Below are 57,671 nucleotides of genomic sequence, written 5' to 3' on the forward strand. Positions count from 1 at the left end.
CAGAAGACCCAGCTGGTCGGCGTGGTAGTACCACCGGGCGGGCTCGACCTTGATGTGCTTGCGGACGGAGTTGAAGCCCAGATCCTTCTGCGTCTTCAGGTCGAAGAGCAGGGCGGAGTCGCTGGGCGCCGTGTTCAGGCCGTCGGGGTAGAAGCCCTGGTCGAGCTGGGCGAGGGAGAAGAACGGCTTCCCGTTGAGGACCAGCTTCTGGTAACCACCCACCTTGGCGACGCCGAAGGACCGCATGCCGAAGTAGCTGTCGACGGTGTCCTTGGAACGGCCGTCCTTGAGCGTGACCTCCAGGTCGTAGAGGTAGGGGTCGTCGGGCGTCCACAGGTGCTGCTTCGCGACCGGCAGGCTCAGCTCGCGGTTGGCCGGGCCGGTGACCCTGCCGACGACCTTGCCCTTCTTGTCGCGGGCGACGGCGGTGATGCGGGCGGAGTCCGAGGCGTCCTCGGAGTTGACCGTCAGGGCGAGCCTGCCCTTGTCGATGTCCGGGGTGGTCGTCAGGGAGTCGACGGCGGCCGGGGCGACGGGCTCCATCCAGACGGTCTGCCAGATGCCGGAGGAGGCGGTGTAGAAGATTCCGCCGGGGTTGGCCGACTGCTTGCCCGTGGGCTGGTCGGGTCCGGTGGTGTCGGTGACCGCGACAACGATTTCCTGCGGGCCGCTGCCCTTGACTGCGTCGGTGATGTCCGCACTGAAGGCGGTGTAGCCGCCGGTGTGCTCGGCAACCTGCTTGCCGTTGACCCAGACGCGGGCCTGGTAGTCGACGGCACCGAAGTTGAGCTTCAGCCGGTTGGCCTTGCCGCTCTTGTCGCCTTTCACGGACCAGTTCTTCGGGACGGTGACGAGCTTGCGGTAGAACATGTGGTCTTCGTGGCGCTCGAGACCCGAGAGCTGCGACTCGACCGGGAACGGCACGGTGATGCGCTCACCGAGGGTCTTCCCGAAGACGGGCTGCTCGCCCGCCGCGGCTCCGGCGAACTCCCACGGGCCGTTGAGGTTCTTCCACGCGTCGCGCACCTGCTGCGGCCGGGGGTACTCGGGCAGCGGGTGGTTGCGGTCGAGCTTGTCGCCCCAGGTGGTGGTCAGCCGGTGCGTGGACAGGTTCCCGGCCGTGCGGCTGATCTGCGGAACGGCCTTGCCACCGACCTGGAGGCCGGCTTCGCCGTCGTACCCGACCCTGACCTGCTGGCCCTTCTGGACGGGCCCGGCCAGGGTGACGATCAGCGCCTTGGCGTTGCCGGGCGCCCGGGCGACGGACTTCACCGGGATCGGCGAGGTGTCCGCCTCGATCGTGAGGTGGTCCCCCAGCGCCGAGAAGTCGCTGACCTCGTCCTCGAACACCGCCTGGAGCTTCAGACCGTCGTCCGCGACGCTCAGCCCGACCGGGTAGACCTCGAAGTCGGCCGGCGGGGTGAAGGCCGACTCGGGCACGATCTGCCTGGCGAGCTTCGGGCTGGACCAGCGCAGGAACATGTTGGCGCCGCCGGTGTCCTGGAACATCTCCAGCTTGAACGCGTGCGGCTCGCCCGCCTTCAGCGCGATCGCCTTGCTGGTCTGCTCGTTGTCCCAGTCCGGCTCCCAGTGGTCGATGACCACCTGGCCGTCGATGAAGAGCCGGAAGCCGTTGTCGCCGCTCGCCGCGAACGTGTAGTCGCCGTCCTCGGGGGCCGTGATGCTGCCGGTCCAGCGGGCGGTGGTGTTCTCCGTACGGCCGGTGGTGGACTCGAACGTGCCGGTGAGGCCGGGGAAATTGATCTGCGGGTCGAGGGCGACTCCGCCGAGCTTGTCGAAGTCCCGCGCACCGGGCGCGGACATGCTGTAGTACTCGCCCTTCAGCCCGTGGACGGCGGTGGCCGGGTCGACGGCCGCGAACGCTGACGTGGTCGCCGAGGCGGTGGTGGCGGCCGTGGCCGGGGTGGCCGCGGCGGCCGGGACCAGCGTGGCACCGACGGGAATCAGGAGTGCGGTGGCGCAGGCCACCGTTCTCAACACAGCACGGGATCGGGGCATTTGTCGTCTCAAGGCGTCGTCCTGTCGAGAGAGCTGAAGTGCCTCGAACCTGCGAGGCACAGCACATAATCGAACATTGAGCCACAGCACCAAACGCAAAACAACAGTCGTGCACGGAGAATTTTCAACGATATAAATCAGGTGGGGCGAGTAGACCGATGCCTGCGCCGGATCCCCGCCGGCATGCCGCGGGGATCCGGCGCAGGGTCACCGTCCGACTACTGCGGCAGCCCTGAAGGGGCCGTGGCCCACGAGGTGTTGGCCGTCCCGGACAGCCGGTAGGCCAGCTCCCCTCCCCTGACCAGCAGGCTCGCATCCGTCCACGACCGGTCGTGGCCGCGCCCGTCGACCGTCACCGCGTCGATGTACGGATGGGCGGCGTCGGCAGCCGGGGCCGTGATCGTGATGTCCCTGCCGTGCGGCCGGCCGATCACCGCCTTCGGGAACAGCGGAGCGCCCAGGAGCAGTTCCCCGCCGCCCGGCGCCTGCGGGTACAGGCCCAGCGCGGAGAAGACGTACCAGGCGGACATGGTGCCCAGGTCGTCGTTGCCGGGCAGGCCACGCGGGCCCGTGCCGTAGACCGTGTTCAGGATCTCGCGGACGGTCTCCTGGGTCTTCCACGGCTTCCCGAGCGCGTTGTAGAGCCAAGGGGCGTGGATGCCGGGCTCGTTCGTCGGGTCGTAGCGCACCGCGTCGCCGCCCTTCACCGACCAGGAGCCGTCCGCCTTGTGGAAGAAGCCGTCCAGACGCCGCGCCGCGACGTCCCGGCCACCCATCGCCTCGGAGAGACCCTGTACGTCCTGCGGGACCATCCAGGTGTACGTGGCGCTGGTGCCCTGCGCGAAGCCGCGGTCACTGCCCGGGCTGAACGGCGTGACCCAGGAGCCGTCGAGGTTGCGGGCCTGGATGTAGCCGTCGGTGCCGGCCCCGTCCGTGGCCCCGGGGTTGTACACGTTGCGCCACCAGCCGCCGCGCTCCTCGAACGCCTCGGCCTCCTCGTCGCGGCCGAGCAGTGCGGCCCAGCGGCCCAGCGCCGCGTCGGCGACCGCGTCCTCCAGCGTCTCCGCCGCGCCGCCCCAGCAGTGGCAGACGTCCTGCGGAGCGTAGTGGGACTCCAGGTACTGGGCCAGATTGGGCCGCTGGCCGGTGCACTGACCCGGGCAGCCGGCGTCCGAGAGTCCGTCGTCGACGGGGACGGTCGCCTGACGCGCCAGCGACTCGTACGCCCCCTCGTAGTCGAAGTTCCGTACCCCCATGGCGTAGAACGTGGCGAGGGTGGCCGCGGTGGGATCGCCGGTCATGACATGGGTGGCGCCGTTGATGTGCACCCAGCGGTCCCACACGCCGCCGTTCTGCCGGGCGAAGTTGTACAGCGACTGGGCGAAGTCCCCCGCGATCTCCGGCTTGAGGAGGGCGAGCAGTTGTATCTGGGCCCGGTACTGGTCCCAGCCGGAGAAGTTGCTGTACTGCGCCCCCTGACCGCGCTCGATCCGGTGCGGCTGCCCGTCCATGCCGGGGTAGCGCCCGTCGGTGTCGCTGACCAGGTTGGGCTGCATCAGGGAGTGGTACAGCGCGGTGTAGAAGGTGGTCCGCTGGGCCTCGGTGCCGCCGCCCGTGCGTACGGAGTTCAGCTCCCGGTCCCAGGTGCGGCTCGCTGCGGCCGCGACGTCGTCCACCCCCGCACGCGGGGCGATCTCCGCCTTCAGGTTGGCCTCGGCGCCCGCCTGGCTGACGTAGGAGATGCCGATCCGCATGTGGACGTCGTTGTCGGACGTGGTGTCGAAGCCGACCCAGCCGCCCGATCCGCGGCCCGCCCGGTCCGCCCCGGTGGCGTAGCCCTCGCCGCCGCTGCCGGTGGTCGAGCCGGGGGCGAGTGTGCCGTCCTTCCAGGTGCCGGTGGAGGAGAAGGCGCGGTCGAAGGAGGCGCTGAAGTAGAGACGGTAGTAGCTCTTGCGGTTGTTGGTGCCGCCGTTGGCGCGCCGGCCGCAGAAGGCGCCGGTGAGCACCGAGCCGGTGACCTTGCGGTGCGCGGTGTCGATCCGGACCTGGGCGTCCTCGCTGCCGTTGAGCGAGTTGGAGACCCGGAAGAGGAGGCTGGCGGGCTTGTCGGCCGGGAAGGCGAAGTCGGCCACGCCGGCGCGGCGGCTGACCGCGAGGTCGGCGGTGGCACCTGATTCGAGGCCGAGGGTGTAGCGGCCCGGGACGGCGCGCTCGTCTTCGTGCGAGAAGTTCGAGGCGTAGACGGCGTCCTTGGTGTCGGCGGACGGCGACGAGGTGACGTCCCCGACGAACGGCATGATCGGGATGTCACCTGCCGCGCCGGGGTTGCAGCCGGCGCCGTTGACATGCGTGAGGCTCAGTCCGCGCAGCCGCGTGACGCCGTACTCGTATCCGTTCGCGGCGCCGGTGCTCGTCTGGTCGCCCGTGGTGCTCGTCGGCGACCAGGCGATCATCCCGTACGGGAGGGTGGCACCGGGAAAGGTGTTGCCGCCGTTGGCGCTGCCGATCAGCGGGTCCACGTAGGCGGTGGGGCGGGTGACGGGCGCCGCGGCCTCGGCGGCGGGGGGCAGGGCGGCGGCGGCCAGCGTGCCGGTGATGACCACGGCGGCTGTTCGCGCGGCGAGGCGCCGAGTCGCGGTCAGCGGTCTGGGGGGCATGTCGCGTACCTTCCAGGGGTCCGGACATCGTTGTCAACGACCGGGGCCCGGCCGACGACAACGATGATCGATTCGCGGCCGAGCGTAGATCCCCGTGGCGCAGGAGGGAATGCCTCAGCCGCCATCCCGGGTGAATGCACGGTGAACGGATGCCGCGATCCGGACGGCACGCACCCAACCGCCCTCCCCGCGCGCCCCGGACCCGCCGTCGGGGGACGGCCGGCCGGGACCTGCGAGAAGGGCGGAAGAGCGTTCCGGGCATTCGGTCAGATCGCGTAGCCGTACTGCTCGGGGGCGTGCACGGTGCCGCTCAGCTCGCGGGCGGCATACCGCGCCCATGACGGGTTGCGGAGCAGTTCGCGCCCGAGGAGCACGGCGTCCGCGCTGCCCTCGGCAAGGATCTTGTCGGCGTGCTGCGGGTCGGTGATCAGGCCGACGGCCGCGACGGGAAGCGAGGTCTCCCGCTTCACGCGCTCGGCGAAGGGGACCTGGTAGCCGGGACCGGTCGCGATGCGTGCGCGGGGCGCGTTTCCGCCGGTGGAGACGTCCAGCAGGTCGACTCCGTGCGCCCTCAGGTCCCCGGCCAGGCGTACGGTCTCGTCGGCGGTCCAGCCCTCGCGCTCGTCCTCGGCGTTCTCGGTGAGCCAGTCCGTGGCGGAGATGCGGAAGAAGACGGGCAGGTCCTCGGGCCACACCTCCCGTACGGCGTCGACGACCTGAAGGGCGAAGCGGACCCGGTTCTCGTAGCTGCCGCCGTACTCGTCGGTGCGGTGGTTGCTGTGCGGCGAGAGGAACTGTCCGACGAGATAGCCGTGCGCTCCGTGCACCTCGGCGACCTGGAAGCCCGCTTCGAGCGCACGGCGCGCGGCCTCGCGGAAGTCGGCGACGACCGCCTGGATCTCGTCGGCGGTCAGCTCGTGCGGCACCGGGTATCCGGTGTCGAAGGGCAGCGGGCTGGGGGCGACGGGCGTCCAGCCGTGCGCGTCGGGGCCGACGGGTCCGCGGCCGGTCCAGGGGGCCGCGGTGGACGCCTTGCGGCCGGCGTGCGCCAGCTGGATTCCGACGACGGCGCCCTGCGCCTTGACGAAGTCCGTGATCCGGCGGAACGCCGCGACCTGCGTGTCGTTCCAGATGCCGAGGTCGGCCGGGCTGATGCGCCCCTCGGGGCTGACGGCCGTCGCCTCGGTGAGGATCAGACCGGTGCCGCCGGTGGCGCGGGCGGCGAGATGCGCGAAGTGCCAGTCGGTGGGCACACCCGTGGCCGGCCCCTCCACCTCGGCGCTGTACTGGCACATGGGCGCCATCCATACCCGGTTGGGGACGACAAGCGACCTCAGGGGGAAGGGCTCGAAAAGGGCACTCACGACGGACTCCGTTTCGCCGGGTACGGAAGGATCGCTAGTACGATACATCCCGTACTACGACGTCCGTCAAATTACGATGCCTCTCGTACAAGAGGCGGAACGGAGTCGGGCGGAACGGAGGGCCCCGGAGCCACGCTCGTCAGGTCAGCGGGTACGACGTGCGGCCGGACGCCTCGTCGATCTCGTCGTGGGCCTTGGTCAGCAGCTTCATCGCCAGTTCGTTGAGTGCCCGGGCTCCCGCGATCTCCTCGCCCACCCTGGGCTGTTCGGAGTCCGAGGGATGGCGGCTGGCATAGCCGTGGGCGCGGACCTCGCTCCCGTCGGAGAGCCGCACGAGAGCGGCCGCGCGGGTGCGGTGGGTGTCTTCCTCGAATTCGAGCTCGATGTGCCATCCGACAGCCGTCTGTGTCATGGCGCTCACCTCCGGAGCCTCCCCTCCAGGGTGCGCCCCGTGCCCCTGAGGCGCACGACGGGGCGGGGCGGGATGCGGACGGTTACGCGGCCGCCGCGGGCTCAGGCCCCGGGCCGTCGGCCGCGGCGGCGCAGCGTGATGAGGGCGTCGGCGTCGTAGAGCTGGTTCCAGCTGCGTCCGGCGCCCGACTTCCAGGTGATGTGAGCGGTGGCACCGTCGGTCCGGACGGCGTCCACCGTCATGGCGCGGTCGCCGTCGCGTACGTCCCCGCGGCGCAGTTCGTCAGCCCTGACCGTGACCGGGTCCACCGACCGCGCGCTCTCGGCCTCGTCCGCCGCGAGGCCGAGAGCGGTGGCCAGGTCCCGGGCCCGGGCAGGGGTGCAGATCAGCGAGAGCTCGCCCGACGGTGTCGTGACCCTGATCCCGACCCCCGCGCCGGCGGGGGTGATCTCCAGGTCCCCGGCACGTGCGCCGGTGTCGTCGTTCTCGCTCGTCATCGCTCTGCTCTCCCCTGCGTCCCGCCCGGCGCTTCACGGCCGGACAGGACATGGACCGGACCCCCGGGCTCAGCGCAGCCGGAGGCTCTCCGGCGGGCCCAGGTAGCTGGGCTTGAGGCCGCCGGTGTCGACCACCAGGTTCTGCAGCACCACCGTGGGGTCGACCATCCAGAATTTCAGCACATGCACACCGGCGGCGCCGATGTGGTGCACCGTACTGGTGACGTTGACGTTGTCGGAGGTGTTGCGGGCCCACTGCGCGTTCATGGTGCCGTCGTCGGCCCCCGTCACCTTCGTGACGTTCACCGACTGCGGTGCGGCGTCGTCGAAGGAGACCGCGTACGTCAGTCCGTCGGTCGGCAGCGGATTGTTGCGGGGCGACAGATACGCGTGGACGGTGACCGGGCCGGTCGTGAACAGGCTGACCCGGTACTCCAGCCGCGGGCTGTTGCCGCCGGGGGTCTGCCGGGCGGCGGTGACCGGGAAGGGTTCCATCCCGGCGCCGGTCCGCCCGATGTCCGGGATGCGCTGCCAGCTGATGCCGCCGCCGTCGACGGCGCGGCTGTAGTGGTCGGCCTCGACGGAGACGTACCCGTTGGCCTCGACGAAACCGTCGAGGCGTGAGCGGGACAGCGCCGGACGGTCGACGACCGCCTTGACGACCACCTCCGCCCCGTCCGGACCGCTGACGGTGACCGGCACCTCGGTGACCCCCTTCGGAGCCCTGGCCCAGTCGACGCGCAGGGTGATCCGGTCCTGCTGGTCGACCCGTCCCCGGACGCGGTCGGCGGTCAGCCAGGAGACGCCGGTGCGCACGCGGTAGTCGAACGGGGCGCGGCCCCGGTTGAACACCTCGATGTACTGGGCGGGCTGGCTCTGGTACGGGCTGAAGACCGGCAGCACGGCCGGGCTCTGCTCGTGCGGCCACCAGGCGGCCGAGCCGTCCACGGCCACGCCCATCTCGGCGCCTGCCGGCAGGTCGATGCGCTTGACCGCCGGGAAGAGCACGTCCTTGAGCGCGATGTTGTTGATCTCGGGCTGCTGCCAGGGGGCGTTCGGGCCGTAGCGGTCCACGTCGCCGTAGTCGATGTGCGGCTGGGTCTGGAAGCCCTGCCACTTGCCCCCAGCGACCTGTGTGTTGAAGCGGTCGGCCAGGGCCAGGTCGTCGGCGAGCCGGGCCTCGGCGGCGTCCGCGAGGTCGTTGGTGAGGGCCCGGCCCTGGGCGGCGTAGTGCAGGTTGGTGAACTCCGCCGCGCGCAGCGCGTACAGGTTGGCGGTGGCCTGCACCTCGTACCCGACGAGTTCGTACCAGGCGTCCTGGGTGGAGGCCGGCAGGCTGCGCCCGACCCGTTCGGCCTGGGCTCCGAGCGCCCGCCATTCCTCGGTGACCCGCTCCAGTTCGCGGTAGTCGACGATGCTGAACGGCGTCGCCCGGTCGTCGTAGACGATCGCCGAGCTGTCCGTGGCCGGGTCCTTCGCCGCGTCGACGGTGATCTTCCGGTTCAGGAGCTCGGGCTTGCGCCGCGACTGGAGCCGGGCGTACGCGCGCAGCACGGCGGCCACGTCGGCAGCCTGCTTCTCGCCGAAGTTCTGCCGGGCGTACAGCTCCTCCCACTCGGGCAGGCGGTCCAGGGGCCAGCGCTCGGGGTTCCAGGCGTACTCCAGGAAGAACTGCGTGGGCAGTTCGTTGCCCTTGAGGTCGCCGACGTTGGTGATCCACAGTCCGTGGTTCCCGTAGGCGACGGACTGGTGGAGCTGGTCCCACATGTTGGGCAGGGAGGCGGTGTCCACCCACTTGTAGTTGCGGCCGACCCCTACGTAGTCGAAGTGGTAGTAGAGGCCGTATCCGCCCTCGCGGGCGTCGTTCCTGAGGTCGGGCAGCTTGCGGATGTTGGCCCAGTTGTCGTCGGTGAGCACCACCGTGACGTCGTCGGGGACCCGGAGCCCGCGGTCCCAGTAGCGCTGGACCTCCTTGTAGAGCGTCCAGACCTGCGGAATGGTGGTGACGTCCTTGCCGGAGACGTCGGCCAGGAGCTGCCGCTGGGTGGCGATGATCTCGCCCATCAGCTCGATGCCGTCGCCGTCGGGGAGACTGACGTCGCCGTTGCCGCGCATGCCGAGGGTGACGACGCCCTCGAAGTCCTCGTCCTTCATCCGCCGGATGCCGTCGGCCCAGTAGGCCTTGATCGCCTCGGCGTTGCGGCGGAAGGACCACTCTCCGGTGCCGCCGTAGGGGTCGTGGCCGGGGGTGGTGATGTTGCCCGCGCTGTCGCGTACCGCCGCGACCGCGTGGCGGTTCCACTCCTCGATGCCGCGCATCATGGGGGCTTCGTGCGAGGTGCCCATGACGACGCCGTACGCCTTGGCGGTGGCGTGGTTGAGCGGGTCGTCCTCGGCGAACGCGCGCCCCCAGACAGCAGGCCAGAGGTAGTTGGCCTTGAGCCGGAGCATGACCTCGAAGATCCTGGCGTAGAAGTCGGCGTTGAAGCCGCCCTCGAAGCCGGGCGCCTTGCCGGGGCCGAAGTAGGCGGGAGCCCAGGTGCCGAGCGCCGGGTTCTCGTCGTTGATGAAGAAGCCGCGGTACTTCACCGCCGGGGTGCCCTGGGTGTGCCGGCCGGGCAGCACGTGGATCTCGTCGCGGCGCACGGGGGCGACGTCGTCCCACCAGTACCAGGGCGAGACACCGATCCCGCGCGAGACGTCGTACGTGCCGAAGATCGTGCCGCGCTGGTCGCTTCCCGCGATCACGAACGCCCGGTCGACGCCGGGCAGCGGCTTGTCGACGACGGTCTGGAGGCTGGTCTCCCACTTGCCCCGGATCGCGGAGACGTCGAGCTTGCCCCGGGCGATGAGTCCGTCGATCAGCGGGCTGCGGCCCACGGTGCCGATGATCGTGATCTCGCGCCCCTTGGGCGCCGCGCCGTGCGAGAGCGCGGGGCGGACGCCGGTGACCCGTTCGATGTCGCTCTGCAGGTCCCCCGCCACGCGGACGACGCCGGCCCAGTCGCGGTCGCTGACCAGGATCGGGGCCGCACGCCCGTTCCTGACCAGGGCGAAGCTGCCGCGCCGGGAGGTGAACGAGATGTACGCGCCGGGATCCGTCGGCCGCAGCGCAAGGCCGTGCCCGGCCGCGGATGCCTCGGCGGACAGGCCGAGGAGGGAGCCGAGGGGTGTCGCGGCGAGTGCGGTGAGGCCCAGTCCGAGCCCCAGCACCGCTCTGCGGCCGGTGTGCTGCGGGACGTTGTCGTCCATACTGCTCTCCTATTTGTTCATACTCATGACAAATTGGGTGGATGGCTGCCCGAAGAGTTCTCCGGTACGGGACCCGGCCAGGGTCAGCCGGCGGAGCCGGGCACCACGGGCTGCGGCTGCGCGGCCACGGCCGGCTCGTCGTCGCCGTCGGGGCCCGAGACCGCCGCGGTGATCGCGTCGGCCGTCTCGTCGGGTTCGGGGGCGATGAGCCCGACGACGACGTACACCACCAGCGAGGTCACCAGCGGGGTGACGATGACGAGGGTCTGGTCTGAGCTGTCGAGGACGAACTTCACCAGGACGTAGCCGAGCAGTCCGAGCCCCCAGGAGGACAGTGCCGCCCGCGGACCGCACCGTCGGAACAGGGGCAGCAGACCGAGCAGCATCGGAATGGAGATCGGCCCCATCACGGCGGCGACCAGGCCGACGATGATGCCCAGCACCCCGCCGAAGTGGTCGGCCTCGATGGCGACGACCATGCTGATGGTGATGAACACGACCGTGCACACCCGGGCGATGAGCAGCCCGGTCGCCGGTGCCAGGTTCCTGGCACCGCGGACGACGGCCGGGATGATGTCACGGGTGACGACGGCGGAGACCGCGTTGGCGTCGGACGAGGCCATGGCCATGGTGTGGGAGAACATCCCGGCGAGCGTCAGCCCCACCAGCCCCGCCGGCAGATACGACTCGGCCATCAGCGCGTAGACCTTCTGCGGGTCGGAGATGTCCGGCAGCAGTACGGCGGCGGCAACCGGCGGGAACAGCAGGACCGCCGGCCACACCACGTACAGCACAGCGGAGAGCCCGGCCGAACGCCGGGCCGCCTTCGGGGTGTCCGTGGCCATGTAGCGCTGGGCCAGGTTCCACATGCCGCCGTTGTACTCGAAGAGCTTCACGACGACGTACGCGCCGAGGAAGGTCGCGGTGTACGGACCGACGAGCGGGTGACCGTGCCCCTCCGGCAGCCGGTGCCAGATGGTGCCGAGGCCCGATATGCCGTCGCCCAGACGGTCGAGCACGACCCAGACCATGGCCAGGGCCGCGAAGCCCTGGATGATGAACTGACCGAAGTCGGTGAGCGCGTCGGCCCACAGTCCACCGACGGTGCAGTACAGCAGGGTGACCACGCCGGTGATCAGGATGCCGGCCGTCATGGACATACCGGTGAACACGTTGAGCAGGACCGCCACCGACGCCCATTTCGCGGCGACGTCGAAGACCTTGAGCAGGGCGCCGCTCCACGCGAGCGCCTGCTGGGTGGGGACGTTGTACCGCTTGGCCAGGTACTCCAGCGGCGAGGCGACGGCGTACCGCTGTCGCAGCCGGTTCCAGCGCGGGGCGAACAGCCAGGCACCGACGCCGGTGCCGAGGGCCAGCGGCAGGAACGCCCAGACGTAGACGGTGATTCCGTAGCTGTAGGCGATGGCCGCGTAGGCGACGAACACGGCAGCGCTGTAGCCGGACATGTGGTGGGAGATGCCGGACAGCCACCAGGGCATCCGGCCGCCACCGGTGAAGTAGTCGCTGACGTCACCGACGCGCTTGTGCGACCAGAGACCGATGAGCAGCATCACCAGGAAGTAGCCGCCCAGGGCGGCCCAGTCGAGAGGGGCCATGACAGATCCTCGATGTCCTGTGAAGGGGTACGGAGCAGGGGCCGCGGAGCCGACGGCGGGGTTCCGCGGCAGGGGTCACCAGCGCGGTGACTTCTTCTCGTAGGCCGGGTCGATCCGCCGCATGTAGCCGGTGTCGTCCCGGTTGCGCAGACCGCAGCCGAGGTACTGCTCGTGCAGCCGGGCCAGTGCGTCCCGGTCGAGCTCCACACCCAGCCCCGGCCCCTGGGGGACCCGGACCGACCCGTCGGCGAACTCGAGCACGCCGGGCTCGACGACCTCCTCCGTCTTCCACGGCCAGTGGGTGTCACAGGCGTAGGTGAGATGGGGTGTGGCGGCTGCCAGGTGGGTCATCGCGGCCAGGCTGACGCCGAGATGGGAGTTGGAGTGCATGGACAGCCCCATGCCGAAGGTGTCGCAGATTCCGGAGAGCAGTTTCGAGCGGTGCAGACCGCCCCAGTAGTGGTGGTCGGAGAGCACCACCTGCACGGCGCGCTGCTCGACGGCGGGCGTCAGATGCTCGAAGGCGACGACGCACATGTTGGTGGCGAGCGGGATCGGGGTCTGCCGCGACACCTCCGCCATCCCCGCGAGTCCGGGGGTGGGGTCCTCCAGGTATTCGAGGACCCCCTCGAGCCGGCGGGCCACCGCAACCGAAGTCGGCACGCTCCAGGCCGCGTTGGGGTCGAGCCGGAGCGGCACCCCGGGGAAGGCCTCGCGCAGGGCGAGGACCGCCTCGATCTCCTCCTCGGGCGGCCGGACGCCGCCCTTGAGCTTGATCGCCGTGAAACCGTAGTCGGTGATCATGCGCCGGGCCTGGGCAACCACTGCGTCCGGATCCAGCGCCGCCCCCCAGTCGTCGGGTTCGGCGCCGGGGTGCCCGGCCCATTTGTAGAAGAGGTAGGCACTGAACGGGACGGAATCCCGCACCGCACCGCCCAGCAGATCGCTGACCGGGCGGCCGGCGGCCTTCCCCTGGAGGTCCAGACAGGCGACCTCGAACGGGGAGAAGACCCGGTCGACGGCGCTGCTGGTGGTGATCATCCCGGTCAGCCCCGAGCCGCCGGTGCCGTCGTCCCCGGCGAGGGCCTCGGCCACCTTGCGGTGCATGGCGCCGAGGGCGTACACATCCATCCCGGTGAGGGCGTCCGCGGCCGCCCTCAGGCGGCGCAGATGGCCCTCGTCCGCATAGGTCTCGCCGAGGCCGACGAGTCCTTCGCCGGTGTCGACCTCGACGATCGCGCGCAGGGCGTACGGTTCGTGCACCCCTACGGCGTTCAGCAGCGCCGGGTCCCGGAAGGCCACCGGGGTGATGGTCACTCCGGTGATCCGGAGGCTGTCAGTCATTCCGGCCCTCTTCCGTGCCAGTTGTCATCGCAGTTCGTCAGTCCCGGCCTGCGGCGAGCTTCAGGTCGTCGCGCAGGGCGCTGTAGGCGGGCTTGGCCGTGTAGTTCTCGTCGAAGAGGTTGGCCGCGCCCTCGCCCTCGAAGGTGTCGGGCACCCAGGAGTACTTGTCGGTGAAGCCCCACACGGTGAAGTCGGTGCAGTGGCGGGTGAGCAGGCAGCCGCGCAGCAGGACGTCGTACCCCTCGGCCTGGGCCTCCTGCTTGGTGCTGTCGGAGGGCATCGGGATGCGGACGTCGGCCTCGGTGATCGCGGTCTCCAGGCCGAGGTCGTCGAACCGCTTCATGTTGTCGGCGATGTCGTGCGGGGCGTTGTACTGGACGGAGAGGTGTCCCTGGATGCCGACGCCGTCGATCGGTACGTGCTGCTTGCGCAGCTCCACGACCAGGTTGTAGAGCGCGGTGCTCTTCGCGTTGACGCCTTCGATGTTGTAGTCGTTGATGAAGAGCTTGGCCTTGGGGTCGGCCTGGTGGGCCCAGCGGAAGGCGTCCGCGATGTAGCCGGGGCCGAGCTTCCGCAGCCAGATGCTGTCGCGCAGGGTGCCGTCGTCGTTGAAGACCTCGTTGACGACGTCCCACTGCCAGATCCGGCCCTTGAAGTGGCCGGCCTCGTCGGTGATGTGCTTGCGCAGGATGGCGCGCAGCTCGTCGGCGCTGAAGTCACCCTCGGTGAGCCAGGCAGGCAGCTGGTTGTGCCAGAGCAGGGTGTGGCCGCGCACCAGCTGTCCATTGGCCCTGGCGAAGTCGACCAGTTCGTCCGCTGCGGCCCAGTCGTAGGTGCCCCGCTCCTTCTCGACGACCTCCCACTTCATGACGTTCTCGGGGGTGACGGAGGTGAACTCGTCCGCCGCCTTGGCCCGGTAGGGCGCGTCGGCGGCCAGGGCCGCCATGTCGACCGCCGTTCCGATGCGCACGCCGGCCCGCATACCGAGGCTGCCCAGGGTGTCGGCGACGGGGGGCCTGGGCTTCCCGTGGGATCCGGAGTGTTCCGGCGCGGCCGAGGCGCTGAGGGTGAAGGAGGAGACGAGCAGGGCCGCGGCGGCGGCGCCGACCATGGCGGCCTGAGTTGTCTTGCGCATGACATATCCCTTGTTGTGGGCACGTCTCCCCCGAAAGTTGAGGCGGGATCGACGTGCGTTCGATGAAGATGGTTCGAAAGTTTCGCGAACCTCCCCGCATCCGGCGGGGAGCCGCGGTGGCGGCGGGGAGGTTCACGAGAGGGATGGTGCGGCTGTGCGGGCGGTGCCGGTCAGAGCGCTGCCGGCTCCGCTACGGGGGCGGGCTCGACCGAGGTGCCGCAGACGAGCTGTCGCCTGTGGTCGACGATGCGCTCGGGTCCGGTGAGCCGGAGCCGTAGGGTCCGGCGGACGTCGGCTGCGTCGCTGGAGGCGGCGAGCCGCAGTTCGAGCTCGCCGGGCTCGACGACGCGACGGCCGCCGATGCCGGTGAAGGACGCCAGATCCGCATGGAATCGGAACCGGACCCGGGCGGCCTCGCCGGCGGCGAGCGGGACCCTGGCGTAGCCGATCAGCCGTGCCTGCGGCCGGGTGGTCTGGGCAACCGGGTCGTGGAGGTAGAGCTGCACCACTTCGGCGCCCTCGCGCTCCCCGGTGTTGCGGACCGTGAGCTCGATGTCGGTGGAGCCGTCGGTGGGGATCTCGGCCGGGGCGGGATCGCCCTGCTCCCAGTCGAAGGTCGTGTACGACAGGCCGTGCCCGAAGGCGTAGAGCGGTGTCGGGTCCAGGTTGCTGACCCCGCTCGCCAGTCCCAGCGGCGGCTGCAGATACGTCCACGGCTGACCACCCGGACCCTGCGGCACGCTCACCGGCAGCCGGCCGGAGGGGTTGACCCGTCCGGAGAGCACCCCGGCCAGCGCCGGACCGCCCTCCTCACCCGGGAAGAAGGCCTGCACGACGGCTGCCGTCCGGTCCGCCCAGCGTCCCAGCCCGTACGGGCGGCCCGTCAGCAGCACCAGGACCACCGGGGTTCCGGTGGCCAGCAGGGCGTCGAGGAGCTCGCCCTGCACACCGGGCAGCGACAGATCGGCCGCGTCGCAGCCCTCACCGGACGTGCCGCGGCCGAAGAGGCCGGCCCGGTCACCGAGCACGGCGACGCAGACATCGGCGTCCTGGGCCAACCGGACAGCATCCGCGATCCCGGAGGTGTCCGTGCCGTCCACCTCGCAGCCGGCGGCGAAGTCGACGCCGGAGCCGGGGAACTCCCCGCGCAGCGACTCCAGCACTGTCGGCACGTCGATCCCCATCTCGAACTCGGGGTGCGAGACGCCGACGTGGCTGGGGAAGGAGTAGCAGCCGAGCATGGCCAGGGCGTCGTCCGCACGGGGCCCGACCACGGCGATCCGCCCGGCGTCCCTCAGCGGCAGAGTGCCGCCGGGGTTGGCGAGCAGCACACAGGCCTGCTCGGCGAGCTCCCGGGCCAGGGCCCGGTTCTCCGGGGGGTCGAGGTCGACGGTGTCGCGGGCATCCTCGGGGTCGGCGCCCTTCAGTGCTGCGGGCAGCGGCGACCAGTCCGGGTCGAGCAGTCCGAGTTCGCACTTCTGGAGCAGGACCCGGTGCAGTGCGCGGTCGACGAGCGCCTCGTCCACCGCCCCGTCCCGTACGGCGGCGACGAGGACGTCACCGTAACTGCGGACGGTGGGCAGCTCCACGTCGACGCCGGCTCCCAGGGCGAGCCGGGCGGCGTCCGCGCGGTCGGCGGCGACCTTGTGCAGGGTCTCCAGGAAGCCGATGCCGAAGTAGTCGGCGACGACGGTCCCGGTGAATCCCCAGGTGTCCCTGAGGAGTCCGGTGAGCAGGGCCGGGTCGGCGGCCGCGGGCACACCGTCGATCTCCGCGTACGAGTGCATCACCGAACGCGCCCCGCCCTCCAGCAGGGCCATCTCGAAGGGCGGCAGGATCACGTCCGCCATCTCACGGGCGCCGGCCCGCACCGGCGAGAGGTTACGGGCGCCGGCCGAGGCCGCGTATCCGGCGAAGTGCTTGAGCGTGGAGATGATCCCGGCGGACTCCAGTCCACGGACGTACGCGGTGCCGATGGTGGCCACCAGATAGGGGTCCTCGCCGATGGTCTCCTCCACCCGGCCCCAGCGCAGATCGCGCACCACGTCCAGGACGGGCGCCAGCCCCTGGTGGACGCCGACGGCGCGCATGTCGGCGCCGATCCGGTGGGCCATCTCGGCGACCAGCTCCGGATTCCAGGCCGCGCCCCACGACAGGGGGACGGGGTAGGCGGTGGCGCCCCAGGCGGTGAAGCCGGCCAGGCACTCCTCGTGGGCGAGGGCCGGGATGCCGAAGCGGCCGGCCTCGGCGATCCGGCCCTGGGCGCGGGCCAGGGCGAGGGCGCCGACGCCGGGGTCGACGGGGGCGGTGCCGAACGGCCGGGTGAGCTGGCCGAGACCACGGGTCGTCAGGTCGTCCCAGTCCACCGGGTCGACCATGTCGTTCTGGTGCGGGGCGACCCCGTCGCCGTCGGCGTCGGCACCCACCCAGATTCCGTACAGCTGGGCGGCCTTCTCCTCCAGGGTCATCCGGGGGACCAGGTCGGCCACCCGCTCCTCCGGGGTGAGGGAGGGATCGCGCCAGGGGCCGTCGACGGCCGGGGCCGCTTCGGTCCTGCGGGCTTGCGGGACAGGGGGGATTGCCATGGCGGCAGGGATTCCTCTCAAGAGTGCGGTGGTACGGGCGGCATGGAGGCGCTACTTGCCGCCCACCCCCATCAGTCCGTTGACCAGTGCCTTCCGTGCCACGAGGTACACAGCGAAGATGGGCACGACGGAGAGCACGATCGCGGCCAGCACGGCAGGAATGTTCATCCCGAACTGGGACATGAAGTTGAAGAGACCCAGCGTCAGCACGCGGTTCTCCTCCGACTGGGTCAGGATCAGCGGGAACAGGAAGCCGTTCCACGCCTGGAGGGCCGTGTAGATGGCCACCGTGCTGATGCCCCCCTTGGACATCGGGATGGCCAGCTGCCACAGCATCCGCAGCGGCGTGGCGCCGTCGAGCGCCATCGCCTCGTACATCTCCTCGGAGACGTCGCGCATGGTGCCGCTGAGGATCAGCACGGCGACCGGCATCGCGAACGCCGCGGTCGGCAGGATGATCGCCGGCAGGCTGTCGTACAGGCCCATCTTGCTGATCAGCAGGTAGAGCGGCACGATCACCGCCTGTGCGGGGATCGCGACGCCGAGCAGGAAGGTCCGGAAGGCGAGCGAGGAGAGCCTGCTCCGGGTCCGTACCGCGACGTAGGCGACGGGCACCGCGAGCACGAGCACGATGGCCACGGTGGACACCGCGACGATCGCGGTGTTGGTGAGCATCGTGGAGAAGCCGCTGTCCAGCACGGTGCGGTAGTTGTCGAGCGTGGGGCTGGTCGGGACGGCCAGCGGATCGCCGTTGAGCGCCTCGTCCTGGCGCATGAGCGACGAGGAGATCAGCGTGTAGAGCGGGACGAGCACGAGCACGAGCCAGACCATCGAGCCCAGACCGGCCAGTGGGTTGCCCCACTTCCTGCGGCGGCGGGCGGCGGCCAGCCGGCTTCGGGTCACGGGCGACGTGGGGCGCGCCATGGGGCGGGTGTCGATCGACATCTCGTCACATACCTTCCCGGGTGGACCGCATGTTCCCGAAACCGCTGAAGCGCACGAGGATCAGCGACAGGGCGGTGGCCACCACGACCAGGGCCGTTGCGATCGCCGCGGCATAGCCGAGGTCGTAGGTCTGGAAACCGGTCCGGTACATCAGGTACGGCAGCACGGTGGTGTCCGTGCCCGGGCCGCCCCTGGTCATGATCAGTACGGTGTCGAAGTAGGTCAGCGAGCCGACGATCATCAGGACCGAGGAGGTCGTGATGGTGTGGCGCAGCTGCGGCAGGGTGATGTGGAAGAACTGCCGGAGCATGCCGGCTCCGTCGATCTCCGCCGCCTGGTACAGGACCTGCGGGATCTGCCGGGTGCCGCCCTGGTAGATCAGGGTGTGGAAGGGCATGAACTGCCAGCCGCCCACGAACGCCACGGTGAGCAGCGCCCCGGTGGACGAGCCCATGACGTTCGGGTCGATGCCGACCCAGGGCCCGATCTTCTTGATCACGCCGAAGTTGGGGTCGAGCAGTGCATGGAAGAGCATCGCGATGGCCGTGGTGGAGAGCAGCAGCGGAATGAAGAAGACCGCGGAGAGCACGGCCCTGCTGCGCTGCTTGCCCGCCGCCCAGACGCCGAGCAGCAGGGCCACCGGGGTCTGGAACGCCCAGCTGATCGAGGTGAGCAGCAGGCTCAGCCAGGCCGCCTGACGGAACTCCGGGTCCTTGAACAGCCGGGTCCAGTTGTCCATGCCGATGGGTGTCGGGGAGTTCAGCCCGTCCCAGTGGCAGAAGGAGAGATAGACGGCGATCGCCAGCGGGACGATCGCGAAGAGGGCGAAGAAGAGGATGCCGGGCAGCGCCCAGGCGACCGAGGGGCGGCCGACGTTACCGGCGGCCGCCTTCCTTCCTCCACGCACCTTTTTGTACGAAGAGACGTGGGACATTGTTACTTGACGGCCTTCATCGCGGCGACGAACTGCTCGGGCGTGGACTTGCCGGCGAACAGCTTGCTGATCTCGGTGAGCAGCGGAGTGGCGTACTGGGACTCCAGTGCCTGGTCCCACGAGAGCGTGAAGCTCGGGGCCTTCTGGACCATGTTGTACTGGTCGGTCGCGTACTTCGGGTTGGGGGATCCGCTCAGCATGGAGGCGGCGTTGGACGTGGTCGGTACGTCACCGTTGTCGACCAGGGCCTGGGCGTAGGACTTGGAGGCCATGGCCTTCAGGAAGGCTATGGCCTCGTCCTTGTGCTTGGTCCGGGAGTTGATCGACCAGTAGTTGGTGGGGTTGCCCACCACGTCCGCCGGGTCTCCGACGCCGCCGGCCACGGTCGGGAAGTTGGCCCAGCCGAGGTCCTTCTTGGCGAACTCCGGTGCCTTGCCGAGCTGGGTCGAGTACTCCCACGAGCCCATCAGGTGCATGGCCGCCTTGCCCTTGCTGAGCAGGGTGGGGGCGGCGCCGCTGCCGTAGTCGACGGAGTTGAAGTTCTTGCCGAAGGCTCCCCCGTCGACCAGTTCCTTGACGGTCTGGGCGGACTTGAGGACCGCGGGGTCGCCCCACGCGGAGGAGTCCCCGTTCTGGATCTTCCTGAAGACCTCGGGGCCGCCGATCCGGTCGAGCAGGTACTCCATCCACATCAGCTCGGGCCACTTCTCCTGACCGCCGAGCGCGAAGGGGGTGATGCCCTTGGCCTTGAACGTGGTGATGGCCTGCTGCAGGTCCTCCCAGGTCTTGGGGGCCTCCAGCTTGTTCTCGGCGAAGAGCTTCTTGTTGTAGAAGAGCATCACGGGCTGCATGCCGCGCATCGGCACCCCGTAGATCTTTCCGTCGAGGCTTCCCGCCTCGATGATGGACGGGAGGAAGCCGTCCTTGAGGGTGGCGTCGTTCTTGACGGTCGAGGTCAGGTCGACCAGCTGTCCCGCCTCGAGGTACGGCTTGATGGAGCCGCCGCCCCAGTTGTAGAAGATGTCGGGGGCGCTGGGCGAGCCCATGGCGCTGCGGAGCTTGTTGACGTACTCGGTGCCCGGCACCGGGATCAACTTGACCTTGACCTTCGAGGTCTTGTTGAACTCCTCGACCGCAGCCTGCTGGACCTTGACGGCGTCGTCACCGTAGACGTACGCGGTGAGGGTGCCGCCGCCGGCACCGCCGCTGTCGCCGCCCGATCCGCAGCCCGCCAGCACGCCGGCCATGACCATGGCCGCACCGGCGGCGGTCCATCTCGCCGCACGCGTACTCTGAGTGAAAGTTCCCGACCCCATGACCGCACCTCTGTCGAATGTTTCGGCGTTGCTTGCGAATGTTGCCGGAACCGTACGGTCGTGTTTCGGACCAGTCAAGGGGTCCGGTGCGGGGAATATTCCTCAGGGGTCCGCTCCTCCCTCCCGGCACCGGGCAGTTACGATTCCCTGTATGAGCCCCGCAAACGTCCAGTCACATCAGGAGAATGCGCCTGCCGGCGAGCCGTCGGACGGCACCGCCACCCTGGCGGAAATCGCCCGAGCGGCCGGAGTCTCGGCTCCGACAGTTTCGAAAGTGCTGAACGGGCGGGCCGACGTCGCCCCCGGCACGCGCACCAAGGTGGAGGAGCTGCTGCTGGTGCACGGCTACCGCCGCAGACGCGGCTCCACGACCCAGTCGCAGCTGATCGATCTGGTCTTCCACGAGCTGGACAGCGCGTGGGCGATGGAGGTCGTGCGCGGCGTGGAGAACGTCGCGCGCGAGGAAGGGCTGAGCCTGGTGCTCTCGGAGAGCGCGGGCCGCCTCACTCCCGGGCAGACCTGGGTGGACGGCGTACTGGCCCGCAGGCCGGTCGGGGTGATCCTGGTCCTGTCGGACCTCACCGCTGCCCAGCGCGCCCAGCTGACCAGCCGCAGCATCCCGTACGCGGTGGTCGACCCGGCGGGCGATCCCGGCGACGACGTCCCCTCCGTCGGGACGACGAACTGGCAGGGCGGGCTCGCGGCCACCCGTCACCTCACGGGGCTCGGGCACCGCAGGATCGGGGTCATCAGCGGACCCTCGCGCATGATGTGCAGCCGCGCCCGGGTGGACGGCTACCGCGCCGCCCTGGAAACCGCGGGTCTGCCCATCGACCCCGACCTGGTCCGCGAGGGCGAGTTCCAGCACGAGGCGGGCTACGCCACGGGCATGGAGCTGCTGCGCATGGCCGACCGGCCGACCGCCATCTTCGCCGGGAACGACCTGCAGGCGCTCGGCGTGTACGAGGCCGCGCGCGAACTGGGACTGCGCATCCCCGAGGACCTCAGCGTGGTCGGCTTCGACGACCTGCCGCTGACCCGGTGGATCGGGCCGCCGCTGACCACGGTGCGCCAGCCGCTCATAGAGATGGCCGAGACCGCGGCCCGGCTGGTCCTCGACCTCGGCCGGGGCCGGCAGCCCGCGACCACCCGGGTCGACCTGGCCACCAGCCTGGTGGTGCGCAGCAGCACGGCCGCACCCGGCCGCTGAACATTCCCGTTGCGACGGCGGACGGGCGTGCGTACCGTCGCCCGGCATGAACACTCCTGTCCTGCGCACGCAGCGGTTGCTGCTGGAGCCGTACACACCCGACGACGAGGAGGAGTTCGTGGCGCTCTTCCAGGACGCCCGGGTGGCGCGCTGGATGGGCGAGGGCCCGGCCACGGAGGCCGAGGACCGGGCGCTGTTCGGGCGGCTCTTCACGAAGGTGTACGCGCACGACCTGTTCGGCGTGTGGCTGGTGCGGCACGGCGGACGTGTGGTCGGACACGCGGAGATCAAACCGTCCCCCACTCCCGGCGTGGACGGCCACGAGATCATCTACGCCGTTGCACCGGCGGCGTGGGGGCAGGGGCTGGGCACCGAGATCGCCGAGACGTTGGTCGCCCATGGCTTCGGCACCCTGGGCCTGGCCGAGGTGCACGCGACCGTGGACGCCGCCAATGAGGCGTCGCTCGCCCTGCTGAGCCGGATCGGCTTCCGTCACGTCCGTGACATCACCGAGGACGACGGGAGCACCACCCGCCTCCTGACCCGCCCGAAGGCGGCCTGAGCGGACCTGGACGCCGGGGCCCCGCGCCAGTGCCTCCCGGGCGCACGCGCCGCCGCCCACCACGGAAGCGGCAGTGTCCGGAGCTGTCCTGCGCGCCGCTGTCAGTGGCCGGGTGCAGACTGGCCCGTATCCGGCACAACGGCGTTTCGGGAGGTTCGGTCATGACCGATGTTCTGCTCACCGTCGGCACCCGCAAGGGGCTCTTCATCGGCCGCAGGCGCGGCGCGGAATGGAAGTTCGACGGTCCGCACTTCAATGCGCAGGCGATCTACTCGATCGGCATCGACAAGCGCGGGGACGTCCCCCGGCTGCTGGTCGGCGGCGACAGCGCACACTGGGGGCCCTCCGTCTTCCACTCCGACGATCTGGGTGCGAGCTGGGTGGAGCCGAAGCAACCGGCTGTGAAGTTCCCGGAGTTCACCGGGACGTCCCTGGAGCGGGTCTGGCAGCTGCACCCGGCGGGCCCCGAGGCGCCCGACGTCGTGTACGCGGGCACGGAGCCGGCCGCCCTGTTCCGTTCGCGGGACAGGGGCGAGTCGTTCGAGCTGGTGCGCCCGCTGTGGGAGCATCCGACGCGTTCGAAGTGGGTGCCGGGCGGAGGCGGCGAGGGGCTGCACACGGTGCTGACGGACGAGCGGGACCCGCAGTCGGTCACGGTCGCCGTCTCCACCGCAGGGGTGTTCAGGACGGCGGACGGCGGCGAGAGCTGGGTCCCGGCCAACAGGGGGGTGTCGGCGGTCTTCCTGCCCGATCCGGACCCGGAGTTCGGTCAGTGCGTCCACAAGGTCAGCCGGGACGCCGTCGATCCCGACCGGCTCTATCTCCAGAACCACTGGGGTGTGTTCCGCAGCGACGACGCCGGGGACCACTGGACGGACATCGGCACCGGCCTGCCCTCCGACTTCGGCTTCGCGGTGGCGGCGCACCCGCACCGCGCGGACACGGCGTACCTCTTCCCGATCAACGCCGACGCCGACCGGGTGCCGGCCGAGCACCGCTGCCGGGTCTTCCGGACCACCGACGCGGGCGACAGCTGGGAACCCCTGTCGTCGGGCCTGCCCGACGGCGCGCATTACGGCACGGTGCTGCGCGACGCACTCTGTACGGACGACGCCGATCCGGCCGGCGTGTACTTCGGCAACCGCAACGGCGAGGTGTACGCGAGCGCGGACGACGGGGACAGCTGGCAGCAGCTCGCCTCACACCTGCCGGACGTCCTGTGTGTCCGGGCGGCAGTCGTCGACGGGTGACCGGAGGCGCGCGCCTATGGTGAACCGGGCACTGTTCCGGCGATGAGCGGACAGGCCCGGCCCATGGCGGAGCGGTGAGGGCCCCTACGACAGGCGCCAGTCCACCGGCTGCGCCCCCTGGCGGGTCAGGAGCTCGTTGGCCTTGCTGAAGGGGCGCGACCCGAAGAAGCCGCGGTCCGCCGACATGGGTGACGGGTGGGCGGACTCGATCGCCGGGTAGTCCCCCAGCGACGGCAGCAGATTCCGTGCGTCACGGCCCCACAGGATGGACACCAGCGGGGTGCCCCGCGCGACCAGCGCCCGGATGGCCTGCTCGGTGACCTCTTCCCAGCCCTTGCCCCGGTGGGCGGCGGGCTTGCGGGGTGCGGTCGTCAGCGCCCTGTTCAGCAGCAGCACGCCCTGCCGCGTCCACGGGGTCAGGTCGCCGTTCGACGGGCGTGGCAGTCCCAGGTCCGTGTGCAGCTCCCGGTAGATGTTCTCCAGGCTGCCCGGAAGCCGACGGATCTCGGGTGCGACCGCGAAGCTCAGCCCGATGGCCATCCCCGGTGTGGGGTAGGGGTCCTGACCGACGATCAGCACGCGCACCTCGTCGAAGGGCTGCTGGAACGCGCGCAGCACGTTCGCCCCCGAGGGCAGGTAGGTGCGGCCTGCCGCGACCTCCGCACGCAGGAAGTCCCCCATCTCGGCAATGCGTCCCGCCACCGGGGCCAACGCCTGAGCCCAGCCGGGCTCCACAACTTCGTTCAACGGTCGCGCTGTCACAGGGCTCACCCTACCGGCGTAACGGCAGGTGCCCTGCGACTCCCCCGCGCCCGGTGAACACGCAGGCCGGACACCCCCGTCGCGACACCCCAGGCTCTTCGCGAGGCGCCTGGGGATAGGCTGCCGCCGTCATTCCTCTGCTTACGGGAGCCGCTCCATGGAGTCACACCGGCCTGCGCCCGGGGAGTACGTCCTCGGGGTCGACTCGGGCGGTTCCGGGCTGAGGGTGGCGCTGGGCACCGTGGGCGGGGACGCCCCCCTGGGCACGTCGGTGTGCGCCGAACCGGTGCGGACCGGCCCCTTGGGCATCGACGCCGCCCACCTCCTCGCTCAGCTGCTGCCCACCGTCCGGCAGCTGCTCGCCCCGCACGGCGGCGGTGACCGGATCGCCGCCGCGGCGATCGGGGCAGCGGGCATGGCCACGCTCGGCGAACAACTGCGCGCCGAACTGCCCGGGGCCCTGGCGGAGACGCTCGGGCTGCGGCGGCTGGCGCTCGCCGCCGACGCGGTGACCGCGTATGCCGGGGCGGTCGGGCAGCGGCCCGGCGCGGTCGTGGCGGGCGGCACCGGTCTCATCGCGCTGGGCACGGATCTCACGCATTGGCGCAGGGCCGACGGCTGGGGCCATCTGCTGGGCGACAGCGGAGGCGGCGCCTGGATCGGGCGGGCCGGGCTCGACGCGGCGATGCGCGCCCATGACGGGCGGCGCGGCGGGTCCCCGGCCCTGCTGGCCAGGCTGGAGGCGGTGTTCGGCCCGGCGCCGGAGCTGCCGGGCCGGCTCTATCCGCGTACCGACCGGCCCGCGGTCCTGGCCTCGTTCGCTCCTGAGGTGTCCGCGTGCGCGGCCCACGATCCTGTCGCCGAGGGAATCCTCCGCGACGCCGCCGAGCACATCGCCGCAGCGGCCGCCGCAGTGTGCCCGAAGGCCGGGGCGGACGACGAGGAGTGCGAAGTCGCACTCACGGGTGGCCTGTTCCGGATGGGAGAGCCGCTGCTCGTACCGCTGCGCGAGGAACTGGCGCAGCAGCTGCCGCACGCACGGGCCGTCCCCGGTTCGGGTGATCCGCTGACCGGTTCGCTGCGCATCGCGCAGGCGCTGGCCACGGGGGGTCTGCGACTGCCCCTCCATCCCACGCTGCTCCGGGTCACCATGTCCGGGGAGGAAGCCGGTACCTCCCAGGGGTCTACAGAGCAGGGCAGTCGACCGGTAAGCCACTGATCGGATAAATGCGGACAGACAACGCTCGACCGGCCCCTCCCCGAGCAACGGGGTACCCAAAACCAGTAGCATGCGGCGCCATGAGCACCCCCACTGGGCCCGCTTCCGGCCTGCCTGTACGAATGCCGCGACCTCGCCAGTCCGGACGGCACCGCCGCCCGGAGCCCGTGGTCGCACCTGAGGGCGCCGCCGCGCTCGTTCTCGCCGTTCCCGGTACCCCCTCCTCGGCCAGCCGCAGTCTGGCCGAAGAGGTGATCAGCATCGCCCGCTCCGAGCTCCCCGGTCTGAACGCCCTGATCGGCTACCTCGACGGCGACGACGCCGAGTACCCCACTCTTGCCTCCGTTCTCGCCCACGCCGCCGCCGAGCGCATCGCGCGCTTCGAGCAGGCCAAGGCCGTCGGCCGTGAGGTCGCCGAGCCCGAGGGCCCGGCCGCAGTCGTGGTGCCGCTGCTCGCGGGACCCGACAGCACGCTGGTGCAGCGGATACGCCGCGCGATCGAGGACAGCCAGGCTCCGGCCGAGCTGACCGATGTGCTCGGCCCGCACCCGCTGCTCGCCGAGGCACTGCACGTGCGCCTCTCCGAGGCCGGTCTCGCGCGCGCGGACCGCGCCAGGCTGTTCACCGTGGCCACGGCCGCCGACGGCATCGTGCTGGCCACCGTGGGCGGCGAGGAGGCCGTGCAGGCTGCGGGGATCACCGGCATGCTGCTGGCCGCGCGGCTCGCGGTGCCCGTGATGGCCGCCGCGCTCGACGTCGAGGGCTCTGTCGCCTCGATCGCCGAGCAGCTGAGGGGCTCCGGCTCGCTGCAGCTGGCCGTGGCGCCCTACCTGGTGGGTCCCGAGGTGGCCGACGGCCTGCTGGACGCCGCGGTGAAGGAGGCCGGCTGCGCGAGCGCCGAGCCGCTCGGCGCGTACCCGGCGATCGGCAAGCTGGTGCTGTCGATGTACATGACCACGCTGGGCATCGCTCCGGAGGTGGCTCAGGGGGCTCAGGTCCACTGAGCCGTGCCGTACCAGGCGGGGTACGCCGTCCTTCACGGGAGCGGGGCGGCCGACGCACCCCGCTCTGCCCGTGACGCACGTACGCCCCGGGGCCCGTTCACGGACCCCGGGGCGTACACCGTTCCTCAGGCGAAGATCACACAGGAGGCCGCCGGGACCTCCAGGGAGCCTTCCGGAGCCGGGACACCGGTCTCCGGGTCCACGGCGAACCAGCTGACGTTCCCCGACCGCTCGTTGGCGGCGTACAGCCGCCGGCCGGTGGGGTCGAGGGCGAGGTCGCGCGGCCAGTGCCCGCCACAGCTCACCGTCGTGACCAGGGACGCCTGCTCCCCCGTGGCATCGAGGGCTAGCACGGAGATGCTGTCGTGCCCGCGGTTGGCCACCCAGAGGAACCGGCCGTCGTGCGCGACGACGACCTCGGACGGATAGCTCGCCGGGCCGGCAGCGCCGCGCGCCTCTGCGGGCAGCACGGGCGTCTCACCGACGGCCTCCAGGACCCCGGCGGCGGCGTCCCACCTGCACACCGTGACGGTGGGGTCCAGCTCGTTCAGCACATAGGCGTGACCGCCCGCGGGATGGAACGCGAGATGGCGCGGCCCGGTGCCGGGCCGCAGCGCCGTCTCACCGTGCAGGCGCAGCTCCCCGGTGTCCGGGTCGAGCGCGCAGATCCGAACGGAATCGGTGCCGAGGTCGACGCTGAGCACCCAGTTCCCCGACGGGTCGGGGAGGACCTGGTGGGCGTGCGGACCCTCCTGGCGTTCGGCGACCGGACCGCTGCCCTCGTGCGCGAGGACGCAGCAGGCCGCGCCGAGCGAGCCGTCGGCGAGCACGGGCAGGACGGTGACGCTGCCCGAGCCGTAGTTGGCGGTGACCACGTGGCCCCCCGCGAGTGCGAGATGGGTGGGGCCGCTGCCGTCGACCTGCCGGGTCTCCCCCAACGGCCGCGGGACGTCTCGGCCGATGTCGAGGGCCGCGGCCGCGCCCTTCTCGGTCTCGCTGACCGCGTAGAGAACCGCGCCGCCGGGGCCGGTACCCCGGCCGAGCGCGAGGTAGGAGGGATCGGGTACGGCGTCCGTCGCACCGAGGACGGTGAGCGCCCCGGTCTCCGCGTCCACGGCGGCGACGGATATGCCGCGTCCGCCCGCCGAGGTGAACGACCCGATGAATGCCCGCCGGGCACCGTTGTTGCTGTCCACCGCACTGCCTCTCTCCGCCGACTGATCGCGGCGGCGGCGGCCGCCGTGATCTTCCGCGGCGACCGTAGCAGTGCTCGCGTGTGGTCTGGACCAGGGGTGCGGGTCAGGCCGGGACGAGGGGTGCGCGGGGCGGGGCGTGCAGGGGCGCGGCCAGTTCCGCGAGTGCGCGCTCCAGGCCGTGCAGGTGGGCGAGGGCGGGTTCCGTTGCCGCCGGGTGCGCCAGGAGGTGTGCCGTCACAGCGGTGCGCGCCGGCCGCTCGGACGCGGTGAGCGCCTCCACGGCACTCTCTACGCGCCAGCAGGCCGCGGCGAGCCGGGCGTCGTGGGAGGCTTCCGGGTCCGCCGCGACGGAGGCCAGCCCACGTACTTCCCGCGCGCAATCGTCGAGCAGGGCGAGCACGTGACCGGCCCGGGCCCTGCGGGCGCGCAGCGGGCTCAGCGGGTGCACCAGGGGGGCCAGCGAGAGCCGGACGCGCCCGAGCAGCGCTTCCAGTTCCGCGATGCGCGGCGCCGGGTCGGCGGTGGCCGAGCCCGAGAGCCGGGCGGCGGCCTCCTCGGTGCAGGCGTGCACACAGCGCAGGGCACGCTGGATCCAGGCGTCGGTCGTGGCGTGCGTGGTGACGGGCAGCACGAACAGCACCGCGAGCATCGCGCCGAGCGCACCGACGGCTGTCTCGCCGAGCCGCAGGGCGAGCAGGTCCGGTTCGAGCACGCCGAGGGATCCGTAGAGCGCCCCGGCCATCACCGTCACGGAGAGCATCATCCAGGTGTACGAGACGGCCGCGGTGTAGAAGATCCCGAACACCCCGATGGCGACGAGGAACGCGGTGGGGGCCGGCGCCCCGTGCAGCGGGACGACGACGGCGAGGCCGACGGGGATGCCGATCAGCGTACCGAGCACCCGTCGGAAGCCGCGTACCAGCGTCTCGCCGCGTGAGGCCGTGTTCACGAAGACCCACCAGGTGGCGCCCACGGCCCAGTACCAGCGCTGGTCGGAGAGCACCTGCCCCGCCATCAGCGCCACGGCCCCGCCGACAGTCGCCTGGACCGCCTGCCGGGTGGTGACCCTGGCCAGGCCCGTACCGCTGACCGGGGCCGGTACGACGGGTGAGGTCAGCCGGCGCTCGTAGCACCACAGGCCGAAGCGGACGGCCGACGAGGAGAGCAGTGAGAGGGCGACCGCGGAGTAGAGCTCGGGCAACTGCCCGGGCAGCGTGTGGAGGAACTGCGTGGTGAAGAACGCCATGAAGGCGAACACGCCGAGGGAATGTCCGCGCGGGCCCCATCGCCGTGCGTAGACGCCCACGCCCATGACCGCGAGGAAGGCCGCGTCGCGCGCGATCGGATGGTCGTGGAGAACGGCGGCGAGCGCGAGCACGGGGAAGCCGACGGCGGGCAGCAGCGCCGTGGTGACGGCCTGGCCGCGGACGCCGGGATCGGTCACCGTGAACAGGGCGAGCAGCGCGGCCAGCCCGCCGGTGATGGCCGCGACGAGCGAATGCCCGGCCAGGCCGCACACCGTCACCGCGAGGCCGATGCCGAGCACGGCCCGGGCCGCGAAGCGCAGCCTCAGCCTGCCCGGGTCCCGGGCCACGAACGCTCTCTTCAGCACTGCTGTTCCCCGCCTCCGCCCACCGGTTCCGCGTACCGGCATGAAAAAGGCGCCACGGGATCCGCAGCGCCATCGACAGGTACATCAGAGCATCCGCATGCCTATTGGCTCAAATTGACCTCCAGATACTGAACCAATGGCTCATCCGATCACCGCCGCAGAGCACCGGCAGCCGACCAACGGATCACCGGACGGCACTTCCGAGACACGCCGGGCCCCGCCGAGCCGGAGGCCGCCGACCACCGTGGAAGCCTCGGCCAGGGCCCCGGCATCACCCGCTCCCGACGGTATGGACACGCCAGGTTGACATCACTACGCTCACCCTTGGTCTAGACCGCAGCACTCTCCGGACATCACCCCACATCTCCAGGAGCGACGTATGCGCAGAAAGATCACTTCCTTACTGGCCGGGCTCGGCCTGGCCGGCGTGGCTCTGCTCGCCACCTCCGGCAGCGCGCAGAGCCACGGCTACACGGACTCACCCATCAGCCGCCAGCAGCTCTGCGGCATCGGCACCGTCAAGCACTGCGGCCAGATCCAGTGGGAGCCGCCGAGCGTCGAGGGCCCCAAGGGCTTCCCCACCCGCGGACCGGCGGACGGCCACATCTGCTCGGGCGGTATCGGGCGCTTCTCCGAACTCGACGACCCGCGGGGCGGCGCCTGGCCCGCGACGCACGTCACCGCGGGGCAGAACTACACGTTCAACTGGCGGATCGAGGCCCGGCACGCGACGACCGACTTCCGCTACTACATCACGCGGGACGGCTACGATCCGGCCAAGCCGCTCACCCGGGCCGACCTCGAACCGCAGCCGTTCCTCACCGTGCCCTTCGGCGGCCGGCTGCCGGGTTCGACCGTGTCCCACTCGGGCGTGCTGCCACAGAAGTCCGGCAAGCACCTGATCCTCGGCGTCTGGACCATCTCCGACACGGGCAACGCGTTCTACGCCTGCTCCGACGTGCAGTTCTGACGCCCGCCCTTCGCCCCTGCACCAGCGCCCGCGTGCTGGTGCAGGGGCCACGCCGACCCGGCCGCCCGGCAGTGGGCCATTGGTACAGTCGCTGCCCCGACTGACAGACCACGGAAAGGCCGACGGACCATGGCGGTGGACGCGCTCGACACCCGGATCCTGCGACTGCTCATCGAGCAGCCGCAGACGAGCGTGCGCGAGTACGCGCGAATCCTGTCCATCGCCCGGGGCACCCTCCAGGCGCGTATCGACCGCCTCGAACGGGATGGCGTGATCACCGGAAGCGGACCGTTCGTCTCCCCCGCCGCCCTCGGCCATCCGGTGCTCGCCTTCGTGCACCTGGAGGTGACGCAGGGGCATCTCGACGACGTGGGCGAGGCGCTCGCCGCGGTGCCGGAGATCGTCGAGGCGTTCTCCACCACGGGGGGCGGCGATCTGCTGACCCGGGTGGTGGCGCGGGACAACGGACATCTGGAGGACGTGATCCAGCGGCTGATCCAGCTTCCGGGCGTGGTCAGGACCCGGACCGAGGTGGCGCTGCGCGAACGGGTGCCGCACCGGCTGCTGCCGCTGGTGGAGTCGGTGGGCAGGACCGCCCCGTCCGGCCGGGGATGATCGCCCCACTGGGATCATGGCTGCCATGAACTCATCACCTGCAGGGGCCCCTTCGGTCGTCTTCGACCTGGACGGCACCCTCGTGGACAGCGAGCCGAACGCCTACGAATCGGTTCGGCTGCTGCTCGAACGGTACGGCGTGCCCGACTTCACCTGGGAACAGAACGCCCGCTTCGTCGGGATCAGCAACCCCGAGGCGCTGACGGTTCTGCGAGCCGAGTACGGCATCGCCGCGTCCGTCGACGAATTGGTGGCGGGTCAGGACGCGCTCTATCTGGACCTGGCGAGGAAGTCGACCGAAGTCTTCCCTCGCATGCGGGAGTTCGTCGAGCTGCTGCACGGCCGGGGCATCGCCATGGCGGTGGCGTCGGGCTCGTCCCTGGCCGGGATCGAGGCCGTGCTGACGAGCACCGGCCTGGGTGCCTTCCTCACCACGTACGTCTCCGCCGACGAGGTCAGGCGCGGGAAGCCGGAACCCGACGTGTTCCTGGAGGCCGCCCGGCGCCTGGGGGCCACGCCTGCCGACTGTGTGGTGGTGGAGGACGCGGCACCCGGTGTGAGGGCCGCGCACGCGGCGGGGATGCGCTGTATCGCGGTCCCCTATGTGCGGGCGAGCGCCACCGATCCGGTGTTCGCCGCGGCGGGGCTGCTCTTTCCCGGCGGGCAGGACGAGTTCACCGCGCAGGCCGCGTACGCGTGGCTGTTTCCCGGAACCGCACCGGTACCGGGCCGGCCGGGTCCGGCTTCCTGATCCGGTGGGCACTGCCGCCGGGCGGGGCCTGCCGGCCCGTCACCGTGCGGGCGGCCGGGGTGGGGTGACGGCCGGTCGCCCCCGGTCCGCGCGCCGGATATCCTGATCTTGCCGCGTGCCCCCACCCCGTCCCTCGTTCCGGGCGAGGTCGCCGCCGCGGCGGCCGGAGGGGTCCTCGGCCCGGGCTTTTCGAGATACGCGAGCTATTCGAGATAGGTGTGCACAGGTGCTGGTTGCTGGTCGGTACCGATTGATATCCGCCATCGGCCGTGGGGGGATGGGTGAGGTCTGGCGGGCTACGGACGAGGTCCTCGGCAGGGCCGTAGCCGTGAAGCTGCTGCTGGGCGAACACGCCGACGAGTCGGCGACCGCACGGTTCCGGCTGGAGGCCCAGACCGCCGCCCGGCTGAGCCACCCGCATCTGGTGGCCGTGTTCGACTTCGGGTCCTGGGAGGACCGGCTCTTCCTGGTGATGGAGCTGGTCGAGGGCAGGAGCCTCTCCGACCTGCTCCTGGCACAGGAGCGGCTGGGTCCGGAACAGGTCGCCCGGATCGCCGGCCAGGCGGCGGCCGGACTGGCGGCGGCCCACCGGCAGGGGATCGTCCACCGGGACATCAAGCCGGGAAACCTGATGCTGGACGCCGAGGGCTCCGTCAAGATCGGCGACTTCGGGATCGCCCAGTTCGTCGACGACCCCTCGGCCGCCCTCACCACGACGGGCCACATCGTCGGCACGAGTCTCTACCTCGCTCCGGAACGGGCCCTCGGCCGCACCGCCGGTGCCGCCTCGGACATGTACTCCCTCGGCTGCGTCATCTACCAACTACTGCTCGGCCAGCCGCCGTTCCGCTCGGACACCCCGACCGCGACCCTGTACCAGCATGTGGACACACCTCCCGTGCCGCTGCGGCAGCGGGGGGTCGACATGTCCGCGGCCTTCGACTCGTACCTTCTGGGCCTGCTCGCGAAGCAGCCCGAGGACCGGCCCAGCGCGCAGCAGGTCGCCGACTGGTTCCACAGCGAAGCCTGGCGAGGACAGGCCGAACCGCTGCCGCAGCACCGGCCCGCTCCGCCGCGGGCTCCGGCCGTCGGCTATGCGCCGACGCCCGCACCCCCCACGCCTGCCGCACAGCACAGCGGCGCGGACTCCGGGGCCCCGACGACGTACCGCCTGCCCCAGGCGCACGGCCGGGGGCGGCGTGCGGCGAACCGGCCCGCGAACAACCGGCGGCGCAGCACCCGCGAGGCGATCAGACGCCGGCCCAGAGTGGCCAGCGCCATCGCGGGCACGGTTGCCTTCCTCGCCGCCGTCTACTTGGGCATGAGCCTGTTCTCCCCTGATTCCAGCTCCGCCACCACTCCGGACGGCGGCACCTCGACGAGCGAGGCGCCGACCCCCGCACCCGGCCGGTAACCGGAGCCGCTACCAGCGGTCGTGGACCGCCGCGCGGATCCTGCGGTCGTAGAGGTCCCGCACCGCGTCGAGGGTGCGCTGCGGCAGCGGTTGCAGCGCCGCCGCGGCCGCGTTGGCCCGGGCCTGCTCCACCGAACGGGCACCGGGGATGACACTCGTGACGCCCTCCTGCTGAATGATCCAGCGCAGTGCCGTCCGGGCGGGGGTCGCCCCTTCCGGAGCGAGTCCGGCGAACTCGGCAGCCGCGGCCACCCCGGTGCCGTACTCGACACCGGAGAAGGTCTCGCCCTGGTCGAACGCCTCCCCGTGCCGGTTGTACGTGCGGTGGTCATCGGGCGCGAAGACGGTGTCCGCGGTGTATCTGCCGGAGAGCAGGCCGGAGGCGAGCGGCACCCGTGCGACGATGCCGACCCCGGCCGCACGCGCGGCCGGCAGGACCTCGTCCAGCGGCTTGAGGCGGAACGGGTTGAGGATGATCTGCACGCTCGCGACACCGGGGCGGGCGATGGCCGTCAGCGCCTCGGCACACGTTTCGACGCTCACCCCGTAGGCGGCGATCCGCTGCTCGGCGACCAGCGTGTCGAGGGCGTCATAGACCTCGTCCGAGGAGTAGACGGCCGTGGGCGGGCAGTGCAGCTGCACGAGGTCGAGGGTGTCCACCCCGAGGTTGGCCCGCGAGCGGTCGTTCCACGTACGGAAGTTGTCCAGGACGTAGTTCTCCGGTACCTGATCGGCGCGTCGGCCCATCTTCGTCGCCACGAGGACGCCAGCGTCGGGTCGCTCCTTCAGATAGCGGCCGATGAGCTGCTCGCTGCGCCCGTCCCCGTACACGTCCGCGGTGTCGAAGAAGGTGACGCCCGCCCCGACGGCGGCGTCGAGGACGTCGAAGGCATCCGCCTCGCGCACCTCGCCCCAGTCCCCGCCGAGCTGCCATGTGCCCTGCCCGACGACCGATACGTCCCGTCCGGTCCTGCCCAGTTCGCGCTGCTCCATGAGGATCATGTTACGTCCGCGGGGTGGCCGGCCCGGTGCGCCGCAAGCGCCGAGCGGAACGCTTCGTTCCCCGCGCTGTCCGGCCCTCTGCCGGGGCCGTCAGCCGGTGCCCTGGCCCAGTGCGGCGAGCCGCCGCGTCTCGTCCTCGGTCAGCCGCAGGGCCCCGGCCGCCACGTTGGCCTCCAGGTGAGCGGGGTTGCCCGTGCCCGGGATGGCCAGGACGTGCGGGCCCCGCTGGAGCGTCCAGGCGAGCCGGACCTGGGCGGGAGACGCGTCGTGGGCGCGGGCGATGCCGATCAGCTCCTCGTGCTCCGCGGTGATGTCCGAGCCGGCCTCGCGGCCCCCGGCGGCGATCGCGTAGAACGGCACGAAGGCGATGCCGAGTTCACCGCAGGTGCGCAGGATGTCCTCGGAGTCGGCGCGCCGTTCGCCGATGCCGTATCTGTTCTGCACGCAGACGACCGGCGCGATGGCCCGGGCTTCGGTGATCTGGTCGGGCCAGGCATTGGACAGGCCCAGGTGGCGGATGAGGCCCTCCTTACGCAGTTCGGCCAGCGCGCCGAACTGCTCGCTGATCGGGGCGGGCCCGTTCATCCGCAGGTTCACCACGTCGAGGTGGTCGCGGCCGAGTTGCCGGATGTTCTCCTCGACCTGTCCGCGCAGTTGCTCCGGCCTGGCCCAGTTCAGCCAGTCGCCGCCGGGGCCGCGGCCGGGGCCGACCTTGGTGGTGATGACCAGGTCGTCCGCGTACGGACCCAGTGCCCGGTTGATCAGTTCGTTGGCCGAGCGCAGGGGTGAGAAGTAGAACGCGGCCGTGTCGATGTGGTTGACGCCGAGCTCAACGGCCCGGCGCAGCACGGCGATCGCCCGGTCCCGGTCGTGCGGGCCCCGGTCGTCGCCGAACGCGGCGCCGTTCTGAGTCAGGCGCATGGCGCCGAAGCCGATCCGGTTGACCGTCAGATCGCCGAGTTTCCAGGTACCGGCAGCCGCCGCGTTGGGAGTTTCCGAGGTCAAGGCTGAAACCTTCCGTGAGCGATATACGAAGAGCGGCCAAGTGACGGTACGCCAGAACGCTTGCCTGATTCGTTGATTCATGATACGTTGGCGCCAACACGTCTATCGCTTCCATCACTTGGTGCGAATGCAGGATAGATCCATTCCGCCATTCAGTCCAGCCCCCTCGCGCCTCGACCGGCCCCCGGCCCCTCGCTTTCGATCGGGCCGCCGAACGACGCGACCTCTCTGCGCACGGCTGGACCGCGATCCCGGCCGCATGACTTCGATGCGGATACGGCGCGCCGGACAGCACCTGGTGACATCGCTCCCCCTCTCCCTGTGTGCCTGCTGTGCGATCGCACCATGTTGACTTGACGAGACTTGCCAACTCCCCTTCGTGCCACCTCAGTTCGTTGACGAGCTCATGCCTACGTGTGAGTGTTCGGTCGCCCGATCACGGACACCACCTGGGCAGACGACCGGCACCGGCAGCATGGGCGGGTCCGTCTCCCCGCGCCGGTGCCCGTGACCGAGGTCCCCACGAACCGAGGAGCCTCGATGAAACGCAGACCGATGACGGCCGGGACAACCCTGGCCGTCCTCGCCGGAATGCTGGTCGTCACCAGTGGCCAAACAGCTTCTGCAGAGCCGTCTCCGCCGGCCCCGACCGCACTCTCGACTGCCGTGTCGGCTGCCGACCGGGCGGCAGCCAGCGGTCTCGACGCCCTGGCCAAGGGGCCCGAGGAGCGGTACGAGCGGCACATGGTGACCCCATGGGTCAACGGGCTCTACTCCATCGCGTACGAACGCACCTACCGCGGCCTGCCGGTCGTCGGCGGCGACGCCGTCGTCGTGGCCGACTCCAGGGGCCGCGTCCGCGGATCCCAGTCAGCCGTCTCCCGGCGCATCAACGTGCCGGTCACCGCGTCCGTCTCCGCCGAGGCCGCCGAGGCCACCTCGCGCAGGAGGCTCCGCACGGTGGAGCGGGTCGACAGCCACCGCCTGGTCGTCCGGGCCATGGGCACGAAGTCCCGGCTGGCCTGGGAGACCGTGCTCACCGGCCGCACCGCGAAGGCACCGAGCCGGCTGCACGTCTTCGTCGACGCGGGCACCGGTGCGGTGCTCGACAGCTACGACGACGTCAAGGCCGGCACCGGCAACAGCCAGTGGAACGGGCCGGCCCCGCTGTCCATCAACACCACGTCTTCCGGGGGAAGTTACTCGCTGCGCGACCCGGGCCGTCCCGGGCTGAGCTGCGCCGACTACAGCACCGGGAGCGTCTTCACCAAGTCGAGCGACTCCTGGGGCACCGGCAGCGCCTCCAGCAAGGAGACCGGCTGCGTCGACGTCATGTGGGCGGCCCAGCACGAGTGGGACATGCTGCGCGACTGGCTGGGGCGCAACGGGCATGACGGCAACGGGCGCAGCTGGCCGGTCAAGGTCGGACTGAACGACGTCAACGCGTACTGGGACGGCTCCACCGTCTCCATCGGTCACAACAACGCCAATCAGTGGATCGGCGCCATGGACGTGGTGGGCCATGAGTTCGGCCATGGCATCGATCAGTACACGCCCGGCGGCGCGAACAACGAGTCCGGTCTCGGGGAGGCGACCGGCGACATCATGGGGGCGCTGACCGAGGCGTACACCAACGAGCCCGCCCCGTACGACGACCCGGACTACACCGTCGGCGAGAAGATCAACCTGGTGGGCAGCGGGCCGATCCGGATCATGTACGACCCGGGGCAGATCGGCGACCCGAACTGCTACAGCTCCTCCATACCCAGCACCGAGGAGCACGCGGCGGCAGGCCCCCTCAACCACTGGTTCTATCTGCTGGCCGAGGGATCGAACCCCGGCGGCGGCAAGCCCTCCAGCCCCACCTGCAACAGCTCCGCGGTCACCGGTGTGGGCATCCAGAGCGCCGGCAAGGTCTTCTACGGCGGCATGCTGCTCAAGACCAGCGGCATGACGTACAAGCGCTACCGCACGGCCACGCTCACCGCGGCCAGGAACCTCGACACCACCTGCGTGCTGTTCAACCGGGCGAAGTCCGCCTGGGACGCGGTCAGCGTCCCCGCCCAGAGCGGTGACCCGACCTGCGCGCCGAGCGGCAACAACGACTTCTCGATGTCCCTGGACCCGGCCTCCGGCTCCGTGAAACCCGGCAGTTCGGTGACCGCCACGGTCCGGACGACCGTTTCCTCCGGCAGCGCGCAGACGGTGAACCTGTCCGCGAGTGGACTGCCGAGCGGCGTGACCGTCTCCTTCAGCCCCTCCTCGGTGCAGTCCGGCGCGACGTCGGTCATGACCGTGTCGACGACATCGGGCGCGGCGCCCGGGACGTACACCTTCACGGTGAAGGGTGCGGGCGCCCAGGAGCACACCGCCCAGTACACCCTGACCCTCACCGACGGCGGCGGCAATCCCGGCGGCACGCCCCCCGACATCAGTGTCGCCAACGTGCAGGCTCACCTCGCCCAGCTGAACACCATCGCTTCTCAGAACGGTGGCAACCGGCGGGCCGGCAGCAGCGGTTACACGGCCTCGCTCGCCTATGTGAAGGGCAAGCTGCAGGCGGCCGGCTACACCGTCAGCGAACAGACCTGCAGCACCTGCACCTACCGCGGCAACAACCTGATCGCGGACTGGCCGGGCGGTCCGGCCGACCGGACCGTGATGTTCGGCGCCCACCTGGACGGAGTGGCCGCCGGTCCCGGCATCAACGACAACGGCTCCGGCTCCGCGACCCTGCTGGAGAACGCGCTCGCCCTGGCCCAGCAGAACCCGACCATGACCAAGCATGTGCGCTTCGCCTGGTGGAACGGTGAGGAGCAGGGCCTTGAGGGCTCCGAGTACTACGTCGGCCAGCTCACCGCTGCCCAGCGAACAGCCATCACCGCGTACTACAACTTCGACATGGTCGCCTCCACCAACGGCGGCTACTTCATCAACAACCTCAACTCCGCCGCATCGGCCCCGATGAAGGAGTACTGGACCTCGCTCGGCCTCGCCCCGGAGGAGAACGTCGAGGGCCAGGGGCGCTCGGACGACTACTCGTTCCAGCAGGGCGGCATAGCCACCTCGGGGTACGCGACCGGCGCCAGTGACACCAAGTCCTCCGCCCAGGCAGCCAAGTGGGGCGGCACCGCGGGCCGTTCGTACGACCCGTGTTACCACCAGTCGTGCGACACCACGGCCAACATCAACGCGACCGCACTCGACCGCAGCGCGGACGGGGTCGCCTACACGGTGTGGAAGACCGCTGTCGGCAGCACCGCGCCCGCCGACGACTTCTCCGTCTCGGTGAACCCGGTGTCCGGCAGTGTCCAGCCGGGCGCGTCCGTCACGGCGACCGTGTCCACGGCCACCACCAGCGGTTCCGCACAGAGTGTGCGGCTCACGGCCTCCGGTGCCCCGAGCGGGGTAACCGTCTCCTTCGCGCCGTCCTCCGTGCAGTCGGGCGAGTCGTCCACGATGACCGTCTCCGCCGGGGCACAGACCACCGCGGGTACGTACACCCTCACCGTGACCGGCGCGGGCACCGCCACCCACAGCACCACGTACTCGCTGGTCGTCGGGGGTGGCGGTACCTGCCAGGCGCGGCAGGTCGTCGCCAACGGCGGCTTCGAGAACGGCACGACGCCGTGGACCCAGTCGGACGGGGTCATCAACAACCGGACCGACGAGAAGCCCGCGCACAGCGGCGCCTACCAGGCCTGGTTCGGCGGCTGGGGCAGCACCCACAGCGACACCGCCACGCAGTCACTGACGGTTCCGGCGGGCTGCTCGACGTACCGGCTGTCGTTCTACCTGCGCACCGACACCGACGAGTCGGCGAGCGATGCGACCGCTTACGACACGTTCACCGTGAAGCTGGGTTCCCGGACGCTGGCCACGTACTCGAATCTCGACGCGAGCAGCGGCTATGTCCAGCAGTCCTTCGACGTCGGCTCCGCCGCGGGGCAGACGGTGACGCTGGGGTTCACCAGTAAGGAGGACGCCTACCTGCAGACCAGCTTCGTCGTGGACGACGTGGCACTGGACGTGAGCTGATCCACCGTCGGGGGAACGAGGGGCGGGGCGTGATCCACACGCCCCGCCCCTTCGTGTCAGCGGACCACCGCCGCCAGTCTGCTGACGAAGTCGTCGGTCTCCGGACTGCCTGCCGGGCGGGCGGCCAGTCTGGCGTGGAGTCCGCGCAGTTCCTGGCCGAGCAGCGTCGACGGATTCACCTCGGTGGTGTCCAGGACCGGGCCTGCCACGGCGTGCGCCGCCGACGGGTCGCCGGCGCACGCATGGGCGTCTGCCAGCCGGGCCAGGAACAGCATCCGCGCCGAGTGCATACCCGGTGGCAGCAGGCCGAGCGCCGTGCGGGCCGCCCCGACGGCGCGGAGCGCGAAACGACGGTCACCGGTGGCCGCGGCGAGATCGCGCAGGGCGCCGGCCGCACCGGACTCCACGCGCAGGCGTACCGAGGCGACGGAGAGCCAGGGCGCCTCCGTCTCGTCGCGTTCGCCTGCCCGGTCCATCTGCGACCGGGCCCGGTCGATGTGCCTCAGGGTCCGGGCGGCGTCGCCGCGGACCGCGTGACCGCGCGCCTGGTACAGATCACTCATGGCACCCGCCCAGTGCCGGCCCGCGGCGGCCTGGCCGATCGCGACACCGTAGGCAAGCGCCGACGGCCCGTCGCCCTCCAGCCGGGCCAGGGTACTCATGTCGCTGAGGGCCGCGACCTGTGTCCCGACGTGACCGGCCATGGCTGCCCACAACAACGAGCGGTCGAGCCATGCCATAGCGGTCCCGTTGCGGCCCCACAGCAGCCGCAGGCAGCCGGCCGACTGCGCGTACTCGGCGGCCAGGGGGGCCAGTTGACGTTGGTACGACGCCGCGGGGAGCGCCATCCAGCGGAGCATCGCATGCAGGGTGCGTTCGACGACGGCGGTCGCTCCCGGCCAGGCGCGTTCCTCGTCGGCGCGCAGACAGACCGCGAGCAGGGCCGTCAGCGCGTGCACGGTGTCGATGTCCAGGGCAGGGCGTGACTGCTCGTCCGGGCCCAGTGCGCAGAAGGCCGTGTGCAGGGCGATGACATCGGTGAGCACGGGGACCGAGCAGCCGTCCCTGCCGTGCACCGGGCAGACGAGTCCGTAGGCGGGCAGGCTCGCAGGAAGGACGGTCCCCGGCGGAAGCATCGCCGGAAGTGCTCCCCCCGCGGGCTCCCCGGGCAACGGCCCCCTCCGCACAGCAGCCGGCGCGCCGCGCCCGCCTCCCGCACGCTCCAGTGCCTCCACGGCCTCACAGGCCGCCAGCAACTCTCCCTCGGCCATCAGCAGTTCATCGAGACGGCGGGCCAGCGGCAGCGATGCCCTCCGGCTGCCGTGCTCCAGTTTGCTGATGGCGGTGTGGTCGTATCCGACCCGGGCCCCCACCTGGGCCTGTGTGAAGCCGGCCCGTCTGCGCCACTGACGCAACCGGGCACCGAACGACCGCCACACCTCAGCGGCACGGGCGTCCGCCGGGACAGGACCCATACCCTCGCTCACCCGGAACTCCGTCGCGCCTGGTCAAGGACGCCACGCGTGCCACGCTCACGGCTCATGCCCCGGAGGATAGCGAGCAGCCGTGCCCGCTGTCCCACCGCGTCGACAAGATGTCCGGTAACAGGCGCAGCGGTTTCCGGCGCACGCGTCCCCCGATCCTTCACACAGCTGCCCGACGGCTGTCCGGTTGCGGTGGCAACGGCACGCCGCCCCTCCTCGCCCACTTTGCCGCAGCATCACCATCTGAACCAACGGTCCGTCAGACCCATTGCAGGGACTGCCTCAAGGCATGGGAATTATGGTCAATCGGGAGATTGCAGTCGTCAGTTCTTGTTCCCAACAGAGCAAGTTCAAGCGGGTGTTGCACACCTATTGACGCATGGGGACGCAAGGGAGAAGTATCCCCATCGGCCGGAGAGAGCGCTCTCCGGCTTCGTGTCGTGCACCCGTACCGCGACTCAGGAGACAACCCCCATGTACGCACCCCCCTTGTTCCACAGACCCGCGCCCTCGACCGGAAGAAGACGTACCGGCGTACTGGCCGCCGTGGCCGGTCTCGTCGTCTCCCTGCTGGCCTTCGCGCCGTCCACCTCCGCGAGTGCGGCACCCTCGCTGCTCTCGCAGGGCAAGACGGTGACCGCATCCAGCCAGGAGAACTACGGCACCCCCGCCACGTCCGCCGTGGACGGCGACAACGGCACCCGCTGGTCCAGCGCCGCCTCCGACCCTCAGTGGCTCAAGGTCGACCTGGGCTCCGCCGCCTCGGTCAGCCAGATCGCGCTGAGGTGGGAGACCGCCTACGCCAAGAGCTACCGGATCGAGTTCTCCACGGACAACAGCACCTGGAGCACCGCCTACTCGACCACGACCGGCCCCGGCGGCAACGAGACGCTGAACGTCTCCGGCACCGCCCGCTACGTCCGGCTGACCGGCACCACGCGGGCCACCCAGTACGGGTACTCCCTCTGGGAGTTCCAGGTGTTCGGCACCACAGGCGGCGGAGGCGGCCCGCAGATCCCCGGCGGCGGCGACCTCGGCCCGAACGTCCTGGTCTTCGACCCGTCGACACCGGGCATCCAGGCCAAGGTCGACGAGATCTTCAAGCAGCAGGAGTCGGCCCAGTTCGGCACCGGCCGCTACGCGCTGATGTTCAAGCCGGGCACGTACAACAACATCAACGCGCAGATCGGCTTCTACACCCAGATCGCCGGCCTCGGCCTCAAGCCGGACGACACCACGTTCAACGGTGACGTGACCGTCGACGCGGGTTGGTTCAACGGCAACGCCACGCAGAACTTCTGGCGTTCGGCCGAGAACCTCGCGCTCAACCCCGTGAGCGGCACGGACCGCTGGGCCGTCTCGCAGGCCGCGCCCTTCCGCCGGATGCACGTCAAGGGCGGGCTCAACCTCGCGCCGAACGGCTACGGCTGGGCGAGTGGCGGGTACATCGCCGACAGCAAGATCGACGGCCAGGTCGGGCCGTACTCGCAGCAGCAGTGGTACACCCGGGACAGCTCCATCGGCAGCTGGGGCAACGGCGTCTGGAACATGACGTTCTCCGGCGTCGAGGGCGCACCCGCCCAGAGCTTCCCGAACCCCCCGTACACCACCCTCGACAACACCCCGGTCTCCCGCGAGAAGCCCTTCCTCTACCTGGACGGCAACGACTACAAGGTCTTCGTCCCCGCCAAGCGCACCAACGCACGCGGCGTCTCGTGGAACGGCACCCCGCAGGGCGAGTCCATCCCGCTGAGCCAGTTCTACGTGGTCAAGCCCGGGGCCTCCGCCGCCACCATCAACGCGGCGGTGCAGCAGGGCCTGCACCTGCTGTTCACGCCCGGGATCTACCACGTCGACCAGACGATCAACATCGACCGCGCCAACACGGTCGTGCTGGGTCTCGGTCTCGCGACGATCATCCCGGACAACGGGGTCACGGCCATCAAGGTCGGTGACGTGGACGGCGTGAAGCTCGCCGGTCTGCTCGTCGACGCCGGTCCGCAGAACTCGCAGGTGCTGGTCCAGGTCGGCCCCGACGGTGCCTCGGCCGACCACGCGGCGAACCCGACCACCGTCCAGGACGTGTTCGTCCGGGTCGGCGGCGCGGGCGCCGGCAAGGCCACCACCGGCATGGTCATCAACAACGACGACACGATCGTCGACCACACCTGGCTGTGGCGCGCCGACCACGGCGACGGGGTGGGCTGGGAGACCAACCGGTCCGACTACGGCCTCCAGGTCAACGGTGACGACGTGCTGGCGACCGGCCTGTTCGTCGAACACTTCAACAAGTACGACGTCCGCTGGTCCGGCGAGAGGGGCAAGACGATCTTCTTCCAGAACGAGAAGGCGTACGACGCCCCCAACCAGGCCGCCGTCCAGAACGGTGACACCAAGGGGTTCGCGGCCTACAAGGTCGACGACTCCGTCACCACCCACGAGGGCTGGGGACTGGGCAGCTACTGCTACTTCAACGTCGACCCGACCATCCGCCAGGACCACGGCTTCGAAGCACCGGTGAAGCCCGGCGTGAAGTTCCACGACCTGCTCGTCGTCTCCCTCGGCGGCCAGGGCCAGTACGAACACGTCATCAACAACACCGGATCGCCCACGTCCGGTACGTCCACCGTCCCGTCGAACGTGGTGTCGTTCCCCTGACGCATCACGGGAAGTGAACGAACCCCGCGGGGCCCGGCAGTCGCTGCCGGGCCCCGTCCCGTCGGCGTGCGGCCGGCTATTCGGGCGGCGGCCTGTCGAGCGCCTGCTCGGACCAGATGACCTTGCCGCGCTCGGTGTAGCGGGTGCCCCAGCGCTCGGCGAACTGGGCGACCAGGAACAGTCCCCGTCCGCCCTCGTCCGTCGTCGCGGCATAGCGCAGGTGCGGGGAGGTGCTGCTGCAGTCCGACACCTCGCAGATCAGGGCCCGGTCGTACAGCAGCCGCACGCTGATCGGCTCGGAGCCGTACCGGATCGCGTTGGTGACGAGCTCGCTCAGGATCAGTTCGGTGACGAACCCCTCCTCGTCGAGGCCCCGGTCGGTGAGCCAGCGGATGGCGTCCTTGCGGACACCGGCGACGGCCGAGGGGTCCGGGTCCACCTGCCACTGGACGCGGCGCGCCGGGTCCAGGGTGCGGGTGCGGGCGACGAGCAGGGCGACGTCGTCGCCCGGTCGGGTGGGCAGCAGGGCCTCCAGCACGTCGTCGCAGGTCTCCTCCGGTGTACGGTCCCGGCCGGCCAGGGCATTCCGCAGCTGCTCCACACCCTCGTCGATGTCCCGGTCGCGGCGCTCGACCAGACCGTCGGTGTACAGCACCAGGCGGCTTCCCTCGGGCACCTCCAGCTCGGTCGCCTCGAAGGGCATGCCGCCGATGCCGAGTGGCAGACCGGCCGGGATCTCGGGGAACTCCACGGTGCCGTCGGGCAGGACGAGGGCGGGTCCGGGGTGCCCGGCCCGGGCCACCGAGCAGCGTCCGGAGACCGCGTCGTAGATCGCGTACAGACAGGTGGCTCCAGTGATCGCCCCGCCGCCGGCCCCCTCGTCCTGGTCCATTCTGACGACGAGTTCGTCGAGGTAGCCGAGGAGTTCGTCGGGCGGCAGGTCCAGCGTGGAGAAGTTGTGCACCGTGGTGCGCAGCCGGCCCATGGTGGCCGCGGCGTGCAGTCCGTGCCCGACCACGTCACCGACAACGAGCGCGACCCGGGCGCCGGACAACGGGATCACGTCGAACCAGTCCCCGCCCACCCCCGCCTGCGCCGGCAGATAGCGGTAGGCGACGTCCAGGGCGTTCTGCTCCGGAAGGCCGCTCGGGAGCAGGCTGCGCTGAAGGGTCACCGCCATCTCGTGCTCGCGGGTGTAGCGCCGGGCGTTGTCGACGCTGACCGCCGCCCGGGCCACCAGTTCCTCGGCGAAGGACAGGTCCTCGGCATCGAAGGGGGCCTCGTTCTGCGCGCGCCAGAAGTTGGCCATGCCGAGAATGACACCGCGCGCGTGCAGGGGTACGGAGAGCAGCGAGTGGAATCCGTACGCCAGGATCCGCTCCGCCTGTTCCGGGTCGGGCAGGCGCCACTGCTGGGACGCGGTCAGGTCGGGCACCACCCAGGTGTGGCCGCCGCTGGTGCCGATGCCTTCGGCGCTGGTCGGCACGAAGCCGATGACGCGGCCCAGCGGGTAGAGCGGATGGTCCGGGTCCGCGGCGCACACGGCGGTGCGGCGCATGTCCATCACGCCGCCGGAGGGCGGCTCCGGTTCTTCCCCGCGCAGCACGGAGTCGGCGAGGTCGACCGTCGCGCAGTCGGCGAAGCCGGGCGCGGCGACCTCCGCCAGCTCCTGCGCGGTCGTGGTGACATCGAGGGTCGTCCCGATGCGGGCCCCTGCCCGGTACAGGAGCAGCAGCCGCTCACGCACGGTCTCCGCCCGGCCCGTGACGGCCTGCAGTTCCGTGGTGTCCCGGAGGGTGGCGACCGTGCCGGGCGGTCCGCCGCGTTCGCCCGTGGGGCGGAGGTTGACGGCAAGCAGCCGGTTCCCGGCAGGCCGCAGCTCGTCGGTGGCCACGCGGCCGGAGGCGAGCAGCTCCGCGGTGCGGGGGTCCAGTCCCAGATCCGTCACGGCGCGGCCCTCGGCGTCGGCCGGCAGTCCCAGGAGCCGGCGGGCCTCGTCGTTCGCCAGGGCCAGCCGGCCGTCGGCGCCGATGATGAGGACACCTTCGCGGACCGCGTGCAGCACCGCGTCGTGGTGTTCGTACATCCGGGTCATCTCGGCCGGGCCGAGGCCGCGCGTCTGGCGGCCCAGGCGGCGGCTCACCAGAGCCGCGCCGCCCGCCGTGAGGGCGAGTGCGACCACCGCGGCACCCAGGGCGAGCGGGATGCTCGGGTAGGCCAGCTTGTTCACGGTGTCGACCTTGATGCCGACGGAGACCAGCCCGGCGACCGTGCCGTCGGGCCGCTGGACGGGCACCGCCGAGTTGACCGCGAGTCCGCGGCTGGCGGTGACGGTACGGGTGATGGCCTCGCCCTCCAGGGCCTCCTTGTACGGGCCGAGTATGTGCTTCCCGATCAGTGCGATGTCGGGGTGGGTGTAGCGGATGCCGTTGGCCCCGGCCACGACGACGTATTCGACTCCGGTGCTCCGCCGGATCTCCTCGGCGCGGGGCTGGAGGAGGGCGGTGGGATCCCTGCTGTCCAGGGCCGCCGCTATGCCGGGCGCGTGGGCGAAGGTCTCCGCGACACTCAGTGACCGGGCCCGGGCCACGTTCATGCTGTCGTGTCTGCCCTGCACCACCAGAGCGACGACGGCTGTCACGACGAGCAGCGTCACGATTCCCAGCATGAGGAAGAAGACCTGGCCGGCCACGGTGCGAACGCTGAAGAGGGCGCGCAGCCGACGGCCCGGTGAGGACCGCCCGGGGTTCGGGCCGGAGGGCGCAGGCTCGTCACCGCCCGGGCGTTCGTCATCGTGCCTATGCGGCTGCCGGGCGGAGTGGTGAAACCGCGTCCGGAACCGACCTGTACCACCCACATCTTCAGGTTTAACACGATTCGCCGACACCGCCCGTTCGGGGCCCGGCTGCGTTCATGACCGCTGGACGTGTGAACGGGGCGCCGCCAGGGCATATGACGGATTAACGACAGGAGGTGGTGTCAGTGGGCCGCATCAGGATCGTCCGACGTCCCCCACTTCCGTCGCGGCCGCCGCCGCTCGATCTGCGCACGCCGTCCGGGCGCCCGCTGCCGTACTGATTCCTGCGCCGCTCAGCCGTTGCCCTCGGGGCCGCACTCCGTGCGGCCCCGAGGCGCGTTCCGGGGGCGCGTTCCGGGGGCGCGTTCCGGGGCGTTGATCACCCCTGCCGCGGAGCGGCTCGAACCGGCAGGATGTCGGTGTACAGGGTCGCCGTCCGCGGGCGGCGCAGGCCGTACCAGGAGAGGGTTCCCATGCGGGAAGCGCACGCAGACCGGTCCACCCCCGACGAGCATTCCGCCCCCGGCCCGTCCGAGGAGGCCGAGGTGATCGTGGTGGGTGCGGGCCCGGCCGGTTCTTCCGCCGCCTTCCACCTCGCCAGGGCGGGCGTCGATGTGCTGCTGCTGGAGAAGTCCGCGTTCCCCCGGGAGAAGGTGTGCGGCGACGGCCTCACCCCGCGTGCGGTGCACCAGCTCATCCGGATGGGCGTCGACATCAAGGCCCCCGGCTGGACGCGGTCACGCGGGATGCGCTGGGTGACCGGGGACCGGCAGGTGGAGATCGACTGGCCCGCGCTGGGCGGCTACCCGGACTTCGGGCTCACCCGCAGCCGGCACGATTTCGACGACATCCTGGCCCGGCACGCGGTCGCGGCCGGGGCCCGGCTGCGCACCGGCGTGAAGGTGACGGAGCCGGTGACCGACCGGACCGGCCGGGTCACCGGTGTCACCGCGGTGTCGGGTACGGCGGAGCCCGTGGTGCACCGCGCTCCGGTCGTCATCGCCGCGGACGGCGCGTCCGCGCGGCTCGCTCTGGCGATGGGGCTGCAGCGGGACACGAAGCGGCAGATCGCCACGGCTGCCCGCCGCTACTACCGCAGCCCCGAGCGTTCCCGGGAGGAGTTCCTGGAGCTCTGGGCCGATCTCCGCTTTCCGCGGAGCGACCACTATCTGCCGGGGTACGGCTGGATCTTTCCGATGGGTGACGGCCGGGTCAACGTGGGACTCGGCGCGATCCCCCATCGCCGCCACGGCAAGGCCGACCTCCGGGCCACCCTGGACCGGTGGCTGGCACGGACGCCGCAGGAGTGGGGGCTGCGCGAGGAGAACGCCGAGGGGCCCGTCCGCAGCGCCGCGCTGCCGCTGGGCTTCAACCGTCACCCGCTGTACACCAGGGGGCTTCTCCTGGTCGGCGACTCAGGGGGCATGATCAGCCCCTGGAACGGTGAGGGCATCGGCCAGGCGCTGGAGGCAGGAGAGGTCGCGGCCGAGACGGCGGCGCTCGCGCTGGCCCTGCCGGCCGGCCCGCGACGGGAGAGGGCGCTCCACCACTACCCGGTCGAGATGAACCGCCGCTGGGGCAGCTACTACCGGCTCGGCAACACGGCCGCCGACCTGGTCTTCAGCCGGTCGGGGTTCCAGCCCGTGCTCAACCGCTACGTGATGGGCTCCCCGTTCCTGCTCAACACCCTGGCCCGGCTCCTCACCAACCTCACGGACAAGCCCTCGCGCGATGTGATCGACCATGTCCTGAACACCGCGGTGCGTCTCGTCCCCGCTCCGGACGCCCGCCGCCGCTGACCTCGGGGTGCACCGGTGGGGTGCACCGGTGGGGTTCACCGATACCCGCGGCCGGGTGGTGACCCTCCGCCGCGACTCCGGTGATCCGGTGGCACCCCGCCCCTGATCGCCCGGGTACACCGCCCCGAGGCGAGAGAACGGGCCCCGCCGCTGTTCTTCCACGGTCGTACGGCCGGCTCGGACGCCGGCGTCACCGGGGCCCGTCGACGCCACCCGCCCGTGGGGGGGCGTCGACGGACGGCTCCGTACCGAAGGCGCGCAAAAAGGTGTCGACACCGGCGGTGACGACCGTCGCCACGTCCGCCGGGTCGAGCGGCCGGGTACCCAGCGCGCTCTCCCCGGCAGCTCCTCGTAAACCAGCGCGATGAACTGGTTCGGTGGACGCACCGGCCGAGGCGGATCCGGTCACCGACCACGCCTGAGCCCCCCGTCCCGCCGCGGGGTGCCCGGCAGTCCGGCCGTGTCCAGGCGGACAAGGCCGGCACGTCCCGGAAGAACCGACGTCACCTTCGACAACGCGGAATCCGCCACACGATCCCCGGACGTCTCGAACAGCAGAGACACCGCACGAGTTGAGTTCTCCATGATGCCGCTTCACCCTCCGAGAAGCCTGAGCACGCGGGGCCAGCCATCGGCCTGTGCACGGGCGTTCCCGGCCGCAGTCCCACCGAGATCCATGTACCTGTTCGAAATGGGGTTCTTGGCGTAGCGGACCGTGGGGCTGTAGGGGTACCAGCCGATGTTGTGGCCCGCGTTCTTGTAGACCAGGCCCTCGCGCTGCCGGCCCGGGCGCGCGGGATCGCTTCCGATGCTGCGGGCGTCGTCCGCTGACGGCCAGAGTTGGTCGTCGTCACCCGCGATCGCCAGAACGCTGCCCGTTGCGTGATCGAGCGGGATCGGTGTGAGGTCGACCGGCTTGTCGTTCCGGGTCCATGCCACGCCGTGCGGGTAGCCCGGCGTAGTGCTCTGGGACGGAGCGTAGAGCACGAGATCGCTGACGAGGCCGGGGTATGCGTGGCCGAGAAGCTGGGCTGCCTCCGTCCCGCGGGAGAGTCCGATCGCGGCAGGCTTGCGAGTCCCTGTGCCGTATTCCCGGTCCAGGAACCGTGCGGCCGTGGCGAAGTACTCCAGTTTGATGTTCGCCAGACTTTCCGGACGCCCTGGGCAGCCGAAGTAGCACAGCGCGAGAACGGGGTGCCCGTGGGAGGCGAGCAACGCGGCGGCGAACCGGTTGCTGGTGCCGCCCTCCGAACCGCCGATACTCAGGACCGGTGTTCGTCGTGGCGAGTGGGGCGGGGGCAGGTACAGGGCCCCGTACACGCCGTTCCTGGCCCCGCTCAAGGCCTGGTAGGTCGTGCCCTTGCTCATCCACGTGCGCGTCAGCGAACGCGTCGCGATCTGCTTGCCGCCCGCCTTCACGGCGAGAGTCACCTTGAACGACGCCTGCTGTTCCGGCGCCTTCGGGAAAAACGCCGTCTTGCCCGCGTCTTTCTGTTGCGGCCTCATGGACCAGAACAGCCCCATGCCGTCAACGCCGTGGTAGGTGCCTGAACGTATGCGCGCACGGTTCAGGTCCACTTTTCCCGCATCGTCCGCGGTGACGACGGCCTGGCCTGTCCACCGAACGCCTTGATGGTCCACGGAGCCTGCGGTGACGGTGACCTCCTCCTGCGGGTGCAGGCCCGAGACCCGGACCCGGACCGCGTGATCCGCCAGAGATTCAGGCCGATCCACCTGGATTCGCGCCCGGGCGCTGTGCTCGTACCCCGACGAACACGCGCCCGCACCCAACAGCGCCAAGCAGCACGCCACCCCGACTGCACGACTCCGCCACGCCTCAACGCCCTTCACACCCACGATGCGCCCCCTCGAATCCGCTTCGCTGCAATAGCTGCACAGGGAAGCCAATCACGCGGACCGGGCCCTCTTACCTGAACTCGTGCAGCCGGAGTCGAACTTTGGGCACCCGTTTACCGATACCGCGTCCATTGCATGCGCCGGGGCGCGCATCCAGACGGATTGGCCTGAGGCTCCGACTCCGACTCCGGCACTCGTCATTCCGGACCGGTCGAGGAGTTCTCGAGCCGTCTGCCGGGCGGGCGCCGCCGTACTCAGGGGTTGGTACGGGCGCTGCCGTCATCAGGCGCGGCCCACCGGGCGGCGAGAAGCAGGGCGATGTCATCGGGACGGTCCGCGGCCTGCCTGGCCCGGCCGATGACATGGTCCGCCGTTTCGGCCAGGGAGGCCGGGCCGAATCCGGCGATCGTGCTGCGCAGCCGCTCGACGCCCACGTCGATGTCCGTACCGGACTCCTCGACCATGCCGTCGGTGTACAGCGCGAGCATCGCGCCGGGGGCGAGGTGCACTTCGGTGACGGGGTAGGACGCTTCGGCGTCGATGCCGAGCACGATGCCGCCCGGCAGGTCCATGACCTCGGCCGTGCCGTCGGGCAGGCGCAGCACGGGTTGCGGATGACCGGCCCGCACGACCTGCGCCCTGCCGGTGGCCGGGTCAATGACTACGTAGCAGCAGCTGGCGAACTGACCGGGATCGAGATCGATGAGCAGCCGGTTGGTTCCGCTCATCACTTCCTGCGGATCGTGACCGCTGAGCGCGAAGGCCCGCACGGCGCTGCGCAGTTGGCCCATGGTCGCGGCAGCTGCGACGCCGTGGCCCTGCACGTCCCCGATGACCAGCGCCAGTTTCCGGTCGGCCCCGATGACGTCGTACCAGTCGCCCCCGACGTCCATGCCCTGGGTGCCGGCAAGATACCGGCCCTCGGTGTCGACCCCGTCCACGGCGGGCAGCCCGTGCGGGAGCAGGACGTTCTGCAGCCCGCGGGCCAGGGCCGCCTCGGTGTCGTACCGCTGAGCTCGTTGCAGCGCCTGCGCGATGAGGCCCGCGAGGGCCGTCAGGACCGTGCGCTCCTCCGGGCTGAAGCCACGTGGCTGGTCGAAGCCGAGGATGCAGGAGCCGACGTGCCGTCCGGAGGCGATCAGGGGCAGGAAGGCGCGCGCGCCGACGTCGGTCTCCATGGGGATGCCCGGGTACGCGGCGGCCAGTCGCTCCATGGATTCGAAGAAGATGGGGCGCCCGGTGGTCAACGTCTCGACGCCGGGGATGCGGGCGTCCATGGCGACGCCGTCGAACCGGTCCAGGAAGCCGTGGGGGAAGCCGGTCTCCCATTCCAGGTAGAGGTGGCGCTCCTTCAGCAGGTAGATCGCGAGCTGGCGGCCGCCGAAGGCGGGGAGCAGCTCCTCGGTGACCACGGCGGACACCTGCCGGGCCGTGACGGCCTCGGTGAGGGCGATGGCCAGCGCGACCGGCCGGTACAGCGCGGCGGAGCGGTCGGCCGGAGAGCCGAGGCCCAGCCCGGGCGAGACGACGGACCCCGGCGCGTAGGCCGGCTGTTCGGTGGGGGTGAGCACGGCCGTCAGGCCGTCGTGACCGGGGTACAGGGACACGGAGAGCCAGGGCGGAGGGGTGCGCCGGGCGAGGAAATGGACCGGGGCGTCGGAAAGCATCGCGGCGCGGTAGTGATCCTCGTAGGCCGGGTTCGCGAACCACGGCAGAGCCTCCCAGAGCACCCGTCCGACCAGCTCCGACCGGCGGCGGCCGAGGATCTCCTCGGCCAGGCGGTTCATGTAGGTGATCCGGGCGAACCGGTCGAGGGAGAAGATGCCGCGCGGCAGCCGGTCGGCCGCCTCGGCGACGACCGGGCCGATGCCCAGGTCCACCAGGAAGCCGGTCAGATGGGTTGCCGCGCCGGAATCCCCGCCGTTGCCCCGGCGGCCCGAGACCTCCAACAGGTGCGAGCGTCCGTCGGGACCACGCAGCCGCATCCTGCGGACGACCGGTCCGCCCGAGTCCCCCGCCTGGCGGGCCAGGGCCCACAGCCCGTACACGTCCTCCGGGGCCAGCCGCGACGCCAGTGCGTCGATGGTGCCGGGGAACTCCTTCCGCCCGGTGCCGAGGATGGCGCACAGCTCGTCGTCCGCGCCGACGGCTCCGCTGTCGAGGTCCCAGTCGAAACGGCCGATCCGTACGGGGGGTGAACTGCCCGCCGGCAGCTGTACGGGAAGCGGCTCCTCGTCCCACTCCACTGCCGTCCCCGCAGACTGCAGGCCGGCCAGCGCGGCGCCGAGTCCTTCGGCGACGCTCCGCAGCCTGCGCCGGTCGGCGGTCTCCACGGGCTTCCCGGGGGTCGCCGGGCGCAGTACGACCAGGACGCCGACCGGCTTGCCGGCGCTGACGACCGGCATGTAGAGGGAGCTGAAGGGGAACGGCAGTCCTGCCATCAGCTGCGGGAAGCGGCGCATCGCCTCCTCCGCGTCGGAGAGGTGCACGGCCTTGCCCGACCGGAATGCCTCGGCGACCGGGAACGGCCGGTTCACATGCATCCGCCACCAGGGGCGGAACAGCGGTCCGGGCAGCCCCGCCAGCACCGCGAGCCGCAGGAGACCCGGGGTGAGGGAGCGCAGATAGACGCCGCCGGCCTGCCCGCCGGCCGACTCGATCGCGGTCACGACAGCCTGGGCGAGCACCAGCGACAGTTTGTCCGGCGCCCCGCCGTTCCGGAGTCTTCCGGGCAGACTGCCGCCCTCACTGAGCGGCTTACGCCGGACCGCGCCGTACCAGGTCACACAGCAAGCATGCTCCCCGGCCGCCATGCCGCGCACTTCGGCGAGTCCGGCACACGCGACCGAAATGCACTCTTCGTACATGTATGCGAGCCTGAAGGCGGCCCATCGTCCGACATCCGCACAGGAGGCACGATCATGGGCAAGAAGCAGAGCCGGCAGAACCGGGGCGCCCGCAGCGGAGGTCATGAGCACTCCGCCACCACGGAGGCCAAGGAGCAGACGAGCGCGGCGCCCGCGCCGGATGCGGTGAAGGCGATCTCCGAGCAGGTCTCCCACAAGCGCGAACGGAAGTTCGGCCACAACTGAGCCTTCGGCATCCCAGCGCCACCACATGACGACATGACGAAGGAGCGGCAGCCACCGTGCTCACGGCGGCAGCCGCTCCTTCGGCGCGCCATGCACGCGTTGCATGCGTCGACGCCCCCACCCACCCGTCGTCGCACAGGACCTCCGCCCGAACGGGCGGAGGTCCTGTGCGAGGGGGACCTGCGAAGAGTGCGGCACCCTACCGTCCATCGGACGGCGGGCGGCGGTCACCGAGTTGGTCATTGAGCTTCTGCTGGGCGGAATCGACCTGGCCGCTGTACTTGCTGCCCGTCTTCTTGTCGATGACGTCGCCACCCTTCTCGACTCCCTTGTGGGCCTGGTCGGGATGCCCCTTGATCAGGTCCTTGATCTTGTCGAGCATGCTCATGACTTTCCTCCTCATGGAACGCTGACCCTCCCAGCATCCATGCGATGTCCCGGCGCCGCACCCCGGGGCGGCGCCGCCCCTCCCGTCGGCGGCAGATGGCCGGGGGCCCGGGGAAATTACCCATAGGTATGTAGTGACTTCTCGCGCCGACGCCAGTAGAACTCGTTCCCATTCGATCGAGAGTGAGGAACGTCACATGACGGATTCGAGCTTACCCCACAAGGGATCGAGCGGTGTCTCACGTCGCGGATTCATGGCTAGAACAGGTTTCATCCTGGGGGCCGCTGCGCTCTCCGGTCACGCCACCGCCGCCCAGGCCCGTACGACCGGCACAGCCGCTGCGATCGGCAGCGGGGACCATGTCCCCGTTCTGGTGATCGGCACCGGGTACGGAGGTTCCGTCGCGGCCCTGCGGCTCGCCCGCGCAGGCGTCCACGTCCACATGGTCGAGATGGGAATGGCCTGGGACACCCCCGGGGCGGACGGCAAGATCTTCGCCAACACGACAAAGCCCGACGGCCGTTCGTACTGGCTCCGCACGAAGAGCAAGCAGCCCCTCAGCAACTTCCTCGGCTTTCCCATCGACCGGGCGATCCCCCGCTACACCGGCATCCTGGACGCCGAGGACTTCAGCGGCATCACGGTGTACCAGGGGCGCGGCGTCGGCGGCGGATCGCTGGTCAACGGCGGCATGGCGGTGACGCCCCGGCGCGAGAACTTCGGTGCCGTCCTCCCGTCGGTGAACGCCGACGAGATGTACTCCACCTACTACCCGCGCGCCAATGCCGGGCTCGGGGTCGCCACCGTCGACCCGGCATGGTTCGACAGCGTGGACTGCTACCAGTACGCCCGGGTGGGCCGCAAGCACGCCCAGCGCTCCGGGTTCCCGTTCGTCTTCGTGCCCGATGTGTACGACTGGGACTACATGGAGCAGGAGGCGGCAGGCACCGTACCCAAGTCGGCGCTGGACGGCGAGATCCTCTACGGCAACAACTACGGCAAGAAGTCGTTGCAGAAGACCTACCTCGCCCAGGCCAAGGCGACCGGGAACGTCACCATCTCACCGCTGCACCAGGTGACTTCGGTCGCTCCGGCGACGGGTGGCGGCTACACGGTCGTCATCGACGAAATCCGCACCGACGGGAGCGTCGCGACCACCAAGACCGTCACCGCGGACAAGGTGTTCTTCGCCGCGGGCAGCGTCGGTACGAGCAAGCTGCTGACCCGGCTGAAGGCCACGGGAGCGCTGTCCGGTCTGAACGACGAGATCGGCAAGGGCTGGGGCGACAACGGCAATGTCATGTGCGGCCGCGCCAACCACGTGTGGGACGCGACCGGCGCGGTCCAGTCGAGCATCCCCTGCGGCGGCATCGACAACTGGGCCGCCGGAGGCGCGTTCGCCGAGGTCGCACCGCTGCCGACCGGGATCGAGACGTTCGCCTCGTTCTATCTGTCGATCACGAAGAACCCGAACCGCGCCCAGTTCTCCTGGAACGCCGCCACGGGCAAGGTCGACCTGAACTGGCAGACTGCCTGGAAGCAGCCCTCCATCGACATGGCGAAGACGATCTTCGACAAGATCAACGCCAGGGAGGGGACGATCTACCGGACCGACCTCTTCGGCGTCTACAAGATCTGGGGCGACCACCTCACCTACCACCCGCTCGGCGGCGCGGTCCTCGACAGGGCCACCGACAACTACGGCCGTCTGCACGGCTATACGGGCCTGTACGTCATCGACGGCTCGCTGATCCCCGGCAACACCAGCGTCAATCCGTTCGTCACCATCACGGCACTGGCCGAACGGAACATCGAGAAGATCATCGCCACCGATCTGTGACAGCGGGTCAGAACGGGCGGGACTTCCAGTAGGAGGCGACGGGCAGGCCTCCTACTGGATACGCGCCGCGACCAGGCCCTGTCCGGCCGGCAGCCGAGCTCAGTGCCCCGGCAGCACGCACACGGCGTCGAGACCCAGCACGTGGTTGAGCCGGCCGAACGCAAGCCAGGAGCCGATGCTCATGCTCAGCTCGACGATCTCGTGCTGGCTGTAGTGCGCGGTCATCCGGGCCCAGAACGCGTCGTCCAGGCCGTGATGGTCCAGGGCGTACCGCTCGGCGTACTCGGCCGCCAGCCGGGTCCGGTCGTCGAAGGCCCCGGTGCTGCGCCAGTCGCTCACCGCACCGGCGAACTCCTCCTCGACCTTCTGACCGTCGCGTTCGGTGCGCCAGTCCAGGCAGAAGAGACAGCCGTTGATCTGCGCGATGCGCAGCCTGGCCGCCTCGAACTCACGGAGCCCGAGCGTCGTGTGCTCGTACACCGACAGCGAGAAGTTCGCGGCGGCCATGCCGATGCCGGGGACCATGTCGCCCCATACGTAGCCGATCGGTTCCTGGCCCTCGGGGATGTCGATGATCATGGCTGCTTCCTTCCGAATCGGCCGGCTGCGGGACGCAGGGGTACGTCGAGGGCGTCGTAGAGTCCGGGTTCCGCGTCCACCAGCCAGTCGATGGCGTTCACCAGCCGGCCGACCGCGGTGGCGTTGCCGCCCGCCGAGCGGTTCTCGCCCTCGTCGGTGGCCTCGACGGTGACCTCGATGCGCGGGCGGCCCTCGATGATCACCCGGTGGGCTCCGGCGCCGTCGGGCGGCGACGGCCAGTCCGGGGCGCAGGACGGGTGGATGCGCGTGATGTGTTCGATGATGATGCGGGGTTCGCCCTCGACGACGCCCTGGACCTCGAAGCGGACAGCACCCTGGGTGCCGGCCTCGAACTCGCCCATCGTCCTGGTCGTGACGGTGGCTTCGAGCGGCCGGCGGGCCATGGTCTCGCGGATGTCGTCGAGCTCCACGCCCAGGGCCCTGGCCATCAGCCGTATCTGGCCGCCCCACACCATGGTCGGGACGGAGGCCGCGAGCATGAGGGGCTCGTACTCCATGGGGTGTCCCATGCCGATGAGGTGGCGGACCGAGTCGGGCTGGTCGTACGTGGAGTAGTCGAAGATCTCCTGGCAGCGGATCACGTCCACCGTGGAGCCGAGTCCGCTGATCAGCAGGGGCAGTACGTCGTTGCCCCAGCCGGGATCGACGCCGGAGACGAAGAGCGATCCGCCACCGCCGGCGACGGCGGCAAGCACCGGTTCGCGCAGCTCGGGCGGGGCGCCCCGCTGGTCGTAGAGCGCGTACAGCGCCGGGGTGACGACGACGGCGCCCCCGGCCACCGCCCTGGTGATGTCGGCCAGCGCCTCGTCGGGGCGGATGTCTCCGGAGGCCGCGTACACGACGGCTCGGGGAGAGGTCGACAGCACCGCGTCGATGTCGTCGGTCGCAGCGACGCCCAGATCGCGGTCCAGACCGGCGAGGGCGCCCGCGTCACGGCCCACCTTGCCGGGGTCGTGGACGATGACGTGCGCGAGTTTCAGGGCCGGATGGGAGTCGACCGCGCGGATGGCCGCGCGGCCGACATTGCCGGTACCCCAGACCACCGTGGAAATCATGCGGCGGAGGGTAGCGCGCGGGATGAAAGGTTCATAGTGGCATCGCGCACCGGGTTGGGCGGGGCCCGGGACAGGTCCGATCGGCCCGCCCCGGTCCGCTCCGCCGGGCGTCGTTACTCGTCGATCGTGGTCCCGTACCCGGCGCCCGTCTCAGGACCGCCGAACGGCCGGGCGTCGAACGTCCATGAGCCGGAGGCCGTCACGCCGCCCGGCCCGGACGAGAACACCCAGCCGACGCCGTTGCCGGCGTTCTCTCCGGGCGCGGCGGACAGCAGACCGAACCGCCCGTCGTTGTTGGGATCGGTCAGCCGCACCTGGCCGCCCCAGAGGTCGCCCTTCTCGGGCGCGCCCGGCACGTTCACCGAGTCCTGGTCCCATGATGCGGCGCCGGTGGCGGTGAGTCCGCCGGCCGCACCGCGCAGCACCCACACGGCGCCCGCGTCGGCGACCGTGCCGATGTCCTCGCCGGGGGCGCCGATCGCCACGTCCGCGTAGCCGTCGCCGTCGGTGTCCGCCACCGAGAGGTCGGCGCCCCAGCCGTCACCGGCCTCGGAGCTGCCGGGGACGCCCGAGGTGTCCTGCGTCCACCACACGGGCGGGGTTCCCGGGCCCTCGGCGCCGACGGGTCCGTCGCCCAGGCTGCCGTAGTACACGCCGACCACACCGCCGGTCATCGATTCGCCGCCGTCGTCGGGGCTGCTGGGCTCCCCGGTGACGAGGTCGTCGTAGCCGTCGTTGTTGATGTCGCCTGAGGCGACGGCGGGGCCGCCGCGCAGATCGTGGTCGTACCGGAGTCCCTGGACGTCACCGAGGAAGAGCGCGGACCAGCCGTGCCCCGGCTCCCCGCCGACGGTGACGCCGGAGATGACGAGGTCGGCGAGACCGTTGCCGTCGTAGTCGCCGGTCGTCATGGCGCGGGGCACGATCTCCCGCCCCGGGGTGCCGGGGATGAGGCTGCTGCGTGAGGTGGGCGCCGGTGCCCTGGACTGCCGCCGGGCCGCCGCCTCGTACTGGTAGAGGCTGAGGTCGGTGCGGTCGGTCACGGCCAGCTGGTCGCCCGGGATGTCGGGGCTGAAGTGCGCCGCGGCGAGCGCGCTGCCGAACCTGGCGCCGGCGGTGGGCTCCTCGGCCTGCAGCCAGTCGCTGTCCGCGCCGGAGAGCCCCTTCGCGGAACCCCACAGGACGACGATGCCGCCCGCGTCGGTCACCGGTTCGACGTTCTCGCCGGGGAGGCCCACGACCGCGTCGTCGTACCCGTCCCCGTCGAGGTCGCCGGAGGTCAGGGCGCGGCCGAAGCCGTCGCCCGCCTCGGCGGCGCCCGGCACTCCGGTGGTGTTCTGGCTGAGTACGGCGCCCCGGGTGGTGCCGATGCCACCCGGCCCGCCGTACTGCACGGTCACGTAGCCCGCGCCCTT

The 57,671-nt window shown here is 70.9% G+C and carries 40 protein-coding genes (2 of these 40 cut by a window edge); 14 read left to right on the forward strand and 26 right to left on the reverse strand.

Translation table 11 applies throughout. The features are described from left to right. The 13 genes from SH922_RS03905 to SH922_RS03965 form a co-directional block, all read right to left on the reverse strand. Positions 1-2,019, reverse strand: partial view of a LamG-like jellyroll fold domain-containing protein gene (locus SH922_RS03905; RefSeq protein ID WP_393054694.1) — the 5' portion only. 1,266 nt of this gene lie to the left of the window's left edge; only the first 2,019 of its 3,285 coding nucleotides appear in the window; it begins with the start codon at positions 2,017-2,019; its stop codon lies beyond the left edge, outside the window. 218 nt (positions 2,020-2,237) lie between these two features. Beyond that, positions 2,238-4,676 (reverse strand): GH92 family glycosyl hydrolase, encoded by a 2,439-nt coding sequence (locus SH922_RS03910; protein ID WP_393054696.1) that lies wholly within the window; start codon positions 4,674-4,676, stop codon positions 2,238-2,240. A gap of 266 nt (positions 4,677-4,942) precedes the next feature. Next, a complete protein-coding gene (locus SH922_RS03915; RefSeq protein ID WP_393054698.1) occupies positions 4,943-6,040 on the reverse strand; it encodes an NADH:flavin oxidoreductase/NADH oxidase in 1,098 nt (365 codons plus the stop codon). Between the two features lie 139 nt (positions 6,041-6,179). After that, positions 6,180-6,452, reverse strand: a complete 273-nt coding sequence (locus SH922_RS03920) for a DUF1876 domain-containing protein (protein ID WP_219572999.1) — start codon at positions 6,450-6,452, stop codon at positions 6,180-6,182. A gap of 101 nt (positions 6,453-6,553) precedes the next feature. Continuing rightward, positions 6,554-6,949, reverse strand: a complete 396-nt coding sequence (locus tag SH922_RS03925) for a hypothetical protein (protein ID WP_393054700.1) — start codon at positions 6,947-6,949, stop codon at positions 6,554-6,556. Positions 6,950-7,018: 69 nt separating this feature from the next. Next, entirely contained in the window at positions 7,019-10,201 is a 3,183-nt protein-coding gene (locus SH922_RS03930) for a glycosyl hydrolase 115 family protein (protein ID WP_393054701.1), read from the reverse strand. Between the two features lie 83 nt (positions 10,202-10,284). Further along, complete coding sequence (locus SH922_RS03935) at positions 10,285-11,817, reverse strand: sodium:solute symporter family protein (protein WP_393054703.1); 1,533 nt, start codon at positions 11,815-11,817, stop codon at positions 10,285-10,287. Positions 11,818-11,892: 75 nt separating this feature from the next. Beyond that, positions 11,893-13,161: a glucarate dehydratase family protein gene (locus SH922_RS03940; RefSeq protein WP_393054704.1), complete on the reverse strand. Its 1,269-nt coding sequence runs from the start codon at positions 13,159-13,161 to the stop codon at positions 11,893-11,895. 37 nt (positions 13,162-13,198) lie between these two features. Then, on the reverse strand, positions 13,199-14,296 hold the full coding sequence (locus SH922_RS03945) for an endo-1,4-beta-xylanase (protein ID WP_393054706.1): 1,098 nt from the start codon (positions 14,294-14,296) through the stop codon (positions 13,199-13,201). Between the two features lie 170 nt (positions 14,297-14,466). Next, positions 14,467-16,881 carry a glycoside hydrolase family 3 N-terminal domain-containing protein gene (locus SH922_RS03950; protein ID WP_393054708.1) on the reverse strand — a complete coding sequence of 805 codons (2,415 nt, stop codon included), beginning with the start codon at positions 16,879-16,881 and terminating at the stop codon, positions 14,467-14,469. Between the two features lie 51 nt (positions 16,882-16,932). Next, positions 16,933-17,826 carry a carbohydrate ABC transporter permease gene (locus SH922_RS03955; protein WP_393054709.1) on the reverse strand — a complete coding sequence of 298 codons (894 nt, stop codon included), beginning with the start codon at positions 17,824-17,826 and terminating at the stop codon, positions 16,933-16,935. A gap of 4 nt (positions 17,827-17,830) precedes the next feature. Continuing rightward, entirely contained in the window at positions 17,831-18,760 is a 930-nt protein-coding gene (locus SH922_RS03960) for a carbohydrate ABC transporter permease (RefSeq protein WP_393054711.1), read from the reverse strand. Positions 18,761-18,762: 2 nt separating this feature from the next. Further along, positions 18,763-20,013 carry an extracellular solute-binding protein gene (locus SH922_RS03965; RefSeq protein WP_393063458.1) on the reverse strand — a complete coding sequence of 417 codons (1,251 nt, stop codon included), beginning with the start codon at positions 20,011-20,013 and terminating at the stop codon, positions 18,763-18,765. A 214-nt stretch (positions 20,014-20,227) separates the two neighbouring features. Between SH922_RS03965 and SH922_RS03970 the strand changes: the two genes are divergently transcribed. From SH922_RS03970 to SH922_RS03980, 3 genes are all read left to right on the forward strand, one after another. Then, positions 20,228-21,286, forward strand: a complete 1,059-nt coding sequence (locus tag SH922_RS03970; protein ID WP_393054713.1) for a LacI family DNA-binding transcriptional regulator — start codon at positions 20,228-20,230, stop codon at positions 21,284-21,286. A 46-nt stretch (positions 21,287-21,332) separates the two neighbouring features. Beyond that, positions 21,333-21,848 carry a GNAT family N-acetyltransferase gene (locus SH922_RS03975; protein ID WP_393054715.1) on the forward strand — a complete coding sequence of 172 codons (516 nt, stop codon included), beginning with the start codon at positions 21,333-21,335 and terminating at the stop codon, positions 21,846-21,848. Positions 21,849-22,009: 161 nt separating this feature from the next. Continuing rightward, entirely contained in the window at positions 22,010-23,098 is a 1,089-nt protein-coding gene (locus tag SH922_RS03980) for a WD40/YVTN/BNR-like repeat-containing protein (protein WP_393054717.1), read from the forward strand. Positions 23,099-23,182: 84 nt separating this feature from the next. On the opposite strand, the gene SH922_RS03985 is transcribed toward SH922_RS03980, so the two are convergent. Continuing rightward, positions 23,183-23,860, reverse strand: coding sequence for a uracil-DNA glycosylase (locus SH922_RS03985; protein WP_393054719.1), 678 nt, complete (start codon positions 23,858-23,860; stop codon positions 23,183-23,185). Between the two features lie 157 nt (positions 23,861-24,017). Here SH922_RS03985 and SH922_RS03990 point away from each other — a divergent pair, with 157 nt between their 5' ends. Together SH922_RS03990 and SH922_RS03995 are read left to right on the forward strand one after the other, a co-directional pair. After that, on the forward strand, positions 24,018-25,079 hold the full coding sequence (locus tag SH922_RS03990) for an N-acetylglucosamine kinase (protein WP_393054721.1): 1,062 nt from the start codon (positions 24,018-24,020) through the stop codon (positions 25,077-25,079). A gap of 80 nt (positions 25,080-25,159) precedes the next feature. Then, positions 25,160-26,083 carry a sirohydrochlorin chelatase gene (locus tag SH922_RS03995; RefSeq protein WP_393054723.1) on the forward strand — a complete coding sequence of 308 codons (924 nt, stop codon included), beginning with the start codon at positions 25,160-25,162 and terminating at the stop codon, positions 26,081-26,083. A 125-nt stretch (positions 26,084-26,208) separates the two neighbouring features. On the opposite strand, the gene SH922_RS04000 is transcribed toward SH922_RS03995, so the two are convergent. Together SH922_RS04000 and SH922_RS04005 are read right to left on the reverse strand one after the other, a co-directional pair. Beyond that, positions 26,209-27,279, reverse strand: a complete 1,071-nt coding sequence (locus tag SH922_RS04000) for a lactonase family protein (RefSeq protein WP_393054725.1) — start codon at positions 27,277-27,279, stop codon at positions 26,209-26,211. Positions 27,280-27,382: 103 nt separating this feature from the next. Further along, positions 27,383-28,891, reverse strand: a complete 1,509-nt coding sequence (locus SH922_RS04005) for an FUSC family protein (RefSeq protein ID WP_393054727.1) — start codon at positions 28,889-28,891, stop codon at positions 27,383-27,385. A gap of 379 nt (positions 28,892-29,270) precedes the next feature. Here SH922_RS04005 and SH922_RS04010 point away from each other — a divergent pair, with 379 nt between their 5' ends. From SH922_RS04010 to SH922_RS04025, 4 genes are all read left to right on the forward strand, one after another. Further along, positions 29,271-29,861: a lytic polysaccharide monooxygenase gene (locus tag SH922_RS04010; protein WP_393054729.1), complete on the forward strand. Its 591-nt coding sequence runs from the start codon at positions 29,271-29,273 to the stop codon at positions 29,859-29,861. 129 nt (positions 29,862-29,990) lie between these two features. Then, entirely contained in the window at positions 29,991-30,476 is a 486-nt protein-coding gene (locus tag SH922_RS04015) for an Lrp/AsnC family transcriptional regulator (RefSeq protein ID WP_362552901.1), read from the forward strand. A gap of 25 nt (positions 30,477-30,501) precedes the next feature. Continuing rightward, positions 30,502-31,227 carry an HAD family hydrolase gene (locus SH922_RS04020; protein WP_393054731.1) on the forward strand — a complete coding sequence of 242 codons (726 nt, stop codon included), beginning with the start codon at positions 30,502-30,504 and terminating at the stop codon, positions 31,225-31,227. Between the two features lie 277 nt (positions 31,228-31,504). Continuing rightward, positions 31,505-32,641, forward strand: coding sequence for a serine/threonine-protein kinase (locus tag SH922_RS04025; RefSeq protein WP_393054733.1), 1,137 nt, complete (start codon positions 31,505-31,507; stop codon positions 32,639-32,641). A 9-nt stretch (positions 32,642-32,650) separates the two neighbouring features. Here the strand turns inward: SH922_RS04025 and SH922_RS04030 are convergent, their stop codons facing one another. Both SH922_RS04030 and SH922_RS04035 read right to left on the reverse strand, forming a co-directional pair. Next, positions 32,651-33,643 carry an aldo/keto reductase gene (locus tag SH922_RS04030; protein WP_393054735.1) on the reverse strand — a complete coding sequence of 331 codons (993 nt, stop codon included), beginning with the start codon at positions 33,641-33,643 and terminating at the stop codon, positions 32,651-32,653. Positions 33,644-33,733: 90 nt separating this feature from the next. After that, on the reverse strand, positions 33,734-34,648 hold the full coding sequence (locus SH922_RS04035; RefSeq protein ID WP_393054737.1) for an aldo/keto reductase: 915 nt from the start codon (positions 34,646-34,648) through the stop codon (positions 33,734-33,736). Between the two features lie 555 nt (positions 34,649-35,203). Here SH922_RS04035 and SH922_RS04040 point away from each other — a divergent pair. Further along, positions 35,204-38,686 (forward strand): M28 family peptidase, encoded by a 3,483-nt coding sequence (locus SH922_RS04040; RefSeq protein WP_393063459.1) that lies wholly within the window; start codon positions 35,204-35,206, stop codon positions 38,684-38,686. 56 nt (positions 38,687-38,742) lie between these two features. On the opposite strand, the gene SH922_RS04045 is transcribed toward SH922_RS04040, so the two are convergent. Beyond that, positions 38,743-40,173, reverse strand: a complete 1,431-nt coding sequence (locus SH922_RS04045; protein ID WP_393054739.1) for a helix-turn-helix domain-containing protein — start codon at positions 40,171-40,173, stop codon at positions 38,743-38,745. Between the two features lie 471 nt (positions 40,174-40,644). On the opposite strand from SH922_RS04045, the gene SH922_RS04050 reads away from it, so the two are divergent. Beyond that, positions 40,645-42,828 carry a discoidin domain-containing protein gene (locus SH922_RS04050; RefSeq protein WP_393054740.1) on the forward strand — a complete coding sequence of 728 codons (2,184 nt, stop codon included), beginning with the start codon at positions 40,645-40,647 and terminating at the stop codon, positions 42,826-42,828. Between the two features lie 76 nt (positions 42,829-42,904). Here SH922_RS04050 and SH922_RS04055 read toward each other — a convergent pair whose 3' ends face one another. Then, positions 42,905-45,496, reverse strand: a complete 2,592-nt coding sequence (locus SH922_RS04055) for a SpoIIE family protein phosphatase (protein ID WP_393063460.1) — start codon at positions 45,494-45,496, stop codon at positions 42,905-42,907. A 602-nt stretch (positions 45,497-46,098) separates the two neighbouring features. On the opposite strand from SH922_RS04055, the gene SH922_RS04060 reads away from it, so the two are divergent. Beyond that, positions 46,099-47,424, forward strand: a complete 1,326-nt coding sequence (locus SH922_RS04060; protein WP_393054742.1) for a geranylgeranyl reductase family protein — start codon at positions 46,099-46,101, stop codon at positions 47,422-47,424. A 594-nt stretch (positions 47,425-48,018) separates the two neighbouring features. Here the strand turns inward: SH922_RS04060 and SH922_RS04065 are convergent. Further along, a complete protein-coding gene (locus tag SH922_RS04065; RefSeq protein WP_393054744.1) occupies positions 48,019-49,281 on the reverse strand; it encodes an acyl-CoA thioesterase/bile acid-CoA:amino acid N-acyltransferase family protein in 1,263 nt (420 codons plus the stop codon). 254 nt (positions 49,282-49,535) lie between these two features. Next, complete coding sequence (locus SH922_RS04070) at positions 49,536-52,067, reverse strand: SpoIIE family protein phosphatase (protein WP_393054746.1); 2,532 nt, start codon at positions 52,065-52,067, stop codon at positions 49,536-49,538. A 135-nt stretch (positions 52,068-52,202) separates the two neighbouring features. Between SH922_RS04070 and SH922_RS04075 the strand changes: the two genes are divergently transcribed. Next, positions 52,203-52,373 (forward strand): hypothetical protein, encoded by a 171-nt coding sequence (locus SH922_RS04075; RefSeq protein ID WP_351001160.1) that lies wholly within the window; start codon positions 52,203-52,205, stop codon positions 52,371-52,373. Positions 52,374-52,572: 199 nt separating this feature from the next. Here SH922_RS04075 and SH922_RS04080 read toward each other — a convergent pair whose 3' ends face one another. Beyond that, on the reverse strand, positions 52,573-52,761 hold the full coding sequence (locus SH922_RS04080) for an antitoxin (protein WP_393054748.1): 189 nt from the start codon (positions 52,759-52,761) through the stop codon (positions 52,573-52,575). Between the two features lie 253 nt (positions 52,762-53,014). On the opposite strand from SH922_RS04080, the gene SH922_RS04085 reads away from it, so the two are divergent. After that, positions 53,015-54,601, forward strand: a complete 1,587-nt coding sequence (locus tag SH922_RS04085; RefSeq protein ID WP_393054750.1) for a GMC oxidoreductase — start codon at positions 53,015-53,017, stop codon at positions 54,599-54,601. Positions 54,602-54,700: 99 nt separating this feature from the next. Here the strand turns inward: SH922_RS04085 and SH922_RS04090 are convergent, their stop codons facing one another. From SH922_RS04090 to SH922_RS04100, 3 genes are all read right to left on the reverse strand, one after another. After that, positions 54,701-55,180 carry a carboxymuconolactone decarboxylase family protein gene (locus SH922_RS04090; RefSeq protein WP_393054752.1) on the reverse strand — a complete coding sequence of 160 codons (480 nt, stop codon included), beginning with the start codon at positions 55,178-55,180 and terminating at the stop codon, positions 54,701-54,703. Beyond that, positions 55,177-56,256, reverse strand: coding sequence for a dihydrodipicolinate reductase (locus SH922_RS04095; RefSeq protein ID WP_393054754.1), 1,080 nt, complete (start codon positions 56,254-56,256; stop codon positions 55,177-55,179). Before SH922_RS04095 ends, SH922_RS04090 begins: the two co-directional genes overlap by 4 nt. A 113-nt stretch (positions 56,257-56,369) precedes the next feature. Then, positions 56,370-57,671 carry the 3' portion of an FG-GAP repeat protein gene (locus SH922_RS04100; protein WP_393054756.1) on the reverse strand. It continues 192 nt past the right edge of the window, so 1,302 of the gene's 1,494 nt are visible here — the last part of the coding sequence; its start codon lies off the right edge, out of view — the gene reads right to left on this strand; the stop codon is at positions 56,370-56,372.

This window comes from Streptomyces sp. LN549, assembly GCF_043203805.1.
GTDB lineage: Bacteria > Actinomycetota > Actinomycetes > Streptomycetales > Streptomycetaceae > Streptomyces.

Coding starts and splice junctions, on each gene's coding strand:
- SH922_RS03920 (WP_219572999.1), bottom strand. CDS start 6,452: ATGACACAGACGGCTGTCGGATGGCACATCGAGCTCGAATTCGAGGAA.
- SH922_RS03970 (WP_393054713.1), top strand. CDS start 20,228: ATGAGCCCCGCAAACGTCCAGTCACATCAGGAGAATGCGCCTGCCGGC.
- SH922_RS03935 (WP_393054703.1), bottom strand. CDS start 11,817: ATGGCCCCTCTCGACTGGGCCGCCCTGGGCGGCTACTTCCTGGTGATG.
- SH922_RS03980 (WP_393054717.1), top strand. CDS start 22,010: ATGACCGATGTTCTGCTCACCGTCGGCACCCGCAAGGGGCTCTTCATC.
- SH922_RS04050 (WP_393054740.1), top strand. CDS start 40,645: ATGTACGCACCCCCCTTGTTCCACAGACCCGCGCCCTCGACCGGAAGA.
- SH922_RS04080 (WP_393054748.1), bottom strand. CDS start 52,761: ATGAGCATGCTCGACAAGATCAAGGACCTGATCAAGGGGCATCCCGAC.
- SH922_RS04055 (WP_393063460.1), bottom strand. CDS start 45,496: ATGCTGGGAATCGTGACGCTGCTCGTCGTGACAGCCGTCGTCGCTCTG.
- SH922_RS03945 (WP_393054706.1), bottom strand. CDS start 14,296: ATGCGCAAGACAACTCAGGCCGCCATGGTCGGCGCCGCCGCCGCGGCC.
- SH922_RS04090 (WP_393054752.1), bottom strand. CDS start 55,180: ATGATCATCGACATCCCCGAGGGCCAGGAACCGATCGGCTACGTATGG.
- SH922_RS03925 (WP_393054700.1), bottom strand. CDS start 6,949: ATGACGAGCGAGAACGACGACACCGGCGCACGTGCCGGGGACCTGGAG.
- SH922_RS03955 (WP_393054709.1), bottom strand. CDS start 17,826: ATGTCGATCGACACCCGCCCCATGGCGCGCCCCACGTCGCCCGTGACC.
- SH922_RS03965 (WP_393063458.1), bottom strand. CDS start 20,013: ATGGTCATGGCCGGCGTGCTGGCGGGCTGCGGATCGGGCGGCGACAGC.
- SH922_RS04020 (WP_393054731.1), top strand. CDS start 30,502: ATGAACTCATCACCTGCAGGGGCCCCTTCGGTCGTCTTCGACCTGGAC.
- SH922_RS03990 (WP_393054721.1), top strand. CDS start 24,018: ATGGAGTCACACCGGCCTGCGCCCGGGGAGTACGTCCTCGGGGTCGAC.
- SH922_RS03960 (WP_393054711.1), bottom strand. CDS start 18,760: ATGTCCCACGTCTCTTCGTACAAAAAGGTGCGTGGAGGAAGGAAGGCG.
- SH922_RS04060 (WP_393054742.1), top strand. CDS start 46,099: ATGCGGGAAGCGCACGCAGACCGGTCCACCCCCGACGAGCATTCCGCC.
- SH922_RS04030 (WP_393054735.1), bottom strand. CDS start 33,643: ATGATCCTCATGGAGCAGCGCGAACTGGGCAGGACCGGACGGGACGTA.
- SH922_RS04085 (WP_393054750.1), top strand. CDS start 53,015: ATGGCTAGAACAGGTTTCATCCTGGGGGCCGCTGCGCTCTCCGGTCAC.
- SH922_RS03930 (WP_393054701.1), bottom strand. CDS start 10,201: ATGGACGACAACGTCCCGCAGCACACCGGCCGCAGAGCGGTGCTGGGG.
- SH922_RS04025 (WP_393054733.1), top strand. CDS start 31,505: ATGGGTGAGGTCTGGCGGGCTACGGACGAGGTCCTCGGCAGGGCCGTA.
- SH922_RS03995 (WP_393054723.1), top strand. CDS start 25,160: ATGAGCACCCCCACTGGGCCCGCTTCCGGCCTGCCTGTACGAATGCCG.
- SH922_RS03910 (WP_393054696.1), bottom strand. CDS start 4,676: ATGCCCCCCAGACCGCTGACCGCGACTCGGCGCCTCGCCGCGCGAACA.
- SH922_RS03975 (WP_393054715.1), top strand. CDS start 21,333: ATGAACACTCCTGTCCTGCGCACGCAGCGGTTGCTGCTGGAGCCGTAC.
- SH922_RS04095 (WP_393054754.1), bottom strand. CDS start 56,256: ATGATTTCCACGGTGGTCTGGGGTACCGGCAATGTCGGCCGCGCGGCC.
- SH922_RS03950 (WP_393054708.1), bottom strand. CDS start 16,881: ATGGCAATCCCCCCTGTCCCGCAAGCCCGCAGGACCGAAGCGGCCCCG.
- SH922_RS03940 (WP_393054704.1), bottom strand. CDS start 13,161: ATGACTGACAGCCTCCGGATCACCGGAGTGACCATCACCCCGGTGGCC.
- SH922_RS04010 (WP_393054729.1), top strand. CDS start 29,271: ATGCGCAGAAAGATCACTTCCTTACTGGCCGGGCTCGGCCTGGCCGGC.
- SH922_RS04075 (WP_351001160.1), top strand. CDS start 52,203: ATGGGCAAGAAGCAGAGCCGGCAGAACCGGGGCGCCCGCAGCGGAGGT.
- SH922_RS04040 (WP_393063459.1), top strand. CDS start 35,204: ATGACGGCCGGGACAACCCTGGCCGTCCTCGCCGGAATGCTGGTCGTC.
- SH922_RS04015 (WP_362552901.1), top strand. CDS start 29,991: ATGGCGGTGGACGCGCTCGACACCCGGATCCTGCGACTGCTCATCGAG.